The sequence below is a fragment of the Pradoshia sp. TA40_28 genome, assembly GCF_059694525.1.
The window spans coordinates 1-57,671 of sequence record NZ_JCATZO010000016.1; the positions used below are offsets into that span (position 1 = coordinate 1).

The 57,671-nt window shown below is 37.8% G+C and carries 55 protein-coding genes and 4 riboswitches (1 of these 59 running past the window's edge); of the genes, 47 read left to right on the forward strand and 8 right to left on the reverse strand.

Features of this window, described 5'->3' with window-relative positions; genetic code table 11:
- Positions 1 to 263: 263 nt before the first annotated feature.
- From AC58NB_RS16025 to tsaD, 5 genes are all read left to right on the forward strand, one after another.
- A complete protein-coding gene (locus AC58NB_RS16025; protein ID WP_497427803.1) occupies positions 264 to 395 on the forward strand; it encodes a hypothetical protein in 132 nt (43 codons plus the stop codon).
- 147 nt (positions 396 to 542) lie between these two features.
- Complete coding sequence (gene tsaE / locus AC58NB_RS16030) at positions 543 to 983, forward strand: tRNA (adenosine(37)-N6)-threonylcarbamoyltransferase complex ATPase subunit type 1 TsaE (RefSeq protein WP_497427853.1); 441 nt, start codon at positions 543 to 545, stop codon at positions 981 to 983.
- The gene (gene tsaB / locus AC58NB_RS16035) at positions 983 to 1,693 is read left to right on the forward strand and encodes a tRNA (adenosine(37)-N6)-threonylcarbamoyltransferase complex dimerization subunit type 1 TsaB (RefSeq protein ID WP_497427804.1); all 711 of its coding nucleotides are present in this window, start codon (positions 983 to 985) and stop codon (positions 1,691 to 1,693) included. Before tsaE ends, tsaB begins: the two co-directional genes overlap by 1 nt.
- Entirely contained in the window at positions 1,694 to 2,146 is a 453-nt protein-coding gene (rimI, locus tag AC58NB_RS16040) for a ribosomal protein S18-alanine N-acetyltransferase (RefSeq protein WP_497427805.1), read from the forward strand.
- On the forward strand, positions 2,140 to 3,156 hold the full coding sequence (gene tsaD, locus AC58NB_RS16045) for a tRNA (adenosine(37)-N6)-threonylcarbamoyltransferase complex transferase subunit TsaD (RefSeq protein ID WP_497427806.1): 1,017 nt from the start codon (positions 2,140 to 2,142) through the stop codon (positions 3,154 to 3,156). The genes rimI and tsaD overlap by 7 nt, the downstream gene beginning before the upstream one ends.
- Before the next feature lie 247 nt (positions 3,157 to 3,403).
- Here the strand turns inward: tsaD and AC58NB_RS16050 are convergent, their stop codons facing one another.
- Entirely contained in the window at positions 3,404 to 5,323 is a 1,920-nt protein-coding gene (locus tag AC58NB_RS16050; protein ID WP_497427807.1) for an ABC-F family ATP-binding cassette domain-containing protein, read from the reverse strand.
- 299 nt (positions 5,324 to 5,622) lie between these two features.
- On the opposite strand from AC58NB_RS16050, the gene AC58NB_RS16055 reads away from it, so the two are divergent.
- Both AC58NB_RS16055 and AC58NB_RS16060 read left to right on the forward strand, forming a co-directional pair.
- Positions 5,623 to 5,688 carry a cyclic pyranopterin monophosphate synthase MoaC gene (locus tag AC58NB_RS16055; protein WP_497427854.1) on the forward strand — a complete coding sequence of 22 codons (66 nt, stop codon included), beginning with the start codon at positions 5,623 to 5,625 and terminating at the stop codon, positions 5,686 to 5,688.
- Between the two features lie 251 nt (positions 5,689 to 5,939).
- Positions 5,940 to 6,599 carry a redox-sensing transcriptional repressor Rex gene (locus AC58NB_RS16060; RefSeq protein ID WP_497427855.1) on the forward strand — a complete coding sequence of 220 codons (660 nt, stop codon included), beginning with the start codon at positions 5,940 to 5,942 and terminating at the stop codon, positions 6,597 to 6,599.
- A 35-nt stretch (positions 6,600 to 6,634) separates the two neighbouring features.
- On the opposite strand, the gene AC58NB_RS16065 is transcribed toward AC58NB_RS16060, so the two are convergent.
- Together AC58NB_RS16065 and AC58NB_RS16070 are read right to left on the reverse strand one after the other, a co-directional pair.
- Positions 6,635 to 6,847, reverse strand: a complete 213-nt coding sequence (locus AC58NB_RS16065) for a YdiK family protein (RefSeq protein WP_497427808.1) — start codon at positions 6,845 to 6,847, stop codon at positions 6,635 to 6,637.
- Positions 6,844 to 7,575, reverse strand: a complete 732-nt coding sequence (locus AC58NB_RS16070) for a CPBP family intramembrane glutamic endopeptidase (RefSeq protein WP_497427809.1) — start codon at positions 7,573 to 7,575, stop codon at positions 6,844 to 6,846. Before AC58NB_RS16070 ends, AC58NB_RS16065 begins: the two co-directional genes overlap by 4 nt.
- Before the next feature lie 300 nt (positions 7,576 to 7,875).
- Here AC58NB_RS16070 and groES point away from each other — a divergent pair, with 300 nt between their 5' ends.
- Both groES and groL read left to right on the forward strand, forming a co-directional pair.
- Positions 7,876 to 8,160: a co-chaperone GroES gene (gene groES / locus AC58NB_RS16075; RefSeq protein WP_497427810.1), complete on the forward strand. Its 285-nt coding sequence runs from the start codon at positions 7,876 to 7,878 to the stop codon at positions 8,158 to 8,160.
- 55 nt (positions 8,161 to 8,215) lie between these two features.
- Positions 8,216 to 9,850 (forward strand): chaperonin GroEL, encoded by a 1,635-nt coding sequence (groL, locus tag AC58NB_RS16080; RefSeq protein WP_497427811.1) that lies wholly within the window; start codon positions 8,216 to 8,218, stop codon positions 9,848 to 9,850.
- 260 nt (positions 9,851 to 10,110) lie between these two features.
- Here groL and AC58NB_RS16085 read toward each other — a convergent pair whose 3' ends face one another.
- Entirely contained in the window at positions 10,111 to 10,368 is a 258-nt protein-coding gene (locus AC58NB_RS16085) for a hypothetical protein (protein ID WP_497427812.1), read from the reverse strand.
- Between the two features lie 151 nt (positions 10,369 to 10,519).
- Between AC58NB_RS16085 and AC58NB_RS16090 the strand changes: the two genes are divergently transcribed.
- Together AC58NB_RS16090 and pth2 are read left to right on the forward strand one after the other, a co-directional pair.
- Entirely contained in the window at positions 10,520 to 12,904 is a 2,385-nt protein-coding gene (locus AC58NB_RS16090; RefSeq protein ID WP_497427813.1) for an AAA family ATPase, read from the forward strand.
- 667 nt (positions 12,905 to 13,571) lie between these two features.
- Positions 13,572 to 13,952 (forward strand): aminoacyl-tRNA hydrolase, encoded by a 381-nt coding sequence (gene pth2 / locus AC58NB_RS16095; protein WP_497427814.1) that lies wholly within the window; start codon positions 13,572 to 13,574, stop codon positions 13,950 to 13,952.
- Between the two features lie 323 nt (positions 13,953 to 14,275).
- On the opposite strand, the gene AC58NB_RS16100 is transcribed toward pth2, so the two are convergent.
- Positions 14,276 to 14,461: a hypothetical protein gene (locus tag AC58NB_RS16100; RefSeq protein ID WP_497427815.1), complete on the reverse strand. Its 186-nt coding sequence runs from the start codon at positions 14,459 to 14,461 to the stop codon at positions 14,276 to 14,278.
- Between the two features lie 481 nt (positions 14,462 to 14,942).
- Here AC58NB_RS16100 and AC58NB_RS16105 point away from each other — a divergent pair, with 481 nt between their 5' ends.
- The 5 genes from AC58NB_RS16105 (at position 14,943) to AC58NB_RS16125 (ending at position 18,698) form a co-directional block, all read left to right on the forward strand.
- Complete coding sequence (locus AC58NB_RS16105) at positions 14,943 to 16,130, forward strand: Bcr/CflA family efflux MFS transporter (RefSeq protein ID WP_497427816.1); 1,188 nt, start codon at positions 14,943 to 14,945, stop codon at positions 16,128 to 16,130.
- 217 nt (positions 16,131 to 16,347) lie between these two features.
- Entirely contained in the window at positions 16,348 to 17,115 is a 768-nt protein-coding gene (locus AC58NB_RS16110) for an aspartate/glutamate racemase family protein (RefSeq protein ID WP_497427817.1), read from the forward strand.
- A 297-nt stretch (positions 17,116 to 17,412) separates the two neighbouring features.
- On the forward strand, positions 17,413 to 17,730 hold the full coding sequence (locus AC58NB_RS16115) for an AraC family ligand binding domain-containing protein (protein WP_497427818.1): 318 nt from the start codon (positions 17,413 to 17,415) through the stop codon (positions 17,728 to 17,730).
- Between the two features lie 71 nt (positions 17,731 to 17,801).
- Positions 17,802 to 18,293, forward strand: coding sequence for a lactoylglutathione lyase family protein (locus AC58NB_RS16120; protein WP_497427819.1), 492 nt, complete (start codon positions 17,802 to 17,804; stop codon positions 18,291 to 18,293).
- A 24-nt stretch (positions 18,294 to 18,317) separates the two neighbouring features.
- A complete protein-coding gene (locus tag AC58NB_RS16125) occupies positions 18,318 to 18,698 on the forward strand; it encodes an SLAP domain-containing protein (protein ID WP_497427820.1) in 381 nt (126 codons plus the stop codon).
- Positions 18,699 to 19,067: 369 nt separating this feature from the next.
- On the opposite strand, the gene AC58NB_RS16130 is transcribed toward AC58NB_RS16125, so the two are convergent.
- Positions 19,068 to 19,502 (reverse strand): general stress protein, encoded by a 435-nt coding sequence (locus AC58NB_RS16130; protein WP_497427821.1) that lies wholly within the window; start codon positions 19,500 to 19,502, stop codon positions 19,068 to 19,070.
- A gap of 424 nt (positions 19,503 to 19,926) precedes the next feature.
- Positions 19,927 to 20,070: riboswitch (cyclic di-AMP (ydaO/yuaA leader) on the forward strand.
- Between the two features lie 85 nt (positions 20,071 to 20,155).
- Positions 20,156 to 20,296: riboswitch (cyclic di-AMP (ydaO/yuaA leader) on the forward strand.
- A gap of 93 nt (positions 20,297 to 20,389) precedes the next feature.
- Between AC58NB_RS16130 and AC58NB_RS16135 the strand changes: the two genes are divergently transcribed.
- From AC58NB_RS16135 to AC58NB_RS16195, 13 genes are all read left to right on the forward strand, one after another.
- On the forward strand, positions 20,390 to 20,542 hold the full coding sequence (locus AC58NB_RS16135) for a hypothetical protein (RefSeq protein WP_497427822.1): 153 nt from the start codon (positions 20,390 to 20,392) through the stop codon (positions 20,540 to 20,542).
- Positions 20,543 to 20,631: 89 nt separating this feature from the next.
- Entirely contained in the window at positions 20,632 to 21,018 is a 387-nt protein-coding gene (locus tag AC58NB_RS16140) for a hypothetical protein (RefSeq protein ID WP_497427823.1), read from the forward strand.
- A 143-nt stretch (positions 21,019 to 21,161) separates the two neighbouring features.
- On the forward strand, positions 21,162 to 21,239 hold the full coding sequence (locus tag AC58NB_RS16145) for a potassium-transporting ATPase subunit F (protein ID WP_497427856.1): 78 nt from the start codon (positions 21,162 to 21,164) through the stop codon (positions 21,237 to 21,239).
- A gap of 29 nt (positions 21,240 to 21,268) precedes the next feature.
- Complete coding sequence (kdpA, locus tag AC58NB_RS16150; RefSeq protein ID WP_497427824.1) at positions 21,269 to 22,942, forward strand: potassium-transporting ATPase subunit KdpA; 1,674 nt, start codon at positions 21,269 to 21,271, stop codon at positions 22,940 to 22,942.
- A gap of 31 nt (positions 22,943 to 22,973) precedes the next feature.
- Entirely contained in the window at positions 22,974 to 25,013 is a 2,040-nt protein-coding gene (gene kdpB, locus AC58NB_RS16155; RefSeq protein ID WP_497427825.1) for a potassium-transporting ATPase subunit KdpB, read from the forward strand.
- Between the two features lie 31 nt (positions 25,014 to 25,044).
- Complete coding sequence (kdpC, locus tag AC58NB_RS16160; RefSeq protein WP_497427826.1) at positions 25,045 to 25,602, forward strand: potassium-transporting ATPase subunit KdpC; 558 nt, start codon at positions 25,045 to 25,047, stop codon at positions 25,600 to 25,602.
- 67 nt (positions 25,603 to 25,669) lie between these two features.
- The gene (locus AC58NB_RS16165; protein WP_497427827.1) at positions 25,670 to 28,009 is read left to right on the forward strand and encodes a universal stress protein; all 2,340 of its coding nucleotides are present in this window, start codon (positions 25,670 to 25,672) and stop codon (positions 28,007 to 28,009) included.
- Between the two features lie 94 nt (positions 28,010 to 28,103).
- Positions 28,104 to 28,517 (forward strand): CBS domain-containing protein, encoded by a 414-nt coding sequence (locus AC58NB_RS16170; protein ID WP_497427828.1) that lies wholly within the window; start codon positions 28,104 to 28,106, stop codon positions 28,515 to 28,517.
- Between the two features lie 334 nt (positions 28,518 to 28,851).
- Entirely contained in the window at positions 28,852 to 29,697 is an 846-nt protein-coding gene (locus AC58NB_RS16175; protein ID WP_497427829.1) for an ABC transporter ATP-binding protein, read from the forward strand.
- Complete coding sequence (locus tag AC58NB_RS16180; protein ID WP_497427830.1) at positions 29,648 to 30,571, forward strand: iron-hydroxamate ABC transporter substrate-binding protein; 924 nt, start codon at positions 29,648 to 29,650, stop codon at positions 30,569 to 30,571. The genes AC58NB_RS16175 and AC58NB_RS16180 overlap by 50 nt, the downstream gene beginning before the upstream one ends.
- Positions 30,572 to 30,639: 68 nt before the next feature.
- Positions 30,640 to 31,650 carry a FecCD family ABC transporter permease gene (locus AC58NB_RS16185; protein ID WP_497427831.1) on the forward strand — a complete coding sequence of 337 codons (1,011 nt, stop codon included), beginning with the start codon at positions 30,640 to 30,642 and terminating at the stop codon, positions 31,648 to 31,650.
- Positions 31,647 to 32,654 (forward strand): FecCD family ABC transporter permease, encoded by a 1,008-nt coding sequence (locus AC58NB_RS16190; RefSeq protein ID WP_497427832.1) that lies wholly within the window; start codon positions 31,647 to 31,649, stop codon positions 32,652 to 32,654. The genes AC58NB_RS16185 and AC58NB_RS16190 overlap by 4 nt, the downstream gene beginning before the upstream one ends.
- A 409-nt stretch (positions 32,655 to 33,063) precedes the next feature.
- A complete protein-coding gene (locus AC58NB_RS16195; protein WP_497427833.1) occupies positions 33,064 to 33,288 on the forward strand; it encodes a hypothetical protein in 225 nt (74 codons plus the stop codon).
- A gap of 174 nt (positions 33,289 to 33,462) precedes the next feature.
- On the opposite strand, the gene AC58NB_RS16200 is transcribed toward AC58NB_RS16195, so the two are convergent.
- Positions 33,463 to 34,500, reverse strand: coding sequence for an NAD(P)/FAD-dependent oxidoreductase (locus AC58NB_RS16200; protein WP_497427834.1), 1,038 nt, complete (start codon positions 34,498 to 34,500; stop codon positions 33,463 to 33,465).
- A 343-nt stretch (positions 34,501 to 34,843) separates the two neighbouring features.
- Here AC58NB_RS16200 and AC58NB_RS16205 point away from each other — a divergent pair, with 343 nt between their 5' ends.
- From AC58NB_RS16205 to AC58NB_RS16275, 15 genes are all read left to right on the forward strand, one after another.
- Positions 34,844 to 35,335, forward strand: a complete 492-nt coding sequence (locus AC58NB_RS16205; protein WP_497427835.1) for a pyridoxamine 5'-phosphate oxidase family protein — start codon at positions 34,844 to 34,846, stop codon at positions 35,333 to 35,335.
- 315 nt (positions 35,336 to 35,650) lie between these two features.
- Positions 35,651 to 35,962 carry a PTS sugar transporter subunit IIB gene (locus AC58NB_RS16210; RefSeq protein ID WP_497427836.1) on the forward strand — a complete coding sequence of 104 codons (312 nt, stop codon included), beginning with the start codon at positions 35,651 to 35,653 and terminating at the stop codon, positions 35,960 to 35,962.
- Positions 35,962 to 36,291, forward strand: a complete 330-nt coding sequence (locus AC58NB_RS16215) for a PTS lactose/cellobiose transporter subunit IIA (protein WP_490996806.1) — start codon at positions 35,962 to 35,964, stop codon at positions 36,289 to 36,291. The genes AC58NB_RS16210 and AC58NB_RS16215 overlap by 1 nt, the downstream gene beginning before the upstream one ends.
- Positions 36,292 to 36,334: 43 nt before the next feature.
- Positions 36,335 to 37,651, forward strand: a complete 1,317-nt coding sequence (celB, locus tag AC58NB_RS16220) for a PTS cellobiose transporter subunit IIC (RefSeq protein WP_497427837.1) — start codon at positions 36,335 to 36,337, stop codon at positions 37,649 to 37,651.
- Positions 37,652 to 37,756: 105 nt separating this feature from the next.
- Positions 37,757 to 39,163: a glycoside hydrolase family 1 protein gene (locus tag AC58NB_RS16225; protein WP_497427838.1), complete on the forward strand. Its 1,407-nt coding sequence runs from the start codon at positions 37,757 to 37,759 to the stop codon at positions 39,161 to 39,163.
- 103 nt (positions 39,164 to 39,266) lie between these two features.
- Positions 39,267 to 39,977, forward strand: a complete 711-nt coding sequence (locus AC58NB_RS16230; RefSeq protein ID WP_497427839.1) for a GntR family transcriptional regulator — start codon at positions 39,267 to 39,269, stop codon at positions 39,975 to 39,977.
- Positions 39,978 to 40,294: 317 nt separating this feature from the next.
- Positions 40,295 to 40,606, forward strand: coding sequence for a PTS sugar transporter subunit IIB (locus tag AC58NB_RS16235; protein WP_497427840.1), 312 nt, complete (start codon positions 40,295 to 40,297; stop codon positions 40,604 to 40,606).
- A 184-nt stretch (positions 40,607 to 40,790) separates the two neighbouring features.
- Positions 40,791 to 42,107: a PTS cellobiose transporter subunit IIC gene (celB, locus tag AC58NB_RS16240; protein ID WP_497427841.1), complete on the forward strand. Its 1,317-nt coding sequence runs from the start codon at positions 40,791 to 40,793 to the stop codon at positions 42,105 to 42,107.
- Positions 42,108 to 42,177: 70 nt separating this feature from the next.
- On the forward strand, positions 42,178 to 43,062 hold the full coding sequence (locus tag AC58NB_RS16245; protein WP_497427842.1) for an ROK family protein: 885 nt from the start codon (positions 42,178 to 42,180) through the stop codon (positions 43,060 to 43,062).
- A gap of 579 nt (positions 43,063 to 43,641) precedes the next feature.
- Positions 43,642 to 44,595, forward strand: a complete 954-nt coding sequence (locus AC58NB_RS16250; protein WP_497427843.1) for an AAA family ATPase — start codon at positions 43,642 to 43,644, stop codon at positions 44,593 to 44,595.
- Between the two features lie 2 nt (positions 44,596 to 44,597).
- Positions 44,598 to 45,839 carry a DUF58 domain-containing protein gene (locus AC58NB_RS16255; protein WP_497427844.1) on the forward strand — a complete coding sequence of 414 codons (1,242 nt, stop codon included), beginning with the start codon at positions 44,598 to 44,600 and terminating at the stop codon, positions 45,837 to 45,839.
- Positions 45,836 to 48,061: a DUF4129 domain-containing transglutaminase family protein gene (locus AC58NB_RS16260; protein WP_497427845.1), complete on the forward strand. Its 2,226-nt coding sequence runs from the start codon at positions 45,836 to 45,838 to the stop codon at positions 48,059 to 48,061. The genes AC58NB_RS16255 and AC58NB_RS16260 overlap by 4 nt, the downstream gene beginning before the upstream one ends.
- 36 nt (positions 48,062 to 48,097) lie before the next feature.
- Positions 48,098 to 48,200: riboswitch (purine riboswitch) on the forward strand.
- A gap of 213 nt (positions 48,201 to 48,413) precedes the next feature.
- Positions 48,414 to 49,964: a glutamine-hydrolyzing GMP synthase gene (gene guaA, locus AC58NB_RS16265; protein WP_497427846.1), complete on the forward strand. Its 1,551-nt coding sequence runs from the start codon at positions 48,414 to 48,416 to the stop codon at positions 49,962 to 49,964.
- 284 nt (positions 49,965 to 50,248) lie between these two features.
- Positions 50,249 to 50,575 carry a PadR family transcriptional regulator gene (locus AC58NB_RS16270; RefSeq protein ID WP_497427847.1) on the forward strand — a complete coding sequence of 109 codons (327 nt, stop codon included), beginning with the start codon at positions 50,249 to 50,251 and terminating at the stop codon, positions 50,573 to 50,575.
- Positions 50,565 to 51,134, forward strand: coding sequence for a DUF2812 domain-containing protein (locus tag AC58NB_RS16275; protein ID WP_497427848.1), 570 nt, complete (start codon positions 50,565 to 50,567; stop codon positions 51,132 to 51,134). The genes AC58NB_RS16270 and AC58NB_RS16275 overlap by 11 nt, the downstream gene beginning before the upstream one ends.
- A 109-nt stretch (positions 51,135 to 51,243) precedes the next feature.
- On the opposite strand, the gene AC58NB_RS16280 is transcribed toward AC58NB_RS16275, so the two are convergent.
- Entirely contained in the window at positions 51,244 to 51,534 is a 291-nt protein-coding gene (locus tag AC58NB_RS16280) for a hypothetical protein (protein ID WP_497427849.1), read from the reverse strand.
- 429 nt (positions 51,535 to 51,963) lie between these two features.
- Positions 51,964 to 52,065: riboswitch (purine riboswitch) on the forward strand.
- Positions 52,066 to 52,178: 113 nt separating this feature from the next.
- Between AC58NB_RS16280 and AC58NB_RS16285 the strand changes: the two genes are divergently transcribed.
- From AC58NB_RS16285 to ptsG (AC58NB_RS16295), 3 genes are all read left to right on the forward strand, one after another.
- Positions 52,179 to 53,516: an NCS2 family permease gene (locus tag AC58NB_RS16285; RefSeq protein WP_497427850.1), complete on the forward strand. Its 1,338-nt coding sequence runs from the start codon at positions 52,179 to 52,181 to the stop codon at positions 53,514 to 53,516.
- A gap of 231 nt (positions 53,517 to 53,747) precedes the next feature.
- Positions 53,748 to 55,814 carry a glucose-specific PTS transporter subunit IIBC gene (gene ptsG / locus AC58NB_RS16290; RefSeq protein ID WP_497427851.1) on the forward strand — a complete coding sequence of 689 codons (2,067 nt, stop codon included), beginning with the start codon at positions 53,748 to 53,750 and terminating at the stop codon, positions 55,812 to 55,814.
- Positions 55,815 to 56,102: 288 nt separating this feature from the next.
- Positions 56,103 to 57,671 carry the 5' portion of a glucose-specific PTS transporter subunit IIBC gene (gene ptsG, locus AC58NB_RS16295; RefSeq protein WP_497427852.1) on the forward strand. The gene runs 492 nt beyond the window's last position, so only the first 1,569 of its 2,061 coding nucleotides appear in the window; it begins with the start codon at positions 56,103 to 56,105; the stop codon falls past the right edge of the window.

Here is a 57,671-nt window from a genome sequence, read left to right on the forward strand (position 1 = left end):
CTTCAGCGCCGATGGTAGTTGGGACGCGAGTCCCTGTGAGAGTAGGACGTTGCCGGGCAATCCAAACCAGTTCAGTTGATGAACTGGTTTTTTTGTATATTCAAGTTTGTGAAAAGTGGTGGAAGGGTGAGGTAAACCACCTATATAGCATCGATCCCCTAGTATACGTACAATAACGGCAGAAAGGTGAGTTGGGAAACAGTTAAGTTAGTATACCGTCCCTGTGAGAGGGCAAGGATGCATAAAGAGGGATGAAAGGATGTATGAGTGTAGTCAGAAAACAATTATCCACCCGGAAAAAAGCGACGCAAAAATACTGCAAGAAAGATACAGGAACAAAATATGATGTATATGACCCTCATTTCTGGGAGATGATTCTAGCTATCATCGTATGATCACACTTGAAAATAGCAATAGTCTAACTATCTGCTCTCTTTTACATCTGAAAAACCAATTAAAAAACGAAATTGGATTTACACACTAAAATAATGTAAACTTTAATAATAAAATATAAAGCTTGGTGAATGACTGTGACCGAATACATGAGAATTTGTAGTAGTGAAGAAGAGACGCAGAAGCTGGCAGAAGAGATTGGAAATCGCCTAATTCCAGGTTCAGTGATTGCGCTTGAGGGAGACCTAGGTGCAGGTAAAACAACATTTAGCAAAGGAATTGCTAAAGCGATAGGTGTAACAAGAAATGTGAATAGCCCGACCTTTACCATTATGAAAGAATATAAGGGAAAGTTTCCACTTTATCATATGGATGTATATCGGATAGAAAATGAAGACGAAGATTTCGGATTTGAAGAATATTTTGAAGGGGAAGGGGTCACGATTGTTGAATGGGCTCACCTGATAAAAGCGCAACTACCGAATGAACTTTTAACCTTATATTTATATCATGATGGAAATGATAGACGGAAAATTATAGCAAAACCTAAAGGTGAATTTTATGAAAAGCTGTGTGAGGAGATATTTTAATGAATGTATTAGCAATTGATACATCTACGAATGTCCTGGGAGTGGCTGTTGCTAATGAAAAAGGGATTATCGGAGAGCAAATAACATATACAAAACGAAACCATTCTGTGCGTGCGATGCCTTCTATAGAAGCAATCTTGAAGGAATGCGGGCTCACACCAAGAGATCTGAATAAAATAGTGGTGGCTAATGGGCCAGGGTCTTATACGGGCGTGAGAATTGGCGTAACCATTGCCAAGTCTTTTGCATGGAGTTTGGGCATACAATTAACAGGTATATCAAGCCTAGAGGCACTTGCTTTGAATGGACGGTATTTCAATGGTTTGGTATGTCCATTGTTTGATGCCAGACGGGGACAGATTTATACAAGTCTTTTTAAATGGAATAATGGAGAATTGGTGAGAATGGAGGAGGATCAGAATGTGTTGGCCAGTGAATGGGCAGACCATTTGAAGTCATTTAATCAACCTATTCTGTTTATAGGAAATGATCTTCCAATTCATACGGAGACATTCACGGAAATCTTAGGTGATAAAGCAATTATAGCACCACTGTCACTTCAGCATGCGAGACCTGGAGAACTAGCGATACATGGTATGAATCAGCCTGGTGTTGATATCCACTCCTTTGTCCCAAATTATGTACGTTTAGCTGAAGCTGAAGCGAAATGGCTGGAAGCTCAAGCTGAACAGAAACAGAGGGAAGAATAAATGAATAAGACGATTACATTTCGTAAGATGACTTTAGAGGATCTTGATGGTGTAATTGAGGTGGAGCATGCTTCGTTTACTCTGCCGTGGAGCAGGGAAGCCTTCTATAATGAATTGGTAAACAACCAATATGCTTACTACTTGGTGGCTGAGGATCAAGGAAAGGTAGTTGGTTATTGCGGTACATGGTTCATTTTGGATGAGGGCCATATCACGAATATTGCCGTTTTGCCCGATTGGAGAGGCCATAAAATCGGGGAAGAATTAATGGTACGAATGATGGGCAAGGCACAAAGCATGGGTGTGAAAAAGATGACTCTTGAGGTACGAGTGGGCAATCAAACTGCTCAAAGTCTCTATCGTAAAATGGGCTTTAAAGATGGCGGTATTAGAAAATTTTATTATACAGATAATATGGAAGACGCATTAGTAATGTGGGTGGAATTATGGTAAAAGATAATCAATTAATTTTAGGAATAGAAACCAGTTGTGATGAAACCGCAGCTGCAGTAATTAAAAATGGCCGGGAAATACTATCCAATGTAGTGGCATCACAAATTGAGAGCCATAAACGTTTTGGAGGAGTTGTCCCTGAAATTGCTTCAAGGCACCATGTAGAAGCAATTACGCTTGTAGTGGAGGAAGCATTAGAAAAAGCAGCAATCTCTTGGGAAGATCTCGATGGAATTGCGGTCACGGAAGGTCCTGGGTTAGTAGGTGCTTTATTAATAGGGGTAAATGCGGCAAAAGCAATGGCTTTTGCTCATGGGGTTCCACTTATTAATGTTCACCATATTGCAGGGCATATATATGCTAACAGGATCCTCACTGAGTTTTCTTTCCCTCTTCTTGCATTGGTTGTATCCGGTGGCCATACTGAACTGGTGCTGATGAGGGAGCATGGAGATTTTGAAGTTATTGGAGAAACAAGAGATGATGCTGCAGGCGAAGCCTACGATAAGGTAGCTCGTACGTTAAAGCTTCCTTATCCAGGTGGTCCGCATATTGACCGACTTGCACATGAAGGACAGCCAACGGTTAAATTACCACGTGCATGGCTAGAAGAGGATTCCTATGATTTTAGCTTCAGTGGATTAAAATCGGCTGTTATTAATACATTGCATAACGCCAATCAAAAAGGTGAAACCATAGCGTCTGAAGACCTCGCATGCAGCTTTCAAGAAAGTGTCATTGATGTCTTAGTGACCAAAACACTAAAGGCAACGGATGAATATCAGGTTAAACAGGTCCTGTTGGCAGGCGGTGTAGCTGCCAATAAAGGGTTAAGAGCTCGGTTAGAAGAAGCTTTTGCAGATAAAAAGGACGTGGAATTAATAATACCTCCACTTTATTTATGCACGGATAATGCAGCAATGATTGCCGCTGCAGGTAGTATTGCATTTGAAAAAGGTAAAAGAGCTGCGATGGATTTAAATGCAAATCCAGGTCTGATATTAGAATAAAAGTAAGGAGGATTACTTCTGTTTTGGTAATCCTCTTCTTTTTGTTGATAAAAAGTTGACTGAAAAATGGAATGTCTCTGAAAACTGTGGATAAGTATGTGTTATCAACAGTTTCTGTGGATAATGGATTGAAAAACTGTGGATAATGTGGAAAAATCAAATTAAACCCTATTTCACAACTATAGTATTGTGGATAATAATGTTGATAAAAAACCAAGTCATTTCTGACTTGGTTTAAAATCGTGTTTTATTCGTCCTGTAAAGAGGTCCACTCTTCCATTAATGCTTCTAATTCTTCTTCTGCGATAGTAAGATTAGTTTGCAATTCTAAGGATTTTTCATGATCCTGATAGATTTCTGGTTCACATAATTGTATATTTATATCGGATATACGTGTATCGAGTTTTTCTATCATAGCTTCTATTTCTGTGATGCGCCTTTGACGCTGGCGCTCTTTCTTTTTAAGTACCTTATCTTCCTGATACGTGGTTTTATCTGTCCCTGAGCGATTGGAGGCAGTCTCTGCTTGTTTTTCTAATTCAGCAATTTCAGCCTGTTCTTGTTTTTTATGAATATAATAATCATAATCACCCAAGTATTCTGTTGCACCATCTGTGTTCATTTCTAATACTTTGTCCGCAATCCGGTTAATAAAGTATCGGTCATGGGAAACAAATAGAAGAGTGCCAGGATAATCAATCAGAGCATTCTCCAGCACCAGTTTACTGTCTAAATCCAAATGGTTGGTAGGCTCATCCAATATCAATAGATTGGCTTTTTGCATCATTAACTTGGAAAGAGCCAAACGTGCTTTCTCTCCGCCACTTAAGGTAGAGACAGGCTTCATCACATCATCACCACTAAAAAGGAAATTGCCCAATATGGAACGGATGTCCTTTTCAGGCTGGCCGGGGTAGTCATCCCATAACTCATTGAGTACAGTTTTCTTGGATGACAAATTAGCCTGTTCCTGATCGTAATAGCCGACTGTCACGTTAGTGCCGAACTGAAAACCTCCATTTAAAGCTGGAATCCTGTCTACTAATGTTTTTAATAAAGTTGATTTCCCAATTCCATTAGGACCTATCAACGCAATACTTTCTCCTCTAGTGATCCTGAATTTCAAATGACTGGCAACAGGTGTTTCATATCCAATGGCTAAATCATTTGCCTGAAGGACTTCGTTTCCACTTTGCACCTCAATATCAAAAGCAAAATTAGCTGATTTTTCGTCACCTAAAGGTCGATCCATCACTTCCATACGCTGCAGGGCTTTTTGCCGACTTTGTGCCCGTTTTGTAGTTGACGCTCTGGCCATATTCCTTTGGACAAAATCTTTTAATTTTGCAATCTCATCCTGTTGTTTTTCATAAAGCTTAAGATTACGCTCATATTCTTCTGCTTTTTGATCCAAGTAATTGCTATAATTTCCTGTATATTTCTTAATGGATGTTCGTGAAAGCTCCATTACTTGATTAACGACTTTATCGAGGAAGTAGCGATCATGAGATACAATTAGGATCGAACCTGGATAGGATTGCAGATAGCCTTCAAGCCAGCTTAATGTATCAATATCAAGATGGTTAGTTGGCTCATCAAGAATGAGCAAATCAGGCTTCGTTAATAATAATTTACCTAGAGCCAGTCGTGTTTTCTGTCCGCCGCTTAAGCTGTTAATAGAGGTAGTATAATCATAATCGGAAAAACGTAAACCGTGTAAGACGGAGCGTACATCTGCTTCCATTTGATATCCACCAGAATTTTTAAATTGCTCTTGCAGACGGTCGTAGTCTTTTAAAACCCGATTATACTTTTGTTCATCATTATAGACAGAAGGATCAGCCATTGATTTTTCTAAGGATCTTAACTCAGCTTCTTGTTTTTGTAAGCTTTCAAAAACAGAAATCATTTCATCCCAAATAGAACGATCTGATTGTAGGCCTGTATTTTGGGCCAAGTATCCAATCGAAACTTCCTTAGGTTTATAGATTTCTCCGCCGTCATGTGAAAGGTGCCCGGCAATGATTTTAAGCAGGGTAGATTTACCTGCACCGTTTCTGCCAACAAGAGCAATCCGGTCTTTCGTTTGAATTTCGAGCTTAATATTAGATAAAATTGCTTCAGCACCATAGTATTTGGATACATTATTAACTTGTAAAATAATCATTATTCTCACCTCAGAAAATACATACCTTAAGTGTAGCCTACAGGGGACAAGCACTGCAACTTAATAGAAAAATTGTGAACGTCCACACAAAAATTACCAAAAACATTTAAAATATTATAAAATAGGAATAGGAGAAGAACCTTGAGTTTATTTCCCTATTTTAAATAAGGGAAAAACTCGTATGGTAGTTGTAAGAAATAATCAGAATTCCTGTTGCATAATCCTATTGTTTTACTAAATAGATGAAATTGCGATAATATAACGAATCCATAAAATAAATATATAAGAATAGGCTCAGGATAGCAGGAATTATGGCAACAAAGAAAACTTCTGATATAATTCTTATGTGTCACCCAATTGCATGAAAAGGAAATAGTTATTGATTTGATTTTGGGAAAGACGCTAACAAGAATAAAAATTATTCGTTCCACTGTAAGTACTGATATTGAAATAGAGGCTTTAATAGCCGCTTTTAGCCGCTTCATTAACTGTTTATGGGTTTGAGCAAAGTGTTAGATGAAGGTATGGCTTGGGGATATAACCAATTAGGACCAGCAAAGCCAACTTGATCATATGGAATACTGATTGACTAGATAGAAAAGGGAGAAGGGAATTCATTTTGCAGGAAAATACTAAAATACCGCAGGCTACAGCCAAGCGACTGCCATTATATTATCGATTCATACAGAATTTACACGCATCAGGAAAACTACGAGTTTCTTCCGCTGAGTTAAGTGAGGCTGTAAAAGTAGATTCAGCCACCATAAGAAGAGATTTCTCATACTTTGGAGCTTTGGGCAAAAAGGGCTATGGTTACAATGTAAATTATCTATTATCCTTTTTTAGAAAGACCTTGGATCAAGATGAAATTACAAAGGTTGCTCTGATTGGAGTCGGTAACCTGGGTACAGCATTCTTAAACTATAATTTCATGAAAAATAATAATACAAAGATTGAAATGGCGTTTGATGTTTCTCCTGACAAAGTAGGAACCTTGATTGGAGATGTTCCGCTGTTCCATATGGATGATTTAGAGAAAAAATTGGCTAAGCAAGATATTAAAGTAGCCATTTTAACGGTTCCTTCGCAGGTTGCCCAATCGATTACCGACCGTTTAGTATCCGCGAACATCAAGGCTATTTTGAATTTTACGCCGGCACGACTAAATGTGCCTGACAGCATTCGGGTTCACCATATTGACCTTGCAGTAGAATTGCAATCATTAGTTTATTTCCTTAAACATTATCCATCTGGAAACACGGAAGAATCAGAATAAAAAAATCTCGAAGGTTAATACCTTCGAGATTTTTTTTATTCCTTTGGTTTTTCATTTTTCATTTTTTTAATTTGCTTATGAATCATTAATAAGCGGATTCCTGAACCAACATCTAGTGTGGCTAGTATAATTAAGAAATAGGTGAAGAAATCCCAACCGCTGCGTGATACATTTTGAACAGCGAAAAAGATAAAAATAGCACCTAAAATTAAATAAGTTGTTGCCATATACAAGGGTGAACGTCTCATAATAAACCTCCGATAAAGCTTTGAACTTTATTAAGCTCTTCCATATATTTTTCTATATCTTCTTTTAAAACTGATTGCACGATTACGACTAGTGTATTCATAGCCACATGAGCAAAAATAGGAACGATGATTCTCTTTGTTTTAACATATAAATAGGCAAATGTGAATCCCATTGCCGTATAAAGCAGGATATGGACAAACTCCATATGAGCCACAGCAAAAATAAGCGAACTGATTAACGCACTTAGGAAAAAGTTCAATCGTTTATGTAAGGTACCAAATACAATTTTCCTAAAAACAATTTCTTCTAAAATGGGCCCCAGTATTGAACTGACGATTATAACAGCCGGCACGGCCTCAATTAGGGCTAGAATATTTTGTGTGTTTTCAGAGCCAGTTGGAATGCCCATAGTTTGTTCAATGGTACCTGCAAGGGATTGTGAAAACAAGGCTAGGAATATCCCACCAATAGCCCATCCGACTGATGCTCCAACACTTGCGCGATCAGATATGTCTCTATTATTTCTTTCATGTCTCAAAAGAAATAGAGTAATGATGAAGGCAAGAATGAAACTTATTACAATCCAATACCCCGCTGCCAATATCCTCGCCCGTTCCAAGGGAATATCTGTGTTCGAGAAGTAGGCCAACATTAATGGCCCTCCAAGAATAGAAGAAAATTGCATAGCTATATAGGTGATTAAAATTGACCAATAATGTTTTTTCAAATCAAAAAAGCTCCCTTAATCATTTATATATGTTCAAAAACGTATATCTTTAATTTTAACCGTTTTTACCTCATAGTTACAATCACGAAACATTTTCCTTTGACTCCACTACCATATTTATATAAAAAAGGATATTTTAACTCGTTTTGGGGAAGATAATTAAATGATGATAAAATTTAAAAATTTTAACTTATATCACTTGCAAATCATTGTCTATTTATTTAAACTATAAATTGTGTTAGCACTCAACGTTAAAGAGTGCTAATAAAAATGGAGATAACTTTAAGGAGGTAGTTTTACTTGTTAAAGCCACTAGGAGATCGCGTTGTGATTGAACTTGTCGCACAAGAGGAAAAAACTGCAAGCGGCATCGTGTTACCAGACACTGCCAAAGAAAAACCATCTGAAGGCAAAATTGTAGCGGTAGGAACAGGCCGTGTCCTTGAGAATGGTGAGCGTGTAGGATTGGAAGTATCTGAAGGCGATCATATTATCTTCTCTAAATATGCAGGTACAGAAGTTAAATTCGAAGGTAAAGAATACTTAATTTTACGTGAAAGCGACATTTTGGCCGTTATTGCTTAATTAAAATGTCGATTAAAAAATAACATACTAAAAACTTTGAGGAGGTAATTTTCGTATGGCAAAAGATATTAAATTTAGTGAAGAAGCTCGCCGCGCTATGTTGCGTGGGGTTGATGCATTAGCTGATACAGTAAAAGTTACACTTGGACCAAAAGGACGTAACGTTGTTCTTGAAAAGAAATTTGGTTCTCCACTTATCACTAACGATGGTGTAACAATCGCGAAAGAAATCGAGCTAGAAGACGCATTTGAAAACATGGGTGCTAAATTAGTTGCGGAAGTAGCAAGCAAAACAAATGAAATTGCTGGGGACGGTACAACTACTGCAACAGTTCTTGCACAAGCTATGATTCGTGAAGGATTGAAAAACGTTACAGCTGGCGCTAACCCAATGGGCGTTCGTAAAGGGATTGAAAAAGCGGTTGGAGTTGCAATTGAAGAATTAAAAGCCATCTCTAAACCAATCGAAGGCAAAGAATCCATTGCACAAGTTGCAGCGATTTCTTCTGCCGATGAAGAAGTAGGCGCTTTGATTGCTGAAGCAATGGAGCGTGTTGGTAATGACGGTGTTATCACAATCGAAGAATCCAAAGGATTCACAACTGAACTTGATGTAGTAGAAGGTATGCAATTCGATCGTGGATACTCTTCTCCATACATGGTAACAGATTCTGATAAAATGGAAGCTGTATTAGAAAATCCATACATCTTGATTACAGATAAAAAGATTTCTAACATTCAAGAAGTACTACCTGTCCTTGAACAAGTTGTTCAACAAGGTAAACCATTATTGCTAATTGCTGAAGATGTTGAAGGTGAAGCACAAGCAACTTTAGTTGTGAACAAACTTCGCGGAACATTCAATGCAGTAGCTGTTAAAGCTCCAGGATTCGGTGACCGTCGTAAAGCTATGCTAGAAGACATCGCTGCATTAACTGGCGGTGAAGTAATCACTGAAGAGTTAGGCCGTGACCTTAAATCTGCTACATTAACTTCTCTTGGACGCGCTGCAAAAGTTGTTGTTACTAAAGAAACAACAACAATCGTAGAAGGTGCAGGAGAAACTAGCGAAATCGGTGCACGTATCAACCAAATTCGTTCTCAATTGGAAGAAACAACTTCCGAATTCGATAAAGAAAAATTACAAGAGCGTCTTGCTAAACTTGCTGGCGGCGTAGCAGTTATTAAAGTAGGAGCAGCAACTGAAACAGAATTGAAAGAGCGCAAACTTCGCATTGAAGATGCTCTAAACTCCACTCGTGCTGCTGTTGAAGAAGGTATCGTAGCCGGTGGTGGTACTGCACTTGTAAGTGTGTACAACAAAGTGGCTGCTGTTGAACTTGAAGGCGATGCACAAACTGGTGTAAATATCGTACTTCGTGCTCTTGAAGAGCCAGTTCGCCAGATCGCTCACAACGCAGGCCTTGAAGGTTCTGTAGTTGTAGAACGTCTTAAAAAAGAAGAAATCGGCATTGGCTTCAATGCAGCTAATGGCCAATGGGTAAACATGATTGAATCTGGTATCGTGGACCCAACAAAAGTAACTCGTTCTGCGCTTCAAAACGCAGCTTCTGTTGCGGCTATGTTCTTAACAACTGAAGCAGTTGTTGCTGACAAGCCAGAGCCAGCTGGTGCAGGCGGCGGAATGCCTGACATGGGTGGCATGGGCGGAATGGGCGGCATGATGTAACACCCAATAAAACCCCTTGGTAACAAGGGGTTTTTTGTTTGCTTAATTTTATATGACCACATTTTGACCACGAAAAAGAGAGGATTCAATTTCTCCCTTTTTGTGGTGACTAACGCCTCCGTTGTTTAAGTACGTTTCTCACAAACGTACTCCACACTCTTCATTCATTACAGGAATGCTGCCCCGTTACTTTCATAAGTAATATAACTTAAAAGGACATAATCCTTATTCAATAACGCTCCCTAGCATAAGCACAATGTTTATAATTTACTAATTGCTAAATTACTGAGATTAGTGATTGTTTCTTCAAAAGTTCTGATTGGCTTGTAACCTAATGATCTGATTTTTTCATTCGAGTAGATGGCACATTCCGCTTGACGAATGGGAATTTGATATTCTTTTCCTAACACTCTGATCCACTTTAACCTAAAATTTTGTTCTGGGAAATTCCCATCAATTGCATTATATACGTCTCCAGATTTTCCATTAGAACAAAACAAATGTATCATTTCTGCCAAGTTATCTGCGTGAATCCAAGGTACAATGCTATTAACTTCTATTGATGAAAAAATAATTTGTAACCTTTTTTCTCCAATTTCCGCAATAATAGGTTATTATCCTTTATAATTATATGTAAATAAATAACATATGTTTAAGGGGAATTAAATAATGTCTATTAGCGCAATTAAATTAAAGGGTGGATATTTTAAAGAAGATAAACAATTTCAATTCTTTGATAAGCATAAACAAGTAGCAGCTATTATTTATGGGAAAAATGGAAGTGGAAAGTCAAGTCTAGCTCGTGCATTTCAAGAAGTTTTCAATCCAACTTCTGAAAATGAGTTCGCCAACATCGAACTATCACAGTTAAGAGAACATCCAGGACAAGGCTTAGAACCTTTACCTATAACGAACGCTACAATTCCTTGTTATGTACATAATGAAAATTATACGCACCAAACAGTTTCTTTTAATGATAACGGACTTGAAACTATCGTCATGTTCGGAGAACAAATTGATATAAACAATGAAATTGATATTTTAAACCAAGAATTAGAAGGTTTGAAATCGAAGTATGAGATTGTTGAGAATACCTATGATAAACTTTTAGATCCAACTTTCAAAGAATCTCATTTATACATATTAGAGCAAATTAAAAAAAAATTAAAAACTACTTGGGCAAGTAGGCATCAAAAAATAACAGGAAATAAGACGGCAGGTAGAGTAGATAATTCTTTAATTAACGAAATATTAAACTACAATGAAATAAGTGAAACTACTGATTCTTTGACTGAAGTTTTAAAAACATCCCTTCAAAAATATAAAAAATTAAGCATGGCTAATTATATCGATGAATTGAGTCCGTTAAGATTGCCTAATGAAATCAAAAACTTAACTAAGTTCCTAGCAACCGAGTTACAAGAACCTTTATTGACAGATAAGGAACAAAAAATCTTAGATATTTATAATTCTTTAAATAACCAGGACGCTTCTAAATCATTAGATTTTTTGAAAAGTACAAACTCTATTTGTCATACATGTTTTCAACCAGTTGATCCTCAGCACAAAACAGATATTTTAGATACCATAAGAAAAATTTTAAATACTGATGAAGCAAATAATTTAATAAGGCAAATATCTGATATAAAATCTCAACAAATTAATTTAAACATATCTCATTTAGATAAAATAGTTGAAGAACATTTAATATCATCTTTAAACTTAAAAATAGAGAAATTAAATTCAAGCTTTCAAAATCTAGATGAGGAAAGAAAAAATAAGATTAACAATCCATATAAACCGATCAACCCTCAACTCGATGTCGAACTTATGATTAATGATATTAACAATATTATTGATAAAGTAAATGTCCAAATTATTGAGTTTAATAAAGCAATCAAGAAAAAGAATGAAGCGCTTGATGATTTAAAATCCCTTAACAAAAAACTAGCCTATTTAGAATCAAAAGATTTAATAAAAATTTATAAAGGAAAACTTCTTAACTTCAACGACTTAAAAAAAGAGAAGGAACTTGGTTATAGTAATATTAAAAGGACAACAGAAAAAATAGAAAAGAAAAGAGCTGCTTTAGCTAATGTTGAAATAGCTTTAGAATTAATCAATAGTTATCTACAGTATATTTTTTATGATGAAAAAAGACTCTATTTAAGTTCGTCATATAATTCATATACTATAATGAGCAGAGATGAACCAGTTAAACCAAGTTCACTTTCTATTGGTGAAAAAAATATAATTTCATTATGTTATTTCTTTTCCACATTATTTAAAAATGAAAATATCAGTGAACTATTTAAAAAAGAATGTATATTGATATTAGATGACCCATTATCCAGCTTTGATTTTGAGAACAAAGTTGGTGTTTATTCCTTTTTAAGGTATATTCTTAACGAATTACATACTGGAAACACTCATAGTAAAGCTATTATTTTTACTCATGATTTAGATGTTCTATATAATATGACTAAAGTTTTTAGTGATATAGAAATTAAACAACGTAACAATAAGATAAAGCTATTCCACATGTATAACCAAAATTTAGAAGCAATAAATTCTATGAATTATGATGAATATTCTAGATTACTTCAAAATATATATGATTTTGTCATTGATAACTCAGTTAATGACTTGAATTTAGGAAATAATTTACGAAGAGTATTAGAAGCTTTTGCTACTTTTAATTATAAATGTGGTATTGAAGAATTAACTAGAAATCCTGATATTCTCGAAAAAATACCTGCAGAATGTCGTAGTTACTTCAGTAACAGTATGTATAGATTAATTTTAAATACAGAAAGCCATTTAGGAGAACGTTCAAAATTAATTCTTTCTACATCATTCAAAGAACATTTTTCAATTGATGAAAAAACTCGTACGGCTAAGGATATATTAATGTTTCTATATTTCTTAAATCGAGTTCATCTTAAATCACATCTAAATAAAGATGGTGATGTTTCTCTTAAGATTGCACAGATTGAATCTTGGATTACGGAGACGTTTTCTAGTTCTGATTCTAAAATTCCTGTTTCAATATAAAAACTTCAAAGATGTAGAAATGAACAGAGCATTTAAAGTAGAAGAAGTTGATGAACTTAACAATAACTCCTGAATTGTCAATTAAAGTCTACACATTCAGATAATGAAACAACTGTAAAAAGCGATGCATGTGAAATGCTTCGCTTTTTAAATAGGTAAATTGTATATATTTGTTTATCTGGATAAAATTCATCATTTAGTCTTTAAGAAGTGGCTGAGATTAATGATAACTAATTTGACCACGTATTGACCACATTTTTACTTCAGCATATTTAACTATATTAGTAATGTATTAAGATAATATGATATTTTGATAGAATCTATTAGATTATTTTTCAGCATTTTTATGAATAAGTGATGGGCGGCATGATGTAATCTGCCCTTCCCAATTTAAAGAAGCATCTCTCAAGTTGAAAAACTTGTGGGATGCTTCTTTTTTTTGATTCCGGAGGATCTAAATTGTATTTTTAGCAAACAGCACTAGCGATGACCTCTATGAAAGCTAACAATGAACAGGTATTCCCATTTAAAAAGGGTAGATCAAGAACGTTACTTTAACTTTTACTCATCAAATTTTCCCCATTTAGGCACCAATTGACACATGAAAAAATAAAATGGAGTTATGTGAACAATAGCAACATATTCTTTGCGAGAAGGAGATATCAGTGTGGAAAAGAAGTCAAGCACAACAAAGATGGTTATCGTGATGAGAAAAGATTTACAAATGACAAAAGGGAAGTATGTAGCGCAAGGAAGTCATGCCTCCTTGGGGGTTGTAAAGTGGATTGAATACAATGGAACTGAAAATCATAAAGAAATACTAACCAAATGGTTTGATGAAACATTTGTAAAAGTGACGGTTTATGTAGAAAGCTTGGATGAATTATATACGATTTATCATCTTGCAAAGGAAAAAGAATTGCCTGTAAGGCTAATCACTGATAACGGATTGACCATGTTCAACGGCGTTAAAACAGATACATGTCTTGCTATTCTTGGTGAAAGAGAGAAGGTAGATGAAGTCACGGGTCATTTAAAATTATTATAAATTTTTCTTGTTAGAGCTATATTCTTAAAAACAAGTGCTTGCTTCAAAGCAGTTGAAACGGTTGATTCACAATTACAGGATATTCACAATATAAGTAGGGTAGCAGTTTGCCATCTTATTAAGCTGAAAGAAAGTGGACCATTTGAAACAGGTGGAAGGCATTCTGATTAATGTTTTTTTTATTTTTGCTTCAAATTCAGTTGTTAATAATGATGGAGATATAAAAAAGAGGCGCTCTTAGTGTAGCGATTTCAGTCCCGTAAGTTAAAATAACAATTCTAACTTACGGGCAGTACACTAGATGCGCTTCTTTTTTATTAGTATTAACAACATTGACATTCATTCAAATGATTCTCTAAAAGCTGTTTATAATGCTTTGCTTTTTTATATTGGGTAATTTTATAAAGGTACTCAGCTGGATGCTTAGCATTGCTAACAGCAAATACAGCATTCATATAATCTATATTAAGTTTTGATTTAGTCTTATTGTCAATTTTAATTGTATTCATGTTAACACCTCATAAGTTCTTAATTAACTATAACGGAGTATACAACAAATTTTTATCAATTATTTATTTCTAACAACCTTGTTAGGAATTGAAAAGTTGTTGTTATTTTACAGATAGGTAGTTTTATTGGAAATTTTCAGAAATTGAGGTCAAAACGTATTAAAGAGATACAGTACAGTAATATCAATATGGTTTGGTCAATAATTTTCGAATGACGTATTGTTATATTCTCATTACTTTCAGTACGTTTGGTCTGCTGATTTGAGATAATCTTAGGCTTTCTGAGTGAAGGCCTGTTTGTCGAATAATTTCCGTATTTTACATGCAATCACTAGATTGGTTTCCTGTTAAGCTAGGATAATGTGGAATATTTTCAACAAAGGAAGCTTTGAAGCAGAGTTGCATAGAAGGATTGGTTTCTACCGTATAATTCTGCTGAAAATATAATTCACATGATCATAAGAACGATAGGAAGATGTAAATGTCACAAAAATATTTGAAAAAAGGCGGGCTTATTGCCTTCATTGCCTTATTATCGATGACACCTCCTTTGGCAACAGACTTATATATGCCATCGTTGCCGGAGATGACTATCTACTACCAAACAACCTCATCTGTTACTAGCTATACGATGACGATATTCTTCATTTTTATGGCAATTGGGATTTTGCTTCTTGGTCCGACGAGTGATAAATATGGGCGAAAACCAGTCTTAATTGGCAGTACTCTTGTTGCCCTGACTTTTAGTATCGTCTGTGCAATCTCACCATCCATTTGGCTCTTAATCGCAGCCCGGGCGATTCAGGCGTTTGGCGCAGGTGGAATGGTCGCCATTGCGACAGCTTTGATTAAAGATAGCTTTGAAGGAAAAGAGATGTCTAATGTCCTGTCCATTACACAGGCAATAGTTTTGCTTGCTCCAATGCTTGCACCCATTATGGGAGCGGTTATTTTAACCTTTTTCAGCTGGAAGATGACTTTTGTGGCCTTGGCTGCTCTATTCCTCATAACACTCTTAGGCGCCTTCCTTTTAGAAGAAACTTTGCCGCAGGAAAAAAGAGTATCCGGCAGTACATTCAAATCCATTTTACGGTTAACCAGTGTTGTGAAGGATACGAAGTTTTCCGGCTTATTGCTTGTGGTTGCTCTTTTAATAGCGCCTTTTATGGCCTATTTAACACTTGCATCTTATATTTATATAGATGGGTTTAACCTTTCGGAATCAGCCTTCAGCCTTTATTTTGCTGGCGCTGCTTGTGTAGGAATGATTGGACCATTTTTATATATGCGAATCGGCGGCAGCGTTTCAGTTAAAAGATCGATCAATATCAGCTTTGCCATTGTCGCCATAGCTGCCTGCCTGCTATTCTTTGTGGGCTCCGCTAGTCCGCTTGTATTCTTGTTATGCTATGTTCCATTTACGGTCGTCTCGACTTATCTCAGACCGATGGTGTCAAATACGCTACTATCTATGCAAAAGTCAAATGTCGGTGCGGCTTCAAGCTTGATGAACTTTGGCTTTATAGTTATCGGTAGTGTAGGGATGATGGTCGGTTCACTTCAGTGGGGAGATTATATTAAAGGTTTGAGCATGACCATGCTAATTTTCCTTGTTCTATCCCTGTTACTATGGGTATATTGCTTGCGGAAAAAGGTCATTACAGATTAATGAATTTATCTAATAAAAAAGAGTTGCCTAAGGATTATGATCCGTTCGGCAACTCTTTTATTATATGTAGGGAATTTTTTGACGCTGGCAATATCAAGGACCTAATAATGATTTTCAAGCGGTCTCAAATTTGTGTATCAGATACTACCCCCTTTTTTACGTATAAATTAATGGTTCTGTAAAAGACTAATCCTGATTAGAAAGGGGAGAAGAATGAATGCATTATGGATATATTGGTCCTGGGAAAAATTCAGGCCAGCTTGTACAAAAAAAGGGGCGTTATGTAACCGGGTTTTCGGTTGGTATTTTATATTTGGATGAAAATTCTTATCCGGTTATTCCCGGCAATGTTGCCAATTATTCAACATTCCCGTTCCCAGTCCATTACAAATTGGTCCCTGGCTGTACGGGTCAGCGTATATTAAATAATGATCGAGCGCTGGAAAAAGTGATAATTGATGCGGCTAAGCAACTTCAAAGTGAAGGAGCAAAGGTAATCTCTAGTGCCTGTGGTTTCTTTGGTAACTTTCATAAGCAAATAGCAAATGCCTTAGAAATTCCCGTATATCTGTCCAGTCTCGTTCAACTGCCAATGATCCAGGTTGGATTAAAGCCAGCGCAAAAGATCGGCATATTAACAGCCTATGAAAGAGGATTAACAGATTCTCTTTTAAAAACTTGCGGTGTTACAGACAGATCCAATTTGATCATCGGTGATTTGAGCCAAGGAGAAGAGTTTTCATCTATTTCGAATGGAACTGGTACGTTTAATAATGAAAAGCTCCGTGATGAGGTCGTGAAGAAGGCAGTTGAATTAAAAGAAAAACATCCGGAAATCGGAGCCATCTTATTGGAATGCAGTGACCTGCCGCCCTATGCATTCGATATCCAGCAAGCAGTACAGCTGCCTGTATATGATTTTATTACTCTCATTAGCTGGGCCCACTATGCAAACAGTCAAAGCCCATACTACGGTTTTATTTAAGAACATAAATCTTTAAAAATAAATCCGTAAAGCCAAACACAAGTCCGATAAGCTTGTGTTTTTTTCTTTACCACAATATTGTCTACGTTCTACCTATATAAAAGAACCACCTTTAGTAATGATTCCTCTGTATCTACTTATACCTATTTAGGGCAAAATAATAGAAAGCAATTTGAGTCAAAAAATGGAAGTAGAAAGCACTTTCATGAAATGATTTTTTGGTTAGTATACTAGTATAATAAAAGGTGTTCCAGAAAGCTTTCAATAGAACACTGACTTCCGGGAGTGTGAACAGTAGTGAAAAAAGGGGCAAAGGATTTTTATCAACCTAAAGTACTGGATGAATCAATTTTGGCTTTTTATCGTCTTCAAGGATTGAATACACATATGTCTGGATTTCATCAATTTGAACCACACAGCACATATGAGATTTATGTCTTTGATGAAGGCCAGTGTAACTATTTTATTCATAATAGAATATATGATTTACAGCCAGGGGATATCATTCTTTTGGATGGATTAACTTTGCATAAGTCAAATACCACATCTCCTGATACCTATGTACGGAGTATGGTTCATTTTTCACCAGCTTGGTTGGAGAAGATGCTTCAGTAGTTTGCTTTATATTAGAGAGGAAAAATAATTAGTAGTATATTTAAGCTAAACATCTAAAAGGGGAGATAAATTTGAGATATCCACGTTCATTTTCACATATAGGGATTTCTGTACCAAATGTAGAAGAGGCAGTGAAATTTTATTCTGAGGTAATGGGTTGGTATATTATTATGGAGCCATCTGATGTGATTGAAGATGACAGCCCAATTGGCATCATGTGTAAGGATGTATTCGGAACTGGCTGGGAGAAATTCCGTATTGCCCATATGGCAACAGTTGATAAAATCGGTATTGAGTTATTCGAGTTTCCGAATAATGAAAAGCCAGAGAATAACTTTGAATATTGGAAAACAGGTCTTTTCCATTATGCAGTCCAAGATCCTGATATTGAAGGTCTTGTTGAAAAAATAGTTGCACACGGAGGTAAACAACGTATGCCAATCCGTGCATACTACCCAGGAGAAAAACCATATCGTATGGTGTATTGTGAAGATCCATTCGGTAATTTAGTTGAAATCTATACACACAGCTATGAATTAACCTACTCAGAAGGTGCTTATTAATATAAATAGAAGAGGGTTTTTTTCTTGCAACAATTAAAATTTGAGAAATCATGGGATAAAGCATTAGCTGCCCAGGACCGACAAAGTATCGAAAGAATTTTTGATAAAACAAAAGATCTATACAGCCCTGATAATGTCATTTTTACTCCTATCCGAGAAGCCATTAACCATAAAGAAGCATTGCTCATATCTGTATTGGTCCATAACTTTACGGACCACCCTCTTGTCTTTAACAATGTAAGATTGCTATATGGAATTCAAGGGGAAGTTATTGCAGAAAAGTTATTCGCCTTACCTCAGCTTGTTATTCCATGTCGTGTGAGTATGCCTTGGACATTCATATTTCCAAAGGGGAGCTACACATTACAGACTTCCTTCAAGCATGGTCAATTAGAGATGAGATAAAATTATATGTAAGATATGATTGGCGGTTTAGGATTTAGTTCGACTTTGTTACTTATTAAAGAGTTAAGTTGAAAGAAAATTCCGTTCCATTCGCGCTTACTCCACTCGCTTTCCGCGGGGAGGAAGGCTTTAGCCTCCTCGGCTACGCCTGCTCAGGTCTCAGCCTTTCCTCTACTTCCCGCAGGAGTCGAGTGGCTTCCGCTACATTCTACTAAGTTTAATAATGGTATATAGAAGTGACAAATCTAGAAAACAAATAAAAACCCGAACTATTAGGCGAAATATTTATTAAAATATTACCTAATAGTTCGGGTTTATCATTGACTGAAATATTTATGTCCCAGCCTCTTTTTATATTACTTTAACATACTATTTTGGGTGAACAATGACGAGGAATTTTCCATCTTGAACATCATTATAGTATTGTTGAGCTTTCTCTTCAGGGAGTCCAATATTCATTAAAGACTTCAATAATCCGCCTTCACTAGATCTGGTTCCCATCAATGCGCCGCCAAGCATAGTTAATAGAGGACCTGCAACTAATACTGCCCCCAATCCTGGGGCCAATACAGCTGGTAATCCTGCCAGGGCGCCAGCAATGCCAATTGCCCCTCCAGTAGCAGCTCCTGCAATGGCTCCATCCATAGTAGAAGTTTTCACTTCCTGTGTCATCCTGGATAAATCATTTGCATGGTTGGCAATGACAGAAATCTCATCTGTGGTATAGCCTTGTTTTTTAGAATCTTCGATAGCTTTTGCTGCTTGTTGCTCAGTTTCATATACGTTGATAACATAATCACTCATTCTATCCCTCCCAATTTCTTTCTAAGGGGTATTTACCCATTTTTTTAGGTTTAGATACCTTTTTCTTTTGATAGTCCTTTTTTGTTGAAGAATTAGAAGTATTCCTCCCTCTGAATCTCTAGGAGAACCATTCAAAAAGTATGAAAAAAGACGATTCTTTCGAACTAGTTCCAAACAAACGGCTTATATTTAGTCCATTATGAAACATGGGGATCATTAATTGGTTCATATGAAAGTTTTTAAATTTGTAGATTGAAATAACTATAAAGTCGATGAAAAATAAAGGAAGTTTAAGAAATCATTGGATGAAGTAGTTATATTGGTTTATTTTACCTGTATTTAATAATTTATACAAAAATTCGGGGTTTTTGTTGCCTTTACAACTGGAAAATACCGGAGTAGTATTACTCTCATAATTAAATATCATTCTTAATCGCTGAATCTTTTAAAGAGCGGGGGAACCAATTCTGTGACACTTGTCACTCGGGGTGAATCCTAAATCAAGGTAGGGCTACTTCCATGGTCCGAATCCGACAGCTAACTTCGTAAGCGTTAAGGGAGAGGATGGTGTAACTGGGGACTCGAAAAGTTATTTCGACCACAGGGCAGACCCTCTGTGGTCTTTTTTAAAATTTAACAATTTAATACGTTAATATCTTAAATCGCTGAATCTATTAAGAGCGGGGGAACCAATTTTGTGACTCTTGTCACTTGGGGTGAATCCTAGATCAAGGTAGGGCTACTCTTATGGCCCGAATCCGACAGCTAACTTCGTAAGCGTTAAAAGAGGAGGTATTACCTTTGGTTTAAAAGCCCACTGTGTAATACAGGGGGCTTTTCTGTGCCTTTTTGATGGTAAATTTTAACAATTATAAAGGAGGAACCAAATGTTACGTATGAGTAATCTGGATATTAAGCTGCTTGAGGAAAAGGCAAAAATAGCGGATGAAAATGCAAGAAGAGCAAATTCAGTCGCTCACCAGAATAACCCAAAGTATATTTCAATTTATCCGAATGATTTCACTAAAATCAGATATTAATAGGCAATAAGTGTTGTCCTTTCTATAAATCGGTCAACAAACAATGATGGAGTATAGAAAGGACAGCTTATCCTTCAGGAGGATGTAAAGTGGGAAACGTGTTGATCATCGGCAAAGGCAATCTTTATACATCAGTGATTTCCAGTGATAGCTGCAGGGAAAAGGCATTTGTTGTGATGCCATATAAGCAATATTTTAAATCTCTTTCCAACACAGAGAATGGCAATACGAGAATGGATAACCTAAATGAAATGGAAAAGAGCTTTATTGTATACGATAAAGTTTACATTATTTCAGATTCTATTAACGAGGGGGTTGAATTGACTGCTTTCTTTTCTGAATTGGGTACGAGGCGAATCATTGTTGCGACGCAATGCAGCAGAGATTATCAGCTTTATAAAAAGCTAGGTGCCAGACTCGTTTATATTAGTAAACCTGGAAGCTGTTCATATAGCTGGTTAACGAATTCTCTTTGAGATTATAAGTTTAAAAGCAACCTTTAAGAAAGGAAGGTTCATGTGGATCTTATTTCAATTGGATTGGCAGGAGGAATATTTCTACTGTTCTTTGGATTCATCAAGTTTTGTGACAATGTGATTAAGGAACGAGGTCAAGAAAAATGATCTTTATAGGAATTATTGTAGGTGGACTTGCGATTTATTTAGTTGATGCCTTAATTCATCCAGAGAGATATTAATTTATAAAAACACTATGGGGGAAAGAATAATGGATTTTATACAAATAGCATTGGTCATAGCAGTTGTTGTTTTACTTGCTATACCTATGGGGCGCTACATAGCCCGTGCTTTCTCTTTAGAGGAAACAAAGCTTGATCGGGCATTTGGCGGCATAGAGAAAATAATGTATAAGCTTTCTGGAATTTCGCAAACGAATATGAAATGGCGGCAATACGCAAAGGCATTATTGGTTAGTAACCTAGTAATGTTCGCTATATGTTATCTAATCGTTCGTTTTCAAGGTGCTTTGCCAGGGAATCCAAGTGGAATTGCTTCAATGGATCCGTTCTTATCTTTTAATACAATAGCGAGTTTTTTAACCAACACTAATTTACAACATTACAGTGGAGAATCAGGGCTCTCCTATTTATCACAAATGATGGTTATTATCTTTCTGATGTTTACAACACCTGCGACAGGGATCGCACTATGTATCGCTTTTATGAGAGGACTGACAGGGCAAAAAAGTATCGGTAACTTTTATGTGGATTTAATCCGTGCACATACACGTATTCTGATTCCGCTTTCCATCCTGGTTGGAATCGTACTTGTAGGTCAGGGAGTACCACAAACGATAGAGCCGACGATTACAGCAACGACCTTGGAAGGTGCTGAACAGCAAATTGCGCGTGGACCCGTTGCAGCTTTGGAATCTATCAAGCATTTAGGAACAAATGGCGGAGGATTCTTCGGTGTGAACTCTGCACACCCATTTGAGAATCCGACACCACTCACGAATGTTATTGAAATCTTATCCATGTTTTTACTACCAGCTTCACTGCCAATCGCGTTCGGACATATGGCCAGAAGCCGTAAGCAAGGCTGGATTTTATTCAGTGCAATGGGAATGATGTTTCTTGCCTTCTTATCGATCGCCTATTTTAGTGAAGCAAATGGAAACCCAGCACTTCAAGAAATCGGCCTATCCCAATCAGATGGCAGTATGGAAGGAAAGGAAGTGCGGTTTGGAATCGCCCAAAGTGCCTTATTCACAGCTGTTACAACAGCTGCAACGACAGGCACGGTAAACAATATGCATGACACGTTAACCCCGCTTGGAGGGTTGGTTCCATTGGGTGAAATGATGTTGAACTGTGTATTTGGTGGGGATGGGGTTGGAACCGTAAATATTTTAATGTATGCCATTCTTGCCGTCTTCTTAGCAGGATTAATGGTTGGCCGAACACCGGAATTTTTAGGCCGTAAAATTGAAGCAAAAGAAATGAAATTAATCGCTATCACAATTTTAATACACCCCCTGATTATTTTGGCTCCATCAGCCATTGCATTGGCAACAGAAATGGGTACATCAGCCATTTCAAATACGGGATTCCATGGAATCACTCAAGTTATCTATGAATTCACTTCATCTGCGGCGAACAATGGGTCAGGATTTGAAGGCTTAGGTGATAATACACCATTTTGGAATATTTCAACAGGATTGGTGATGTTATTTGGCCGCTATTTCTCCATGATTGCCATGATAGCTGTAGCTGGGTCGTTATTAAGTAAAAAGCCTGTCCCAAAAACGATTGGGACGTTTAAATCTGATAACAGTACATTTGTAGTTCTCTTGATTGCAACAGTTTTAATCGTAGGGGCATTAACATTCTTCCCAGTCATTGTACTTGGGCCGATTGCGGAGTATTTGTCGATTCGTTAATGAAAGAAAAAGAAGATAAAGGAGTATTCCAATGAACACAAAGCGTAAAGCTGCAATTAATAACGCTATAGTTAAGCGTGCTTTAATAGATGCTTTTAAAAAACTGGATCCACGTATAATGGCAAAAAATCCAGTTATGTTTGTAGTAGAGGTTGGTTTTGTTATCACTCTAATCTTAACCATATTTCCTACCCTGTTTGGTGGAGAAGCGAATCCAATCTATAACGGAAGTGTAAGCATAATTTTGCTCCTTACCATTCTGTTTGCTAACTTTGCAGAATCTTTGGCTGAAGGAAGAGGGAAGGCACAGGCTGATAGTCTGAAAAAAACAAAACAAGATACAAAAGCCAGATTGCTATTAAAAGATGGATCAATCAAGATGGTTCAATCAACTGAATTGAGAAAAGGGGATTTGGTCGTTGTAAAAGCAACTGAATTGATACCGGCAGATGGAGAAATTGTAGAAGGCGTAGCCTCTGTGGATGAATCAGCGATAACAGGAGAATCTGCTCCGGTCATTAAAGAATCCGGGGGAGATTTCAGTTCAGTCACTGGAGGCACAAGAGTGAACAGTGACAGGCTGAAAATTCGAGTAACAGCTGATCCAGGTGAATCCTTTCTTGATCGTATGATTCATTTAGTTGAAGGGGCTAAGCGACAAAAAACACCGAATGAAATTGCATTAAATACGTTACTCATTAGCTTAACACTGATCTTTTTAATTGTTTGCACGACCTTGGTTCCGATTGCCTCTTATGTAGGAGTCACTATTCCAATTGCAACTTTAGTTGCTTTGCTTGTTTGTTTGATTCCGACCACAATAGGAGGACTTCTCTCCGCTATTGGTGTTGCCGGAATGGATCGCGTTACTCAATTTAACGTTATTGCCATGTCGGGGAAAGCAGTAGAAGCGGCTGGGGATATTAATACAATTATTCTCGACAAAACTGGAACGATTACACATGGAAACCGGATGGCTACAGCTTTTATAGCGGTTGAACATGTCGACCAAATGAAATTGAATAAAGCTGCGCTATATAGCTCTCTTCATGATGAAACACCTGAAGGTCGATCGGTCATCGAGTTGGCAAAGAAATCAGGCGTTTCAGAAGCTGAAGCATATGCAATTGATTCAGAAGGTGTTGAATTTCAGGCGGAAACTCGTATGAGCGGAACAGACTTTGCAGATGGGCGAAATGTTAGAAAAGGTGCTGTAGATGCTATTAAGAAATATGTGGTTTCCGGTGGAGGGACTGTCCCGAACGATCTTGATGGTAAGTCATCAACGATTGCGATGGAGGGTGGTACGCCTCTTGCTGTTGCACAGGGAAATGAAATTTTAGGATTAATCTACTTAAAAGATACCGTAAAGCCCGGGATGAAAGAAAGATTTGATGAATTACGGAAAATGGGAATAAAAACGGTCATGTGTACAGGGGATAACCCATTGACTGCCGCAACTATTGCTCGTGAGGCAGGTGTTGATGATTTTATCGCGGAAGCGAAACCGGAAGATAAAATATCTGTTATTAAAAAGGAACAAGCCGAAGGTAAGTTAGTGGCTATGACAGGAGACGGAACGAATGATGCACCGGCGCTTGCACAAGCTGATGTTGGTCTTGCGATGAACAGTGGAACGATTGCGGCGAAGGAAGCAGCTAACATGGTTGACTTAGATTCTGATCCAACGAAGATCATTGAAGTAGTAGCCATTGGGAAGCAATTGTTAATGACGCGTGGAGCGCTGACCACGTTTAGTATTTCCAACGATATTGCGAAATACTTTGCGATTATCCCGGCTATGTTTATGGTGGCGATCCCGCAAATTGGGGCTTTAAATATTATGAATCTGGCTACCCCTCAAAGTGCAATTTTATCGGCACTCATCTTTAACGCTATTATTATCCCATTGCTTATTCCCTTGGCAATGAAGGGTGTTAAATATGTGCCAATGAGTTCAACAAAGCTTTTGAACCGTAACCTCATGATTTTTGGACTTGGCGGGGTCATTGTTCCTTTTATTGGTATTAAGATCATTGATTCATTGCTTGTTGTCATGAACCTTGTATAAAAATAAATAATAAAGTAAAGGTGACGTACAAATGTTGAAAAATCTACGGGTAAGTTTGGTTCTTCTTCTCATATGCGGGGTTATTTACCCGCTATTTATGACGGGAATCTCACAATTCATTTTTCCTGCTAAAGCCGATGGCAGTGTAATCAAAGATGAAGATGGAAATGTGGTGGGTTCTGAGTTAATTGGGCAGAACTTTAAGGATCCAAAGTATTTCAGCAGCCGAGTTTCTTCTATAGAGTATGATGCGGCTGGGTCAGGTTCTGGAAATTATGCACCTTCTAATGAGGAAATGATTGAGCGAACCAAAAATGATATAAAAGCATTTTTAGAGCATAACCCAGATGTACAAAAAGAAGATATTCCAGCAGATCTTTTAACTAATTCAGGATCGGGGCTGGATCCGCATATGTCTCCGCTGGCGGCAAAGGTTCAAGTTCCAAGAATTGCTGACGTCCGAAAAATAAGCATAGAAGAGCTAGAATCCCTCATCGATGAAAATACGGAGAGCCGACAATATGGAATTTTGGGCGAGCCGCGAGTTAATGTGTTACAGCTAAATTTGGAGCTTGATAGATTGAAATAAGGTGAATAGAGAAGGAGAGTAATGTATAGTCACTCTCCTTTTCTTATATGTAGAAAGAGAGGCCCGAATGATGGTCGAATTCCGCAGAAAAACTCCGGAAGAGTATTTGCAATCGATTTCTAAAGTAAACAGAGGAAGATTGAAAATTATATTAGGTGCAGCTTCTGGCTCAGGAAAGACGTATCATATGCTGTTGGATGGAAAAACATTGACGAAGAAATCGATTGATGTGGTAATTGGAGTTATTAGTCCCACCAATCGTCCTAAAACAATCGAACAAATCGGGGATTTGGAAAGCATTCCTCCAATTGAATGGGTGGAAAACGGAATCGTTAAACAAGATTTAGATCTTGAAGCCATCAAAGAAAGAAATCCAGAAGTGGTCCTTGTTGATATCTTGTCACATTGCAACCGAAAAGGTGCACCGCATAAGACAAGGCTAGATGATATATTAGAGTTGATGAGCTGCAACATTAGCGTAATAACGACTATGAACGTCTATGAATTAGAGGGAGTTAGAGAGATTGTTGAAAAGCTGCTCGCTGTTAAGGTTCAGGTAGACCATTGTATTCCGGATGACACTCTTGCAATGGCAGATGAGGTAAAACTATTGGATGTAACCCCTGACCAAATTCTCACTCGTTTACAAGATGGCGAAATAGACCAGGCATTAAAGAAGAAATTTTTTAAACGAGATTATTTGGCGGTATTGCGAGAGCTTGCTTTGCGGCATTTGGCAGGAGAAGTGAATGGTGAACTCGATGATTATCGAGAACAGCAAGGACTTATAGGCCCATCTGGGGCAACAGAGAGGATTCTTGTTTCCGTCCAATATCATTGGAATGGATCTATTTTGGTTAGGCGGGGCCAACAAATTGCGAAACGTCTCGGCGGAGAATTATTTGTCGTCTGTTACCTCACACCCGAAAAAAAACTTTCCAAGGAAGAGGAAACGTTTAGAAGATCTATTAAAAAGTTAGTTCGCAAAATAGAAGGTAAATTTGAAGAATTGCCGCTTACTCAAATGGATGTTGCAGAGGGAATAGTCCATTATGCAACGGACAAAAAAATTACTAAAATTGTGATAGGCCAATCTAAAAGAAGCCGCCTGGAAGAAATCATGAACGGCTCCGTTATAAATAAAATCTTAAGGAATACACAAAATATAGATATTTTGATTGTCGCTGAACGTACAGATAAAAACGGAAAAAGAGTGATACCTGCTAAGTGGAAAGATCATAAAAAGATTAATCCATACAGGCGACTTTCAAACGTAGAAGTTGAAGAACAAATTGGCATCATAAAGAGAGGTCAATTAAAGGTCTATATCGGTGCTGCTCCTGGTGTGGGCAAGACGTATACGATGCTCCGTGAGGCAAATGAATTGAAAAAAGATGGGATTGATGTGGTGATCGGCTTGCTTGAAACACATGGAAGAAAAGAAACGCATGAACAAATTGGAAGCTTAGAGATCATACCACGAAAAAAAATCAACTATAAAAACGTAGTGATTGAAGAAATGGACATAGAAGCGATTATAAAACGAAATCCAGAGGTTGTGCTTGTGGATGAATTGGCTCATACCAATGTACCGGGCAGCGTCCATAAAAAAAGGTATGAGGATGTAGAAAAGATTATAAAATCGGGGAATTCGGTCATTTCAACGATGAACATTCAACATTTAGAAAGTTTAAATGACAGTATTGAACAAATTACAGGGGTAAGAGTCCGAGAAACAGTACCAGATCATGTGATGCGAATGGCGAATGAGATTGAGCTTATAGATATTTCTCCACAGGAGATCCAGCAACGTATGCTGGAGGGAAATATATATGCTAAGGAAAAAATAGAGCAAGCACTCAATCATTTTTTTAAGACCTATAATTTAATTGCATTAAGGGAACTGGCTCTCCGTGAAGTGGCAGACGATGTGGATGAGAGACTGGAAGCCTTGGAACATAAACGGACCTTAAGAGGACCGTGGCGAAAACAAGAGGTCATCTTTGTATGTGTAAATTTGCGCGGAGATAGTGAACGCCTTATCCGGCGTGGATTTCGAATGGCTTATCGGCTGAAGGCAGTCTGGTATGTTGTCTATGTAAAGGATCATTCTGTTTTAACGGAAAAAGAGCAGATTAAAATAAAGAACATGCAGTTGTTAACGGAGAGGCTGGGTGGAATTTTTGAAATGAAAGAGACATCCCATCGAAGAAAAGTTGTCGACGAATTGGTTGATCTCTTAAATAAAAAGAATGCTACTCAAGTAATTATAAGACAATCAGCACGGACACGAATGGAGGAGATCGTTAAAGGTTCGGTTGTTCAAAAACTATTGCGTTTAGTTCGTCATCTAGATGTATTAATTGTTGCCGATCAGAAACCTGATAAAAAGAAGTGGTCTGGTTAACTAGTAAGATTAGAAAGGCATATAGTAAAACCGGGCGGGCATAATGTATAGAAGGGCAGGAGCATAAATTGAATCATTGTTTAGGAGGTGAATGGTGAATATAGCCTTTTTTTTAATTCCCAAAAAAGAAGTAGCCATTGTTAAGTACGAGTCCACGATGAGACAAGCGCTGGAAAAAATGGAGTATCACAAATATTCTGCAGTTCCCATTATTGATAACCAAGGCAAATATGTCGGTACCTTAACAGAGGGGGACTTGCTTTGGAAAATGAAAAATACCCCTGGCTTATCGTTTGAAAACATGCATAAAACGAAGTTGAAGGAAATAAAACCAGAGCGCAATAATGAACCTATTCACATTGATGCTGATATGGAAAGTATCATTGAAAGAGCAATGGAGCAGAATTTTGTCCCGGTTATTGATGACGCAGGTATTTTTATTGGTATAGTAAGAAGAAGAGAAATTATTGAATACTGTTCAAAAGAAATCTTAACTAGGATAAATTAAAATAACATTAATCATTTCTGCTAGTTTAGATGAATCAGTAGTGGCAGAAGAGCCAAAAGATACCGATCCAGAAGGTGTCGAGTAGAAGGTGTAACAGCCTGACATTTAGTGAGTACCCAATATAGATAAAATACAGTGAACAGAGACTGTTTCCTAAAATACTAAGGGAACAGTCTTTTTCAATGTATATTGAGCTGTTAATCTTCGAAATGCACAATAATTCCATAATTTCTGAAAAAACAATTGACAAAAGCAGGAAAAGAAATTATATTTAACTACGAATTGATAATCATTATCAATTAAAAAGAGCTAATATTCCTTAAGGAGGTTTATGATGAATCGCCTCTATACAGAACGTTTAAATATAGGATATGGAGAACAATTGATTGTCAAAGACCTTAGTGTAGAAATACCCGATCGAAAAATAACCACGATTATTGGTTCTAATGGGTGTGGAAAATCAACATTATTGAAAGCCGTTACACGCATTATATCTCATCAATCAGGCGAGGTAGTTTTAGATGGGAAAAGTATTTCAAGTGAAAATACGAAAAATCTTGCCCGAAAGATGGCCATCCTTCCCCAGTCCCCAGAAAGTGCAAGCGGACTGACTGTTGGTGAACTTGTATCCTATGGGAGATTTCCTTATCAAAAAGGGTTTGGTCGCTTAACGAAAAAAGATTATGAGGTTATTGACTGGGCTCTTGAGGTTACTGGAACAATAGATTACAAGTTTCGTCCGGTAGATTCCTTATCAGGCGGCCAGCGCCAACGTGTTTGGATTGCTATGGCATTAGCCCAGGAGACAGAAATTATCTTTCTCGACGAGCCAACTACCTATTTAGATATGGCTCATCAGTTAGAGGTATTGGAGCTTTTGCAAAAACTGAATCATGAACAAGAACGTACTATTGTGATGGTCCTGCATGATTTAAACCAGGCAGCACGTTTTGCGGATTATATGATTGCCTTAAAAGATGGTCGAGTTGTAAAAGCTGGGTCCTGCGAGGAAGTGATTACTCCCGCTGTACTCAGAAAAGTGTTCCATATTGATGCCCAAATAGGGAGAGATCCAAGAACAAATAAACCAATGTGCCTTACTTATAACTTATTAAAAGGAGAACCTAAACATGAAAAAGTGGATATTCCCGTTTATTCTGCTCTCAGTGTTAATTATTAGTGCCTGCAGCGATAGTGCCTCTACAGAGAAGGAAAATGCGACGGAAAAAGAAGAGACACCAAAAACATTTACATATGAATCAGAAACAGGGCCAGTGGAAGTCCCAACAAATCCAAAGCGCGTTGTCATGCTTTCAGGATTCACTGGTAACGTGATTGAACTGGATGTGAATTTAGTTGGTGTTGACGTATGGTCTAAAACAAACCCTACCTTTAAAGAGGAATTAAAAGATGTAGCCGAAGTGTCTGAAGATAATTTGGAGAAAATTATTGAACTAAATCCAGATCTCATTATCGCGTTATCTACTGTTAAAAACGCTGATAAATTAAAGGAAATTGCTCCCACTGTAACCTATACTTGGGGTAAACTGGATTACTTGGCCCAGCATGTTGAAATCGGAAAACTATTGGGCAAAGAGAAAGAAGCTCAAGAATGGGTTGATGATTTTCAGAAACGCGCTGCAGAAACCGGCGATGAAATTCGTGCAAAAATCGGTGAGGATGCAACTGTATCTGTAATTGAAGCTTTCGATAAAAATCTATACGTTTATGGAGATAACTGGGCACGCGGGACAGAAATCCTTTATCAAGCAATGAAATTGAATATGCCTGAAAAAGTAAAAGAGATGACATCCAAGGACGGCTACTATACCTTTTCTACAGAAGTATTCTCTGAATATGCAGGAGATTATGTGATTTTGAGTAAATATGCAGCTGCTGATGTATCATTCCAGGAAACCGAAACCTATAAAAATATACCTGCCGTTAAAAATGGACATGTATATGAAATGGAAGGTGACGGGGCATCCTTCAGTGACCCAGTTACATTAGAGAAGCATTTGGCTTTTTTCAAGAAATCATTTCTAGGTGAATAATTTTTTTGAAGGGATTCTAATTGGAATCCCTTTTCCCCTATTCTGATGAAAGAGAAGATGAGTGACTGATGACAAAAGAATTGAAACGTTCCATCCCCTTTGTCTATAAAATGATTGCCGGTTTGCTTGTACTTATTGGAATGTTTGTAGTATCAATGGTTTTTGGTGCTGCAGATACGACTATTAAAGATGTATGGCTTGCCCTTACCACAGAAATAAAAACAGATGCCACCTTGGTGCTGAGAGAAATTCGTTTTCCAAGAGAAGTAGCAGCCATGTTTGTAGGAGCAGCTTTAGCGGTGGCAGGAGCTATTATGCAAGGGTTAACACGAAATCCACTTGCAGATCCTGGATTACTTGGGTTGACGGCGGGTGCAAATGCTGCATTGGCAATCACACTGGTCGTCTTCCCTTCCATGAATTATTTTGGGCTGATGATTGGCTGTTTTATAGGAGCCGCTGTTGGTACAATCATGGTGTTTAGTATGGGGCTTATTAAAAAAGGAGGATTTTCTCCTCTTCGAATCGTATTAGCTGGGGCTGCTGTGTCAGCTTTCCTTTATGCAATTGCAGATGGGGTAAGTATTTACTTTAAAGTTTCCAAAAATGTTTCGGTATGGACCTCAGGAGGTTTAGTTGGAACGACCTGGGGCCAGCTCCGTATCATTGTTCCTTTCATTATAGTTGGTATTCTAGTGTCGTTCCTCTTTGCAAGACAGCTAACAGTTCTTAGTTTAAATGAAGAGGTTGCTGTTGGCTTAGGGCAGAAAACGATCCAAGTAAAAATCATTCTGTATATGGTTATTATCCTTTTGGCTGGTGCCTCCGTTGCCCTAATTGGAAATATGACATTTATTGGTTTGATGGTTCCACATGTTGTACGAGCAATCGTCGGGACAGATTATCGTTTTATCATTCCGATGACAGCTATTGCCGGAGCGGTTTTTATGCTTTTTGCTGATACAATAGGACGTACCATAAATGCACCTTTCGAGACACCGGTAGCCGCAATTGTAGCTACGATTGGATTACCCTTTTTCTTAATAATCGTTCGTAAAGGAGGCAAAGCATTCTTATGATTCATCCTTCTTTACTCAAGAAACAACGAATTTTTATTATGATTTTTTTAGTACTTATAATTGGTACTGCTGTTGTGAGCATGGGAATGGGAGCTGCTTCTTTATCTTACGATCGCCTCATTCCAACACTACTTGGAGAGGGTACTTTTAAAGAAGAGTTTGTTTTATTTTCAATTCGATTACCAAGAATACTCATTACAATCCTGGCTGGAATGGCGCTTGCGTTATCAGGTTCTATTCTTCAAGGCATTACAAGGAATGATTTAGCGGATCCTGGTATTATCGGAATTAATTCTGGAGCGGGTGTGGCTGTGGCCATCTTCTTTCTATTCTTTCCGATTGAACCCGGTTCATTTGTTTATATGCTGCCGCTTGTTGCGTTTTTAGGTGCTATTCTTACTGTTTGCTTTATCTACTTATTTTCGTATACCAAAAACTCTGGGCTGGAGCCGGTAAGGTTGGTTTTAGTCGGCATTGGTTTCTCGATGGCTCTCTCTGGTGCTATGATTGTTCTGATTTCTTCTGCAGAACGGGAGAAAGTAGATTTTATTGCTCAATGGTTAGCGGGGAATATTTGGGGAACCGATTGGCCTTTTATTTGGGCGTTGCTTCCATGGTTAGTTATCCTTATTCCATTTACTTTATACAAAGCCAATCGTTTAAATCTTCTCGGAATTAGTGAAACTGCTGCGATTGGTGTAGGTGTGTCGATTGAGAAAGAACGAATTATTTTATTGCTCACGGCTGTTGCTCTGGCTGCTTCTGCTGTTTCGGTTACGGGGGGTATTTCCTTTATCGGATTAATAGCACCACATATAGCCAAAGCTCTAGTAGGACCTAGAAATCAATTGTTTATCCCACTTGCCATCCTGATTGGCGGCTGGCTGTTATTATTTGCTGATACCATCGGCCGAAATCTGGTTGAGCCCAACGGAATTCCAGCTGGTATTATGGTTGCTTTTATTGGGGCTCCTTATTTTATGTATTTATTATTGAAAAAATAAGTGAAAACACCTTGAAAATTTGTTTATTATCAAGGTGTTTTATCGTTATGTTAGCGCTAATGGAAATAAAATTGTTCATTATTTGTGTTTAAAAGGTTACTTCAAAATTAAGGGAACTGTTCGCTGCAATAAAAAGAATCAAGAACGCTCATAAGCTTCAGGGGAACAGGTGGGCAAGCTAAGATGGCCTGCCCTGCATATGAAAAAATCAAAGGATGGCTCAGTGCCATCCTTGTTTATTACTAAAGAGGGAGAATAATGTTATGCAATCTTTTTTTATGATTGATTTAGGGATTAAGGGCGGATTTTATTTCTGATGATCTGGGTGCTGAGATTCAATTGATTTTGAATGTGATAGGCAAAAAGTACAAAGAGGGAAATTGATTTTGTGGGACGTGATTTTCTGGTATTGGAGAATAAAGATAGGGTAATAATTGCTTTATATCAGAATCTATTAAATATAGCTGTTGAGAAAAAGACAGCTGATCGAGATTATAAGAGTAATAATAAGTTTGATGAATTATTGCAAGATCCATTTCTTAAAAGAGACTTGGTATTGAATTTTGGTGCAACTTTTTCCCGATTCCCCATATTAATCGATGATGAAAATTCATGTATAATTGTACCCTGGTAAATATCTGTAAGATTGATACAAAGGTTTAATTTTAAAAAGGGATGGAAAAGGTCATCCTTTGGTACATAGTGGGGATTCTGAAAAGTTCCTGTATATAAAAAAGCTGATAATAGTACGTTCTTACCAGCTTTCATGGAGGGCTGTAAGTGTAGATTCTGTATTAAAGCCGAATAATTAAATTCCTAGCTTTTCTTTCAACAATTGTTCATTCCGTTCAGTAAATACTTCATTATGGGATGATACCATCGCAGTACCATAAGCTGACGGTTCCATATAAATCTTGGCGCTGTTAACGGCATTGACAGCATCCTGGAAGGCTCCGACCAATAAGTTTACTTTTCCTTCGTAAGATATAATATCACCGGCTGCAAATATCCCTTCTGTAGAAAGGATGCCTTTAGGTGTACCGATATAATAGTAATCGTCCTTCATCTCAGGCTGTAAAGTTCTTTCAAATTCAAGTGATGCTTCACGATTATATCCATGGTTAATTAAAACATCATCAACGTCAATCGCTCTTTTACTGCCGTTCATATCTAGTATCACTTGATCAATGGCATGGTTCTCCTTATTTGCCACTAAAGAAGTAATAGCAGCATTGAGGATGATTTCTACATTGTGATCTTTTAATTTTTTAATTTGAGCTTCGTGTGCTGAGAGTTCGCCTTTACGGTAAACAACAGTGACACTTGCTGCAATATGAAGTAATTCTGCAGCCCAATCAATGGCAGCATTGCCTCCGCCGGATATTAATACATGCTTGTCTTTAAAACGTTCTATTCGCTGTACAGTATAGTGTAAATTAGTAAGCTCATACTTCGTTGCACCTTCTACTTCCAACTTTTGTGGAGAGATAATTCCACCGCCGTTTGCCATGATAACGGTTTTAGATACATGCTTCTCGCCATCATCTGTTATAAGGACAAACAATCCATTTTCTTTAGCAATATATTCAACTTTCGTATTTAAACACACTGTAGGTTCAAAGGTTAATCCTTGGGCAGTCAAATCTTTAACAAACTCTTCACCGCGCATAGGACGCATTCCCCCAACATCCCAGATCATCTTTTCAGGATAAATATGAACTTTCCCTCCCAACCTCGATTGAGACTCAATAATCTTCGTTTTCATCGTCCGTAATCCGCTGTAAAAAGCACTGTACAAACCTGCAGGTCCTCCGCCAACGATCGTTACATCATATATCTCTGACATGTATAAACCTCCCTTATTTAGAAGCTGAATGAAGAGAATGAATTAATAGATAACTTCATTATATTGATAATAATTCTCATTATCAATCAAAACTTAGAAACCAATCCAATAAAAGACGGTACAAGAGCATGAACACTACGTGAAGAGCAGACGATTATATGGTAATGCAGATGGAGACTTTTTTCGTATAACTCCTTTCTACTTATAATTTTGAGTGATTGAGAGAATATAAACCTACGAATCATGCAGTAAATGAAAGATCAAATATAAGCCAAATCCTAATTTTACGATTAAAAAGGGATCAAGAGGGTAAAATACCTATAAAATCCAAAGAGGTGATATCATGACTAACGTTGAAAGAACGAACCAGGAAGAATTGGAGAAACTACGAGAATTAATTAAAGATGTTGACACGGCTATGCTGACAACACAGACAGCTGAGGGATTGATTTCTCGTCCAATGAAGACACAGGAAGTTGAATTTGACGGAGATTTATGGTTCTTTACGAAAAGAGAGACAGACAAATATAAAGAGGTAGTTGAGCATCCAGAGGTCAATGTTGCCTATGCCGGTAAGTCTTATGTTTCTGTTCGTGGCAGAGCTGAAATCGTTGATGATATTAACAAGAAAAAGGAACTTTGGAACGCGGCTTATGAAAAATTACTTGAAACGACCGTTGATGATCCAAATATTATTTTAATAAAAGTAAAGGCGGAAGCAGCGGAATATTGGGAAACCGGAAACCTCACAAAAAACATTGTGAATCTGTATAAGAAGATGACTAAACATGAATCTGATGCGAAAAATATCAATGAAACAATAGAATTAAAGTAGGAAGTAATAAAATTGAACAGAACGAGGGCATGCCTAAAATGTGGGTATGCTCTTTTTATATGGTTTTTTGATTTGTAAAGGGAGGCTGTAGGGCGATGTTTGTTATTTTCTTAAAGTGCTGCATCAAGGAATCTGATTTCTGAAATCTCTCCTACTAAAGGTTTCGTCTTAAAATGAACATTACGTGAAACTAGTTCAATGAAATTTCGCAAAATTTATTTATTTTTATACAAATGTCTAGACATTTAAAAATAATTGTCTATAATGATAAATGTAAGCGGTTTTACAAGACTACTATAAAGGGAGTTTTTAAATATGAGAAAAATTTTATTAGCTTGCAGTTCAGGTATGTCAACAAGTTTGCTGGTTACTAAAATGGAGCAACATGCCAAATCAATTGGTGAGGATGCAAAAATTTGGGCAGTTGGACAGGATAAGGCAAAGACTGAAATGGCAAATGCTGATGTTGTTTTAATTGGTCCTCAAATGAGCTTTCTTAAAGGTGAGTTACAAAAAGAAGCTGACAAACATGGCATTAAAGTAGATGTAATCAACATGATGGCATATGGAATGGCAGACGGTAAAAAAGCATATGAACAAGCTCTTTCTTTGATAGGTGATAAATAATGGAAAAACTGCAGATTGAACAACTTACAGAAGAACAGATCAGCTTCCAGCTTATCTTACACAGCGGTAATGCAAGAAGTAAGATCATTCAGTCGTTAAAGGTTTATCGCGAAGGTAATGTCGAAGAAGCGGATGACTTATTAAAGCAGGCTGAAGCGGATCTTAGTATCTCACACGATATACATTTCCAAATGGTCCAAAAAGAAGCATCTGGTGAAAAAACAAATTTCTCTATGCTCTTAATGCATGCTGAGGATCATTTGATGTCTACGTTGACTATGAAAGAGTTAGTAAAAGAAATACTAGAAATCTTTAAGGCAAAAGGCTAAAAATTAATGGTTTAATATTATTCCTATTTAAGGGGGAAGTCCTGTGTTTGATAAAATCAGCCAATTTCTTATGCCAATAGCGGGTAAGCTGAATAATAACCGATACTTAGGCGTTCTACGTGACGCTTTTATGTTAGCGTTTCCATTAACTGTGTTCGGTTCGATCGTGGTCGTTTTGTTAAATCTTCCATTTCTGGACTCGTTTTTAAGTGACGGTACGATTACGACTCTCCGCGATACCTTTGGAGTAGCTAGTAGTGCAACTATGAATATTATGTCTGTGTTTGTTGTCTTCGGTATCGGATATTATCTATCGAAAAGTTATGATGTTGAGGCTGTATTCGGTGGAGTAGTTGCTCTCGCATCCTTTCTATTCTTGACTCCATTTGTGGTTGAGACACAAGGAGGAGAAACAATTACAGGTGTTCTTTCACTGGACCGTCTTGGAGCAAAAGGAATGTTCCTTGGCATGATTTCTGCCTTTGTCGCAGGTGAAATTTATCGTAAAGCTGTTCAAAAGGATATTACGATTAAAATGCCAGCAGGTGTACCGCCAGCAGTAGCCAAATCTTTTGCGGCATTGATTCCTGCACTTATTACATTAACGTTTTTCCTGGCTGTACAAGGAATCGTAACTTTAGCATTTAATACAAATCTTCATGATGTTATTTATAAAATTATTCAAGAGCCTCTTACTGGCTTAGGCAGTGGCATTATCCCGACATTGATTGTTGTTTTCTTTATTCAAATCCTTTGGTTCTTTGGACTTCATGGTCAAATTATTATGAACTCCGTCATGGACCCTATTTGGAATACATTGGCTTTAGAGAATGTGGCTGCATTTAATGCAGGTAAAGAATTACCTCATATTATTTCAAAGCCTTTTATGGATACGTTTACAGTAGGGATGGGTGGAACAGGTATGACTTTGGCAGTCGTGTTGGCCATTCTCGTCTTTGTTAAATCCAAACAAATGAAACAGGTAGCTAAGTTAGGCGGCTTGCCTGGTATATTCAATGTCAATGAACCAATTATTTTCGGTCTTCCGATTGTTATGAATCCATTAATTTTAATACCGTGGGTTGTTGCGCCAATGATTGTTACAGCTGTAACCTATTTTGCAATGAGCACCGGTCTTGTGCCTCCACCAACTGGTGTAACGGTACCATGGACTGTACCAATAGGATTCAGTGGATATTTAGCGACTAATTCGATTGCGGGTTCTATTTTACAACTTGTAAACTTCGCTATTGTATTTGCGATCTGGCTTCCGTTCCTGAAGGTCATTGATCGTGTAAATGTTAAAAAAGAACAAGAGGCAGAAGCAGAAGCAACTGCAGCTGCAACTGTACAAAAATAATGAATATCATTGAAAAGAAGACTAGTAGGGAATCCTTCCATTGCTAGTCTCCTTATTTATAAGCTATATAAATAAATCAACTATGAGACGAGAGGATGGATTATCATGAAAAATACGAGCGATAAAATAAATTATCAATTTCCAGAGGGATTTTGGTGGGGATCAGCTGCTTCTGCAACTCAAACAGAGGGTGCTGCAGATGTTGACGGAAAAGGAAAGAATATTTGGGACCACTGGTACGAGGTAGAGCCTAATCGCTTTTTTGACGGAGTGGGCCCTCAAAAAACGTCTCAATTTTATTATAAATACAAAGAAGATATTGCATTAATGAAAGAAATTGGACATAACTCTTTCCGCATGTCTATTTCCTGGTCACGTATGTTTCCGAATGGTACAGGCAAGGTAAATGAAAAGGCGGTCGAATTTTACAATAACGTCATTGATGAGTTAATAGCTAACGATATTGAGCCATTTGTTGGGCTATTCCACTTTGATATGCCAATGGCTATGCAGGAAATTGGCGGATGGACAAACCGTAAAGTTGTCGATGCTTATGAACAATACGCGATTACTTGTTTCAAAACATTTGGGGACCGTGTTAAAAAGTGGTTTACGCATAATGAACCGATTGTTCCGGTAGAAGGTGGATACCTATATGATTTCCACTATCCGAATGAGGTGAACTTCCGAAATGCGGTTCAAGTTGCCTATCACACTATTTTATCGAATGCCAGAGCAATCGCTGCCTATAAGGAGCTCGGTCTGGACGGAAAAGTTGGGATCGTTCTAAATTTAACGCCATCCTATCCAAGAAGTCAGCATCCTGCTGATGTAAAAGCTTCTATTATCTGCGATGCCTTCTTTAACCGTTCCTTCCTCGATCCTACAGTTAAGGGTGAATTCCCTGCTGAATTAGTTGAAATTCTGAAGGAAAAAGATTTCATGCCTGTAATAGAAGAAGGGGACTTGGAGTTAATAAAGAATAATACAGTATCCTTGCTTGGAGTCAATTACTATCAGCCGCGTCGTGTGAAAGCGAAAGAACACATGCCGAATCCGGATGGTCCATTTATGCCAGATCACTATTTTGATAACTATGTTATGCCTGGACGTAAAATGAATCCTCATCGTGGTTGGGAAATCTATGAAAAGGGCATTTACGATATATTAATCAACCTGAAAGATAACTATGGTAATATCGAATGCTTCATTTCTGAAAATGGAATGGGTGTAGAGGGTGAAGAAAAGTTCCGTAATGCCGATGGAATGATTGAGGATGATTACCGAATTGATTTCATCAAGGGGCATCTTGAATGGGTTCATGCTGCAATCGGAGAAGGTTCCAATGTGAAAGGATATCATTTATGGACATTTATGGATAACTGGTCTTGGAGCAATGCATATAAAAATCGCTACGGTTTTGTTTCTGTAAACTTGGATAAAGATGGAGAGAGAACGATTAAGAAAAGTGGATATTGGTATAAAGAGGTAGCTAAGAACAATGGATTTTAAGTAGAATGATGGAGGATAGTCCCTGAATGACTATCTTCTTCTTTTCAATATGAATTGAACAGTATACTATACAAAGATAAGTTAGAAAAAAGAAGGGTGTATCATGTCCAAGTATATTTCTATATCAGATGAAATTAGAGAGCGTATTAAAAGCGGTTATTATCCGGTTGATCAAATGATGCCGGATGAACATAGTCTATGCCGGGAATTTAACTGCAGCAGAATGACGATGAAAAGAGCGCTTGATATCCTGGCACAGGAGGGGATGATTTATCGAAAACGGGGTCACGGTACATTTATCATTCAATCATCTATGCAAAACCACAATGTAAATGTCATCAGTGATGAAACGGTTGGGTTATCCAATTTAATGAAAGACCAAAAAATAGTCAGTAAAGTAATTGAGTTTGGTATTCAGTTCCCTTCTGAAGAAATCGCCAAAAACCTTTCTATCAGCATGAATACACCGGTTTACCATATTATCCGCTTACGCATTGTAGAGGATGAGCCTTATGTGCTTGAAGAAACGTATATGCCTTCCAACTTGATTCCTGATATTAATGAAGACGTATTGCATGATTCTATTTATCATCACATTGAAAATACATTGAATTTAAAGATAGGCGGAGCCCATAGGAAGATTAGAGCCGCTAAATCTAATGAGTTGGATCAACAATATCTTCATTGTGGGGAACATGATCCAATCCTGGAAGTAGAACAAATTGGCCATCTGGATATTGGAATTCCATTCGAGTACTCGTTTTCCAGACATCGATATGACAGATTTACATTCATTTCAGTAGCCGTTAGATAAAGATGGAGATGCTCACATATTAGTAGGGTGAAGCAGAGTGAACGAAATTTATTTGTGCGGAAGGTTCCTCTGATGCAGTGGTTATGAACACGAATACCTGAATTGGTTGAATAAAGTAATTCTTATATTGTCCCTTCGAGATTGGAAGGCAATAAGGGTATGCCTAATTGTGGGTATGCCCTTTATCTATGAATTGAGTGGTATAAATTTACAAAAAACTTTGAATACTTAATTAAATGTCTAGATATTTATTATAAATTGTCTATAATAGTAAATGTAAGCGGTTTTAAGAGACTACTATAAAGGGAGTTTTAAATATGAGAAAAATTTTATTAGCTTGCAGTTCAGGTATGTCAACTAGTTTGCTGGTTACTAAAATGGAGCAGCATGCCAAATCAATTGGTGAGAATGCAAAAATTTGGGCAGTTGGACAGGATAAGGCAAAGAATGAAATGGCAAATGCTGATGTTGTATTAATTGGTCCTCAGATGAGCTTCCTTAAAGGTGAGTTACAAAAAGAAGCAGACAAATATGACATTAGAGTGGATGTCATCGATATGAGGGCATATGGAATGGCAGATGGTAAAAAAGCATATGAACAAGCACTTTCCTTAATAGGCAAACAATAATGGAAAAACTGCAAATCGAACAACTTACAGAAGAACAGGTCAGCTTTCAGCAGATTATACACAGTGGTGGTGCAAGAAAGAAGTAAGCTTATTCAAGCATAGAATGTTTATCGGGAATGTATGGTTGAAGAAGTGGATGAATCTTAAGGTATTTAATCTAATTCCTATTTAAGGGGGAAGACCTGTGTTTGATAAAATTAGCCAATTTCTTATGCCACTTGCCGGTAAACTGAATAACAACCGATATTTAGGCGTTCTACGTGACGCTTTTATGTTAGCGTTTCCATTGACCGTTTTTGGTTCCATTGTCGTCGTTTTATTAAATCTCCCATTTTTGGACTCGTTTTTAAGTGAAGGTACCATTACCACACTTGGTGATACATTTGGAGTGGCAAGTAATGCAACTATGGGAATTATGTCTGTGTTTGTTGTCTTCGGTATCGGATATTATCTATCAAAAAGTTATGATGTTGAAGCTGTATTTGGTGGAGTAGTAGCCCTTGCCTCCTTTTTATTTCTGACACCGTTAGTGGTAGAAACGGAAGCGGGAGAAACCATTACTGGTGTTCTTTCATTGGATCGCCTTGGAGCAAAAGGAATGTTCCTTGGCATGATCTCTGCTTTTATTGCAGGCGAAATTTATCGTAAAGCTGTTCAAAAAGATATTACGATTAAAATGCCAGCAGGTGTACCGCCGGCAGTAGCCAAATCTTTTGCAGCATTGATTCCGGCACTTATTACATTAACGTTTTTCCTGGCGATACAGGGAATAGTATCCTTAGCATTTAAAACAAATCTTCATGATGTTATCTATACAGTTATACAAGAACCACTTACAGGCTTAGGTAGTGGCATTATTCCAACCCTAGTCGTTGTGTTTCTTACTCAAATCCTTTGGTTCTTTGGCCTTCATGGGCAAATTATCATGAACTCTGTCATGGATCCAATTTGGAATACATTGGCTTTAGAGAATTTAGCGGCATTCAATGCAGGTGAAGAAGTACCACATATTATTTCAGGCTCATTTATGGATACATTTACAGTGGGGATGGGTGGAACAGGTATGACTTTGGCAGTCGTGTTGGCCATTCTCATGTTTATCAAATCCAAGCAGATGAAGCAGGTAGCTAAATTAGGTGGTCTGCCTGGTATATTCAATGTCAATGAACCGATTATTTTTGGTCTTCCGATTGTCATGAATCCATTAATTTTAGTGCCTTGGGTTCTTGCGCCAATGATTGTAACAGCTGTTACCTATTTTGCAATGAGCACTGGTCTTGTGCCACCGCCAACTGGTGTAAAGGTACCGTGGACGGTACCAATAGGATTAAGCGGATATCTAGCGACTAACTCACTTGCAGGTGCTCTTTTACAACTTGTGAACTTTGCTATTGTATTCGCAATATGGCTTCCATTCTTGAAGGTCATTGATCGCGTTAATGTTAAAAAAGAACAAGAGGCTGAGGCAGAAGCAGCTGCAGCCGCAACTGTACAAAAATAATGGTCCAATGCATATGAAAATCGTTATGTTTATGTTTCTGTAGACTTAGATATAGATGGAGGTGCTCCACATGTTAGTAGGGGGAATTGAAGCAGGTGGAACGAAATTTATATGTGCGGTGGGTGACCCGAAAGGATCAATTCTAGAACGAATATCGATACCTACTACTACGCCAGAGGAAACGATGTCTCAGGTACTTGCTTTTTTTGATAAGTATCCAGTGGAGGCGATTGGAGTAGGTTCCTTTGGTCCGGTGGATGTGAATACGAATAGTCTTACATATGGTTCTATAACAGCAACGCCGAAGCTTGCCTGGAGGGATTACCCTATTGTTGATGAATTAAAGAAGAGGTTCTCTGTTCCGATAGGTTTTAATACAGATGTAAACGCAGCGGCTTTAGCAGAGGCAACTTTAGGTGCTGCAAAAGGGCTGGACAGCTGTCTATATATTACGGTTGGTACGGGTATAGGCGCAGGAGCAGTCGTCCATGGAAAGCTATTGCAGGGATTGTCACATCCGGAAATGGGACATATCCTTGTACGTCGTCATGAAAAAGACTCCTATGAAGGGAAATGTCCATATCACCAGGATTGTCTTGAAGGATTGGCAGCGGGACCGGCAATTGAAGAGCGCTGGGGCGAAAAAGCGGATAATCTCGATAGCCAGGAAGAAGTATGGGAGATGGAAGGCTTTTATATTGCGCAGGCGCTAATGCAATATATTTTAATCCTATCTCCTAAGAGGATCATCCTGGGAGGTGGGGTTATGAAGCAAAAGCAAGTATTCCCAATCATCTATGCTTATTTAAAAAAATCACTCAATCAATATGTTATATTACCTGAACTGGATGAAGCCATTGATTCTTATATTGTTTCTCCAGGATTGGGCGACAATGCTGGGGTAATTGGATCGCTTCTTCTTGCTGACCAAGCTTTAAGAGAAAAACAAATTTAGACATATTTATGTAAAGGAAATCAGAAGGACTCTATAAAGTCCATATTCTGAATTCCTTTTTGTTTTTTGGATTTCTTACAAGGGGTAGACCCTTCCTCCACTTTTTATTTATACCATTTTTAGACTTTCCCAAGTCTTAATTGGCCATGACTGAGTGACCGAATATATATTGAAAGAATGTCATTTTGATTAATTGTGAGTCCGCGTTCGACAGAATATTTTCCTCGACAATTGGATTGATGAATGAAAGTCAACAAGGCTTTTGTTCTCTGAGGATTTCTTTCTTATTACCAAGGAAAATCATCTATAATGCAGTGTTCTATTTTCTGCAGAATGGGAGAGACTCCTGCGGGAAGAACAAGCGTATCAAGACCCCGCAGCGCAGAGCGTGAGGAGGCTTGATGCTTGCCCGCGGAAAGCGAGCCCATTCTGCAGAAAATAGCGTTAACTTAATAGTGTCATTTTTCTTTGCTTATGATTAAAAGAACCTCATCTACAAAATATTTATAATAAAGTTATTGACTGTAAATACAGAATATTATAACAATAGGGTTATAGATCAAAGGGGGAGAATAATCCATGAATGAGAAACTCAATCCTATGATAGAAAAGATTATCCAAAATATAGAGAAAGTGATTATCGGGAAAAGAGAGGTTGCTAAGTTAAGCATTGCAGCTCTTTTAGCAAAAGGGCATGTGTTGCTTGAAGATGTACCGGGCGTAGGCAAGACGATGCTAGTTAAGTCTATTGCTAAATCGATCCAGGTTGATTATAAGCGAATCCAATTTACTCCGGACTTATTGCCATCTGATGTAACGGGCATTTCTATCTATAATCCAAAGGAGCATGAATTTATATTCCGGCCAGGGCCTATTATGGGAAATATCATTTTGGCTGATGAGATTAATCGGACTTCTCCCAAAACACAGTCTGCCTTGCTTGAAGCAATGGAAGAACATAGAGTAACAGTCGATGGGGTAACACATAAATTGGCCAATCCGTTTTTTGTTATGGCAACTCAAAATCCAATTGAATATGAAGGAACCTACTCCTTGCCAGAGGCTCAGTTAGATCGTTTCTTACTTAAAACGAAAATGGGTTACCCAGAAATGGCCGATGAATTGGCGATTTTGACGAATGCAAAAATGCTTGTTTCTGTAGACGATCTCAATCCTGTAATCACGGTTAATGAAATGATTAAGCTACAGGAGGAAATTCAGAATGTATATGTAGATGATATGATTGCACGTTATATTGTAGAATTGGCTGTGAAAACGAGGGAGGATAAACGGGTATATTTGGGCGTGAGCCCGCGTGGTACAGTTGCCCTTATGAAGGTTTCACAGGCTTGGGCATTTATGCATAGTCGTACCTACTGTATACCGGATGATGTGCAATTTTTGCTTCCTTACGTATTTAATCACCGTATGATTGTAAAAGCCGAATCTGTTTATGATGGGTTTACTGCTCAAGCTATTCTCGATGAGATAGTGGCAAGGACACCTGTCCCTGTGCAAAGGCAAGTGAATTGAAAATGAAATTAGGGAAAAAGGTTCTAAGTAATTGGGGTAAGTGGTCAAAGTTTTTCCTACTTCTGTTATTACTTATTGTGACATTTACCTATGCCATGTTCCAGGGTGGATTTGTCAGTTGGTTTCTCTTTTATAGTTTTCTTCCTTTTGCTTTATATGGACTATTGGTTTTCGCCTATCCATTAAATGACTTTACTGTGGAGCGGGTTATAGATGATCAGGAGTTGACGGCTGGCGACCCGTTACATATGAAGATTATGATTAAAAGGAAGACGCTTATTCCCATAGCGTATCTGTTGATTCATGAATTATTGCCGGAAAGGCTGGGTATCTTGCTTGTTAGGAAAAAGATGAGTTCCATTGTTTTTCCAGGGTTCAAAAAAAGATTAGAGTTATCCTATACCATTAAAAGTATGCCGAGAGGAGAGCATACTTTTAACAGGCTTGAGTTTATAACAGGTGATATACTCGGGTTGATTGATAAGAGTAGCTTAATAGATTCCACTAAAAAAATTCTTGTACTTCCTGCAACAGTTCCTTTGCTATTACGACAGATTTTCAGCGATTATGAGCATGGACAGCGCACAAATTCATATAAAATCAGGAATGAAACAGCGATGGTATCTGGTATTCGCGATTATGCTCCTGGTGATCGTATGACCGTGATTGATTGGAAGTCCAGTGCAAAGGGCGTTGGACTTAAAGCAAAAAACTTTGAAGAAAAGCATAGCAGTGATTTCTTTATTTTAATTAATTGTGAGAGCGAGCTTACTATATTTGAAGAAATGGTGACCTTTAGTGCATCTCTCGCTGAAAGTGGCCTGGCAAAGAGAATGAGAGTAGGCCTCTGGGCTGGTGGAGACGGATTGGATAACCTGCTAGAAATAAAAGATGGAAAAGGACATATTCAAAAAGCTTTGTACTTCTTAGCGAAAATTAGCGCTTCACCTAAACCTGACTTAGGTTCCCCAAGATCTTATACACCTCAGACGAAATTTATACCGCCGAATGCATCGCTGATTCTCATCACTTCTTCCTTACATTTACCACTTGTTAAATCATATACCAAGCTAGCGGGAGGAACCCGTTCCTTATATATTTTGTTTTTCTGTGAGCCTTCCTCTGTCCTCAATAAGGCTGAGCATGAAGCTTACACGTATGGAATAAACCATGGGGCGAAAATGTCCATTATTCATAATCGAGAGGATTGGCAAGTTTTTGAAAAGAGGGGTGGCAGGAGATGAAAGGAAATGAACTGCATCCCGTTATTCGACTACAGTTATTTCTTTTTGCATTTATCATTTTATTGGAATGGCTGAGACCGATAGAAGAAGTGACTAAAACAAGCCAAATCAAGTATTTCATTGTTTTTGGTGCTGTCACCTTGGCAATGCATGCATTCAAACTATCATGGAAAATAATAATTCCTGTTTTATTTATTTATATAGGTACAAGTCTATATATGATTTTTTATCGTTTTCAATTCCATATGTCGGAAGACAGCTGGATAAATGCTTTTTTCATTGATATAAAAGAGGGAATACTATCTGTATTTTCTAGGGATTGGCAAAATATAGGCTCAGAATTTAGAACGTTGCTTTTCTTTTTTCTGATATGGCTGTTTACCTTTTTGATTCATTATTGGGTTCAAGTGAAACAGCGGTTATTCTTGTTTTTGCTTATGACATTTATTTATGTAACTGTTCTAGACACATTTACAACCTACGATAGTAATCATGCTATTGTACGAGTGGTTGTGATTGGCTTTGCTATTCTCGGCACGCTTGTATGGGTTCGTCTGCTGATTGGGGCGAACATTCACTATTCTCATCACACTGCCATCCGTTGGATGATTTTATTATCGAGCATGATTGCCTTTGCGGTTGTGATTGGTTTCTTTGCACCAAAGCCACAAGCAATATGGCCAGATCCAGTATCTTTTATTAAATCAACATCAGAAAAATTCGGCTCTACTCAAAAAAGGATAGGATATGACCAGGATGACAGTAAATTGGGCGGTGATTTTGTTGGTGATGATGGGGTAGTGTTCCGTGCTTCTTCACCTGTCCGTACGTATTGGAAGATTGAAAATAAAAATGTCTATACGGGCAAAGGATGGGACGCTGGTCCGGATTATGGCGTAAGTCAAACTGTATTAGATTCAGAACCAGCCATGCTATACGATTACAGGGGTGAAAATACAACTGAAGATTCAATGGCAGAACTGGAATTTGAAATAGATCATGGCCACATCCCTTATCCAAGCCCAATGGCTATTGATCAATTTTATAATCTGAATGGTGACGTTGAATCTGCTTTTACTAGTGTATTTTATTCTGGGAATACATCTACGATTACCCCGGTGTTTGAAGGGGCAGACAAACAAGAATTAAAAGAGGTGGACATCCAGTTTAGAAGTCCTACTTATTATATAGATGTTCTGCAAAAGGATAAGACAGAAGATATAAGCGATATGGATATAGATTTACAAATGGAACAATCGCTGCGTCTTCCAGCTTATGTTCCGGAAAGAGTCTCGAGCTTAGCGGCGGACCTTGCAGAAAAAACTGGATCGGCCGCTATTTATGATCAAGTAAAAGCAATTGAGGACTATTTGACAGGAGATCTATTCACGTATAGTAAAGAAGGAGTTCCCTACCCCGAGGAAAATCAGGATTACGTAGACCAATTTCTGTTTGAAACACAAATAGGCTATTGTGATAATTTTTCAAGTGCCATGGTTGTCATGGTCCGTTCACTGGGAATCCCGGCCCGCTGGGTAAAGGGGTATACGGCAGGTGATTTAGTCTATGATCAGCAATTGGGTGAGTCGCGGTATGTGATCACAAATAATAATGCGCACTCATGGCCGGAAGTTTATTTTCCCAGTGTAGGATGGGTTCCTTTTGAACCAACGAAGGGATTTAGTTCTGAAGTACGATTTACTACTACTCAGGATATCAGCAATGACCAGGAGGAAACACAACCGACACCAGAAACAAATAAACCGGAAAATAAGGAGCCAAAAGAAAAGCTAACCGAGAACCAGGATGAGTCTTCTCAAATTACATTTGAAATGATCAAAGAGAAAGTGGCACAACAATGGAAGAAAGCCCTAGTGGTGGTCTTACTAGTTGGGGGGACTGCTGTTTTCTTATATCGAATCAGAGGGAAGTGGGTACCGTACATCTGGTTGGTTTACTATAAAAGGGTCAGAAAAAAACCGAACTATTCACATGCCTATATGCAATTACTTCATGAATTAAATCGGTATGGGATCAAAAGAAAGCCAGGGCAGACCTTGAGAGAGTACGCCGTATATGTAGATCATTTTTTTGGAACGACCGACATGAATCGGTTAACACGGGAATATGAAAAGTATATCTATTCAAATGAGAAAACAAAATTAGATTGGCGGAGCTTTAAGGATCGTTGGGAGAAGATGATTTTAAGAACTATCGCTTGACCACTCTTTTCTCTCACGATACAATTATGGCGGTTAATAAAAAAGCAATCTACCCTTCATATAGTTTCGAAAATAAGGTTCGGAAGTTCCTACCAAATCACCAAAAAATGATTTGACTATGGAGGAATTATATAATTTCTAACTAGAATTCTACATAGTACATAAGGATTCTAGTTTTTCTTTATTCGAATGAATTGTTCAAAATTGTGGAATAGCTAATACGTAAAGGATTATGAAGTACCAATGGGTTGATACCTGATATTTCTTATTAGCATATGGGGAAGAGAGATAAAGATCTCTTTGGATGATGTTGCTCAATTAACCGAAAATATCAGACGAGGTGAAAGTGATGATGGAAACAACTGATCTCCCTATTCAGGAAATGATTGTCGTTCTTGATTTTGGAAGTCAATATAATCAATTAATCACAAGGAGAATTCGTGAATTTGGAGTTTACAGTGAACTTCATCCCCATACGATAACGGTGGAAGAAATTCAGAAACTAAATCCAAAGGGAATCATTTTCTCCGGTGGACCAAACAGTGTTTATGATGCAACAGCTTTTTCATGTGATGAACGAATTTTTGATATGGGAATTCCGGTCATGGGAATATGCTATGGTATGCAGTTAATGACTCAGCATTTTGGCGGAAAAGTAGAACGTGCGAGTAAGCGCGAATATGGAAAAGCGGAAATTAAGCTAAACCATGAAAGCTTGTTATTTAGTGGACTGCCTACTGAACAAACCGTCTGGATGAGCCATGGTGACCATGTCGTTACAGCTCCGGAAGGTTTCAAAATTGATGCAACAAATCCATCATGTCCAATCGCGGCGATGAGTGATGACAGCCGACAATTATATGCTGTTCAATTCCATCCGGAAGTACGTCATTCTGTTTATGGAAACGACTTATTGAAAAACTTCGTATTTGAAGCTTGTAAATGTAAAGGCGATTGGTCCATGGCGAATTTTATTGACATGGAAATGGATAAAATCCGCAAAACAGTTGGAGATAAACAAGTACTTTGTGCGTTAAGCGGTGGAGTAGATTCCTCTGTTGTAGCAGTATTAATTCATAAAGCAATTGGCGATCAATTGACATGTATCTTCGTGGATCATGGTTTATTACGTAAAGATGAAGCTGAAGGTGTCATGAAGACATTCAGTGAAGGCTTTAATATGAATGTTATTAAAGTAGACGCAAAAGAGCGTTTTATGAAAAAATTAGCTGGAGTCAGCGATCCAGAGCAAAAGCGTAAAATCATTGGAAATGAATTTATTTACGTATTTGATGATGAAGCGACCAAGCTTAAAGGAATCGACTATCTTGCACAAGGTACGCTTTACACGGATATTATCGAAAGTGGTACGGCAACTGCCCAAACCATTAAATCTCACCACAATGTAGGTGGATTACCGGAAGATATGCAATTCCAATTAATCGAGCCTTTGAATACACTATTCAAAGATGAAGTACGTGCACTTGGTACAGAACTTGGTATTCCAGATGAGATTGTTTGGAGACAGCCTTTCCCGGGCCCAGGTCTTGGAATCCGTGTACTGGGAGAAGTAACAGAAGAAAAGCTTGAAATTGTGAGAGAATCCGATGCTATTCTTCGTGAAGAAATTAAAAACGCTGGTTTAGATCGTGATATATGGCAATACTTCACTGTACTTCCTGATATCCGTAGTGTAGGAGTAATGGGAGATGCCCGCACTTATGATTACACAATCGGAATCCGTGCCGTAACATCCATCGACGGTATGACATCTGACTGGGCGCGAATCCCATGGGATGTTTTAGAGAAAATCTCTGTACGTATCGTTAATGAAGTGGATCATATTAATCGCGTTGTCTATGATATTACATCCAAGCCACCTGCAACGATTGAATGGGAATAAGCTTCCTAACCACGTGAAAACGGATGTGGCGATATTTTAAAATAAAGCTGCATGCCCATCTATAACTTTATAACTTAAAAAACGACTCTCTTTTTTACCCGGAATATGGGTGAGAAGGGGGTCTTTTTTTATGTCGGAAACCGCCAATTATTAACCAGTTATCACCCTTTTATGGAAAAAAGAGGTTGATGAGTATATTGCGGTGCGATATACTAAATATATCGAGGTACGATATATTTGATTGTAATATTTAGTGATGATAGAACTTGAAAAATGGAGGATGTATGAGAGACAAAATTAAAAGAATTTATATACCAATGACAGAAACAGGATTTTATATCTTGTTCTGCTTGCAGGAAGAAATGCATGGCTATAACGTCGGTAAAAAGGTGAAAGAAATGACGGGCGGTGAGATAACAATTAGTCCGGGAACAATGTATGGGAGTTTGTCAAAAATGGAGAAAGACGGGTTAATTATGTTTGTCCGTGAAGATGAAAAAAGAAAGCTATATATTATTACAGAATTAGGGCAACAAATATTGGATCTTGAAATAAAACGCATTGAGAGACTTTATAAAAACAGTAGAGGAGGAGTGTGTGGTGGAAAATAAGTTGGAAAGAGAATATCACTATTTTTTGTTAACAGAATATGAGAAAGAAGAAATTTTTTTACGCGAAAAACATAGTAAAGGATATAAACTGGTGAAGGTTACATTGCCGGGATTTTATTATTTTGAAAAATGTGAGCCGGAAGATGTAGTGTATAAATTGGATTTTAATCCACAGTCAGCTAAAGACAAGCAAAGCTATTTGCAGATGTATGCAGACTATGGTTGGGAATATATGCAGGATTTGAATGAATACAGCTATTTTAGAAAGTCAGCATGTAACACTGCTGATATTGATACAGAAATTTTCAATGATGATCAATCAAAGTTGGAAATGGTAAAACGAATATTCTTGAATAAAATGGTACCTTTTCTGGGTATTTTTCTGTTATGTGTAATACCTTTGACTATGAATTTTACTAAAGGTGAATTCAATGATCCGGGGTATGTTGGATTTGCTATATGCTGGGTTATTTTATTCATATTATATATGGTTATTTTTTTGAAGTGTGGAATTGGATTCTATCGACTGAGAAAGAATTATTCGCAGAGAGTGGATTAATCTTAGTCTTGGATGAATAAAAAACGGCTTTTATCCTCTAGTGTAAAATCAAGAGAGGTTTTTAGTGAGAGATTAAAAAAAGAAGGATAGCCAAATGGTTATCCTTCTTTTAAAGGTAGGGTTTAGTCTTCTGTTCTCTGAAATCTTCCAGTTTTCTCGGTACATCTGTGACACCACTAATTGTTTTGTAAAAATCCTCCCATTCCTTACCCTCTAGCCGATAATATCGCTCCATTGTGTCTATATAAAGAAACATAGCTTGTTCAACAATAATATCGGGGATTTCATATTCTAGCGGTAGTTTAGTATCTAATCTTTTGCATAATAAATTTTGTATATTCTTTGCATATTCTAATTGCTGTCTATCTATTTTCACGTTTATAAAATCATGGGTATCCATAAGTTGTTTCCTCAATTCATACAGATCTATATCGACTATTGTTAGCTTGTTCACTTAGGATCATCTAATGAAATCACATTAAGCAAAGCATGAAACTCTTACTTGTACATAAATATGATAGAAAAAGAAGTACTGTAATTGATAAGCAAACGAGTCTGAATCTTTAAATAATAAAATAATTATATCTTAGTTCCTGCTGAATTCAATATCAATAATTGGGGTTTATAGTTGTAATATATACCAATCACGTAACTTCACGTTTGTATAAACTTACTTATAACTACAAACTTGATAAGGGCAACGAATCAAGGATTAACTTTATAGTAAAGCAGTAGAAATAAATACGAATAAAGAATTAATGATCTCTCGATAATGTTCGCTTTTGATTGACCTGCTTTCATTCTCTTGATACAATACAAAAGACCTAATATTTTAATAAATATATCAATTCGTATAATCATGGGGATATGGCCCATAAGTTTCTACCGAGCTACCGTTAATAGCTTGACTACGAATATTAAAGATACCTGCCAATATTTTGGCCTATTCTTTGTATTTTAGTCAGCCTCGAACGGATCCGTTCGAGGCTTTTTGGTTATCCGGAACTTATACGAAAGCGTATGAAAAGAAGGAGAGGAAGTAGGTTGAAAAAGTACTTTCAGTTTGATGAACTTGGCACCAACTACAAACGAGAGATTATAGGTGGCATTACAACCTTTCTGGCAATGGCGTATATTTTAGTGGTTAATCCACTGCAATTATCTTTGGCAGATGTACCAGATCTCCCCGATTCGATGAGAATGGATCATGGTGCGGTATTTGTTGCTACAGCTCTTGCGGCTGCTGTCGGTTCTATATTTATGGGGCTTATCGCAAAATACCCAATTGCGCTTGCTCCAGGTATGGGACTTAACGCTTTCTTTGCGTATACAGTTATTTTGACATTTGGTATCCCTTGGCAAACAGCTTTGGCAGGTGTTTTAGCTTCTGGATTTATTTTTGCCATATTAACCTTGACGGGATTAAGAGAAACTATTATTAATGCGATCCCTGCAGAATTAAAATATGCAGTAGGTGCTGGTATTGGATTGTTCATAACTTTTGTTGGTATGAAAAACGCAGGAATTATTGTCAATAACGATGCAACTTTAATTGGGATCGGTGATTTCACTGATGGAAATACATTATTGGCCATTGTAGGCTTATTAATTACGGTTATCTTTTTAGTTAAAGGCATTAAGGGTGGAATTTTTTATGGGATGATCATTACCGCTATTATTGGGATGTTAACAAACCTGATTGAGATTCCAGACGGTATATTTGGTGCAATTCCAAGTGTAGCTCCTACCTTTGGTGTTGCCATTGAGCCATATTTTAATCCAATCCAATCGAATTTATTTACAGTTGAATTCTTAGTGGTAGTGCTGACATTCTTATTTATTGATTTCTTTGATACTGCCGGAACCCTTATGGCGGTTGCCAATCAGGCAGGATTAACAAAAGATAATAAGTTACCAAGAGCAGGCAGGGCATTATTTGCGGACTCTTTGGCAACGATGACAGGTGCTATGTTCGGAACGTCTACAACTACTTCTTATATTGAATCAACAGCGGGTGTTGCCGCTGGAGCCAGAACTGGTTTCGCAGCCGTTATAACAGGGGTGCTGTTCCTGTTATCGCTTTTCCTTTATCCGCTTTTATCTGTAATTACTTCACCTGTTACAGCGCCGGCGCTTATCATTGTTGGGGTGTTAATGTGCTCATCACTTGGTGATATTAATTGGAGTAAATTAGAAATTGCGGTACCGGCATTTCTAACAATCATTATGATGCCGCTATCTGGCAGCATCGCAGCCGGTATTGCTTGTGGATTTATCTTCTACCCAATCACAATGATTGTTGCTGGACGTATAAAAGAAGTCCATCCAATCATGTATGGAATGTTTGTCATATTCGTTTGTTACTTTATTTTTCTTTCATAAATAAATAGATACTAGATTGTACAAGCTGCCGGCAGTGCTCGGCAGCTTTTTTTATGAGCACAGATCTTTTTTTTAAGGAAGGCTTATTAACAAAAGGATTTCGGATACCTATAAGCAATTCTTTGTATTTACGTTCATTTTGGGCACATTAATAGGTAATTAGTTAGATTGATTACTCGCGAAAGAAATCAATCGTTTTGATTTTGTGAATAAGTCTAAGGAGGACGTTTTATGTTTAAGAAAGTATTCGGTGTCCTGCAGAAGATTGGGAAAGCTTTAATGCTACCTGTCGCCATATTACCAGCAGCAGGAATTCTACTTGCACTGGGGAATGCCATTCATAATCCGAATTTGCTAGATCTAATGCCATTTTTAGATGCCGGCTGGATACAAAAGGTTGCTACCGTTATGGAGGATTCCGGGCAAATTGTCTTTAGCAATCTCTCGTTACTATTTGCGGTTGGTGTCGCAGTTGGACTGGCAGGTGGAGAGGGAGTAGCGGGACTGGCAGCCATTATTGGTTATCTAATTATGAATGTTACTATGGGTGATGTTCTTAACGTGACAGATCATATGGCAGCTAATGACCCTTCCTATGCTAATGTTTTGGGTATCAATACTCTACAAACGGGGGTATTTGGAGGAATCATTGTCGGACTGTTAGCTGCCTATATGTATAACCGATTTTTCAGGATTGAATTACCTTCATATTTAGGTTTTTTTGCCGGAAAACGGTTTGTACCCATTGTTACAGCTGCTTCTGCATTGATAGTAGGTCTTTTAATGACGTTGATATGGCCGCCTATCCAGCATGGATTAAACACGTTATCTCAAAATATGATCGATACAAATTTAACGTTGGCAGCATTTATTTTTGGAGTGATTGAACGATCGCTTATTCCTTTTGGCCTTCATCATATCTTTTATTCTCCATTTTGGTATGAATTTGGACAGTATACCAACAAAGCTGGAGAAATCATTCGTGGGGATCAGGCAATCTTTTTTGCTCAGATTAAAGACGGTGTTAAATTAACAGCCGGTACGTTCATGACAGGTAAGTATCCGTTTATGATGTTTGGATTACCTGCAGCTGCGTTAGCCATTTATCATGAAGCCAAGCCTGAGAAAAAGGCATTGGTAGCAGGGATAATGGGATCTGCGGCTCTAACTTCCTTCTTAACTGGTATCACAGAACCAATGGAGTTCTCTTTTCTTTTCGTAGCACCAGTTCTTTTTGGTATCCATGCTATTTTTGCAGGTCTTTCCTTTATGACCATGCAGCTTTTGAATGTCAAAATAGGGATGACCTTTTCGGGTGGGGTGATTGATTATATCCTCTTTGGAATTGTGCCAAATCGAACGGCATGGTGGCTTGTTATTCCAGTTGGATTGGTCATCGCAGTCATTTACTATTTTGGGTTCAGATTCGCGATTCGGACTTGGAATCTTCGGACACCAGGGAGGGAAGATGAAGATGAAGAAAGTGCTCAAGGCAAGGGTGGTTCAGTAGATGATCTTCCGTACGAAATTATTCAAGCGATGGGGAATAAGGAAAATATTAAGCATTTAGATGCTTGTATTACTCGTTTACGTGTTGAGGTTAACGATATTGCAAACGTGGATAAAGATAAACTGAAAGCACTCGGGGCCGCAGGTGTGCTTGAAGTTGGAAACAATATTCAAGCGATTTTTGGTCCGCGGTCCGAAACAATCAAGTCTCAGATGAAAGATATAATGGAAGGAAACAAGCCTCGGCCAACCAAAGCATCCTCTGATAATGTTGAAGCTGAAATACAGCAACAAATAGAAGAGGTAAATCCGGATGCGTTGAAAACAGATTTCTCTAAAGGTGGATTCGCTGCACCTCTTGAAGGAGAACTTGTCCCTATTACGGAAGTGCCTGATCAGGTTTTCTCTGAAAAAATGATGGGCGACGGATTTGCGATTATACCTAGTGAAGGGATTGTTGCTTCCCCAGTTGATGGAGAAATTATAAGTGTTTTTCCGACTAAACATGCTCTCAGTATTAAATCCGATAGCGGTCATGAACTATTAATACATGTTGGCATTGATACCGTTAAGTTGAAAGGTGAAGGGTTTGACACAAAGATCACTGACGGTGCCCGTATTACGAAAGGGCAAATCTTAATGACATTTGATTTAAACTATATCCAATCAAATGCATCGTCAACGATTACACCGATCGTGTTTACGAACCTGCAGGCTGGAGAAAAGATTGAGATCGTTAAAAGAGGTAAAGTAAAATTAGGTGAGGTACACATCATTAATATAATGTAAATCAAAGCTCGCAACTCTATCCGCACAGGAAATAGTTGCGAGCTTTTGTTTTATGTAGATGAGTGTAATATTACACGAATACTAATAATACTAGAAGATAAAAAAATGAACTTGATAGTAAGCGTTTACTTTGTTTTGGTAGGAAAAAAGCGGTTTTTTTTAACTTTATTACTTTCAAAAATATAGAATTTAGTGTAAATTAACACAGGGAAACTTTATGCAAATAGTCCATTATTTTGCAACCGGTTAAGTAAATAATTTAGTCGAAAGTTGAGGAGGAACTACTTCATGTTTAAAAAAGCCTTCGGGGTTTTGCAAAAGGTTGGGAAAGCGTTAATGCTTCCGGTCGCTATTTTGCCAGCCGCGGGTATTCTACTTGCATTGGGTGATGTGGCACAAAATCCAGATTTACTTAAAATGATGTCTTTTTTAGAGGCTGATTGGATTCAAACAATTGCAGCAGTAATGAGAGATTGCGGTGATATTGTATTTGCTAATTTGCCGTTATTGTTTGCTGTTGGGGTTGCAGTTGGTTTAGCCGGCGGAGAAGGTGTAGCAGGATTAGCCGCGATTATTGGATATTTGATGATGAATGTTACCATGGGCGTGGTCATGGGTGTTACTGAAAAGATGGCTGCTACAAACCCTTCCTATGCAGAGGTGTTAGGAATACCGACTATGCAGACAGGAGTTTTTGGTGGTGTTATTGTCGGATTATTAGCTGCCTATATGTATAATCGATTCTTTAGAATTGAGTTACCGTCCTATTTAGGTTTCTTTGCAGGTAAACGGTTTGTACCGATTGTTACAGCAGTATCTGCTCTAATTCTTGGTCTTTTGATGACTCTTATTTGGCCGCCTATCCAACATGGCTTAAATACATTGTCTCAAAGTATGGTTAATACAAACTTACCATTATCAGCATTTATATTTGGTGTAATAGAACGGTCGCTTATTCCTTTTGGTCTTCACCATATATTTTATTCACCATTTTGGTTCGAATTTGGCCAGTATGTGAACGCTGCGGGGGAAACAATTCGTGGAGATCAGGCAATCTTCTTCTCTCAAATCAGAGATGGAGTTGAATTAACTGCAGGTACATTTATGACTGGTAAATATCCATTCATGATGTTCGGTCTTCCGGCTGCTGCATTGGCTATTTATCATGAAGCAAAGCCTGAGAAAAAAGTAATGGTGGCCGGGATCATGGGATCTGCTGCGTTAACTTCTTTCTTAACAGGTATTACGGAACCATTAGAATTCTCGTTCCTATTTGTTGCACCAATACTTTTTGGTATCCATGCTATATTTGCCGGTTTATCATTTATGACTATGCAAATACTAAATGTAAAAATCGGAATGACATTCTCCGGTGGGGTTATTGACTACTTGTTATTCGGTGTAGTACCAAACCGAACAGACTGGTGGCTGGTTATTCCGGTAGGTTTAGTATTTGCTTTGATATATTATTTTGGATTCCGTTTCGCAATCCGCAAGTGGAATTTAAGAACACCTGGACGTGAAGAAGATGATGATAAAAGTGCTCAAGGGTCTGGTGGATCTGTAGAGGAACTTCCATATGATATTCTTGAAGCTATGGGTGGCAAACCTAATATCGCTCATTTGGATGCTTGTATTACGCGTTTACGGGTAGAAGTTAAAGATATTAGTGCTGTTAATAAAAATGAGTTGAAATCTCTTGGTGCTGCAGGTGTCCTTGAGGTGGGAAACAACATACAGGCAATCTTTGGCCCACGTTCTGAGACAATTAAATCTCAAATGAAAGATATTATGGAAGGAAATACTCCGCGTCCAGCGAAGGCGATTGATACTGATGCAGAAAATCAGCAACAAATC

Excerpts from the sequence above, each read along its gene's own strand:
- AC58NB_RS16025 (WP_497427803.1), top strand. The coding sequence starts at position 264 with ATGAGTGTAGTCAGAAAACAATTATCCACCCGGAAAAAAGCGACGCAA.
- tsaE (WP_497427853.1), top strand. The coding sequence starts at position 543 with ATGAGAATTTGTAGTAGTGAAGAAGAGACGCAGAAGCTGGCAGAAGAG.
- tsaB (WP_497427804.1), top strand. The coding sequence starts at position 983 with ATGAATGTATTAGCAATTGATACATCTACGAATGTCCTGGGAGTGGCT.
- rimI (WP_497427805.1), top strand. The coding sequence starts at position 1,694 with ATGAATAAGACGATTACATTTCGTAAGATGACTTTAGAGGATCTTGAT.
- tsaD (WP_497427806.1), top strand. The coding sequence starts at position 2,140 with ATGGTAAAAGATAATCAATTAATTTTAGGAATAGAAACCAGTTGTGAT.
- AC58NB_RS16050 (WP_497427807.1), bottom strand. The coding sequence starts at position 5,323 with ATGATTATTTTACAAGTTAATAATGTATCCAAATACTATGGTGCTGAA.
- AC58NB_RS16065 (WP_497427808.1), bottom strand. The coding sequence starts at position 6,847 with ATGAGACGTTCACCCTTGTATATGGCAACAACTTATTTAATTTTAGGT.
- groL (WP_497427811.1), top strand. The coding sequence starts at position 8,216 with ATGGCAAAAGATATTAAATTTAGTGAAGAAGCTCGCCGCGCTATGTTG.
- AC58NB_RS16090 (WP_497427813.1), top strand. The coding sequence starts at position 10,520 with ATGTCTATTAGCGCAATTAAATTAAAGGGTGGATATTTTAAAGAAGAT.
- AC58NB_RS16100 (WP_497427815.1), bottom strand. The coding sequence starts at position 14,461 with ATGAATACAATTAAAATTGACAATAAGACTAAATCAAAACTTAATATA.
- AC58NB_RS16105 (WP_497427816.1), top strand. The coding sequence starts at position 14,943 with ATGTCACAAAAATATTTGAAAAAAGGCGGGCTTATTGCCTTCATTGCC.
- AC58NB_RS16110 (WP_497427817.1), top strand. The coding sequence starts at position 16,348 with ATGCATTATGGATATATTGGTCCTGGGAAAAATTCAGGCCAGCTTGTA.
- AC58NB_RS16130 (WP_497427821.1), bottom strand. The coding sequence starts at position 19,502 with ATGAGTGATTATGTTATCAACGTATATGAAACTGAGCAACAAGCAGCA.
- AC58NB_RS16135 (WP_497427822.1), top strand. The coding sequence starts at position 20,390 with ATGTTACGTATGAGTAATCTGGATATTAAGCTGCTTGAGGAAAAGGCA.
- AC58NB_RS16145 (WP_497427856.1), top strand. The coding sequence starts at position 21,162 with ATGATCTTTATAGGAATTATTGTAGGTGGACTTGCGATTTATTTAGTT.
- kdpA (WP_497427824.1), top strand. The coding sequence starts at position 21,269 with ATGGATTTTATACAAATAGCATTGGTCATAGCAGTTGTTGTTTTACTT.
- kdpB (WP_497427825.1), top strand. The coding sequence starts at position 22,974 with ATGAACACAAAGCGTAAAGCTGCAATTAATAACGCTATAGTTAAGCGT.
- kdpC (WP_497427826.1), top strand. The coding sequence starts at position 25,045 with ATGTTGAAAAATCTACGGGTAAGTTTGGTTCTTCTTCTCATATGCGGG.
- AC58NB_RS16165 (WP_497427827.1), top strand. The coding sequence starts at position 25,670 with ATGATGGTCGAATTCCGCAGAAAAACTCCGGAAGAGTATTTGCAATCG.
- AC58NB_RS16175 (WP_497427829.1), top strand. The coding sequence starts at position 28,852 with ATGAATCGCCTCTATACAGAACGTTTAAATATAGGATATGGAGAACAA.
- AC58NB_RS16180 (WP_497427830.1), top strand. The coding sequence starts at position 29,648 with ATGAAAAAGTGGATATTCCCGTTTATTCTGCTCTCAGTGTTAATTATT.
- AC58NB_RS16185 (WP_497427831.1), top strand. The coding sequence starts at position 30,640 with ATGACAAAAGAATTGAAACGTTCCATCCCCTTTGTCTATAAAATGATT.
- AC58NB_RS16190 (WP_497427832.1), top strand. The coding sequence starts at position 31,647 with ATGATTCATCCTTCTTTACTCAAGAAACAACGAATTTTTATTATGATT.
- AC58NB_RS16200 (WP_497427834.1), bottom strand. The coding sequence starts at position 34,500 with ATGTCAGAGATATATGATGTAACGATCGTTGGCGGAGGACCTGCAGGT.
- AC58NB_RS16205 (WP_497427835.1), top strand. The coding sequence starts at position 34,844 with ATGACTAACGTTGAAAGAACGAACCAGGAAGAATTGGAGAAACTACGA.
- AC58NB_RS16210 (WP_497427836.1), top strand. The coding sequence starts at position 35,651 with ATGAGAAAAATTTTATTAGCTTGCAGTTCAGGTATGTCAACAAGTTTG.
- AC58NB_RS16215 (WP_490996806.1), top strand. The coding sequence starts at position 35,962 with ATGGAAAAACTGCAGATTGAACAACTTACAGAAGAACAGATCAGCTTC.
- AC58NB_RS16225 (WP_497427838.1), top strand. The coding sequence starts at position 37,757 with ATGAAAAATACGAGCGATAAAATAAATTATCAATTTCCAGAGGGATTT.
- AC58NB_RS16230 (WP_497427839.1), top strand. The coding sequence starts at position 39,267 with ATGTCCAAGTATATTTCTATATCAGATGAAATTAGAGAGCGTATTAAA.
- AC58NB_RS16235 (WP_497427840.1), top strand. The coding sequence starts at position 40,295 with ATGAGAAAAATTTTATTAGCTTGCAGTTCAGGTATGTCAACTAGTTTG.
- AC58NB_RS16245 (WP_497427842.1), top strand. The coding sequence starts at position 42,178 with ATGTTAGTAGGGGGAATTGAAGCAGGTGGAACGAAATTTATATGTGCG.
- AC58NB_RS16250 (WP_497427843.1), top strand. The coding sequence starts at position 43,642 with ATGAATGAGAAACTCAATCCTATGATAGAAAAGATTATCCAAAATATA.
- AC58NB_RS16255 (WP_497427844.1), top strand. The coding sequence starts at position 44,598 with ATGAAATTAGGGAAAAAGGTTCTAAGTAATTGGGGTAAGTGGTCAAAG.
- AC58NB_RS16260 (WP_497427845.1), top strand. The coding sequence starts at position 45,836 with ATGAAAGGAAATGAACTGCATCCCGTTATTCGACTACAGTTATTTCTT.
- guaA (WP_497427846.1), top strand. The coding sequence starts at position 48,414 with ATGGAAACAACTGATCTCCCTATTCAGGAAATGATTGTCGTTCTTGAT.
- AC58NB_RS16270 (WP_497427847.1), top strand. The coding sequence starts at position 50,249 with ATGAGAGACAAAATTAAAAGAATTTATATACCAATGACAGAAACAGGA.
- AC58NB_RS16280 (WP_497427849.1), bottom strand. The coding sequence starts at position 51,534 with ATGGATACCCATGATTTTATAAACGTGAAAATAGATAGACAGCAATTA.
- ptsG (WP_497427851.1), top strand. The coding sequence starts at position 53,748 with ATGTTTAAGAAAGTATTCGGTGTCCTGCAGAAGATTGGGAAAGCTTTA.